Raw genomic sequence first — 56,512 nt, 5'->3', positions numbered from 1 at the left:
TCGGCGGCCCAGGTCAAGCCTTGCGCGACCGTGCTCCAGTAGGCGTAGGCGGAAGGATCGGCGATGCGCACGGGCATGAGCTGGGCCTGTCCGGCCACCGCGGCGACGCCGATCCCGTTGTTCATCGCGGCCGCCGCGGCGCCGGCCACCGCCGTGCCGTGGCCGTGGACATCGCTCGCGTCGGCGTTGCCGTCGTAGAAGTTCCAGCCGGCGACCACGCGACCGGCAAGGTCCGGATGCGCGGCGTCGATGCCGGTGTCCAGGATGGCGATCCGGATGCCGGAGCCCTGCGCGTTGTCCCAGGCCTGCGGCGCGTTGATGCGCGCCAGGTGCCACTCGCTGCCCAGGTAGGGATCGTTGGGCGTCATCGCGGGCGCGATGCGCATGTCGAGTTCGGCCGACTTCAGCTGCGGATGGCGGGCGAGCATCATCGCCACGGCGGTCTCCGACGCGTTGGGCGGCAGGTCGACGACGGCCAGCGACGAACGGCCGATGCGACGCGCCTTGCCGCCGTGCGGCGCGAGGATCCTGTCGAGGTCCTTGTCGGCGAGGCCGGCGCGGGTCTGGATCAGCAGACGCTGCCGAGCCCAGCCGTTCGCGGCGCCCGCGGCGGGCGGCGGCAGTTCGAGCTCGGACTGCGGGCCGCCGGGGCGCACGCGCAGGGCCTGGGCCAGCGCGTCGAAGGCGTCGGGCTTGCGGCGCGTCAGCCGCGCGAGCATGCGGCCGTCGACGGTGAGCGCCACGCACTGTCCGCCGTGGCAGAAGACGAGTGCGCCGGCCTCGTCGGACGCCTTCCAGGCCGACAGGTCCAGCCGGTCGCACAGCTGGCCGCCGATGAGGGCGTGGCGGATCTCGTCGTCATAACGATGCTGGCCGCTGATGCCGCCGCGGCTGAGCATCACCAGATCGTCGACGCGCAGGTCCGCGATGCGGCGGGCGAGCTGCTCGCGCACGTCGGGGCTCAGGTCGGTGTAGCGCGCCAGTCCCGAGGCGACGGACACATCGCCTCGCAACTGGGACGGCCGGGCCGGCGCACAGGGCGGCGGAGATCCCGGCGCGACCGGGGTCGCCGCTGCCGCGGCGAGGAGGACGGAGGCAAGCACAGGCATGGCAATCCCCTCGTTCCCCGGTGGCGCGTCGACCTTGCGGTCGATCGCCACGGGGCTGGTGGTCACCCCCCTGCGTGGCCGACGCGTCTGCGCGCCCGGCAGGCCGCATGCAGCAAGGGCCGGGCCAGGACCGGCAAGTCGCGACGGCGATTGAAGTTTTCCGCGTCCGCACGCGGGACTCGTGCGCGAGTGTCAATTCGGCCGACAGCGGAGCGACGTCCTCAATGCGCCCGTGCCGCCCTCAAGCGCCGATGCACCGCCCTCGCCTGCGGCACCCATCCCAGGCGCGCCCAGCGGCGCCACATCAACAGGCCGCGTATCCATTCATCGGCGGCGTAGGCGATCCACAGGCCGACGAGGCCCAGCCCCAGCACCTCGCCCAGCAGCCAGCTGCCGCCGGCCAGCACCAGGAGCATCGATCCCGCACCGACCATCACCGGGTACTTCGCGTCGCCCGCCGCGCGCAGCGCGTTGATGACGACGAGGTTGAAGGTCCGCCCCGGCTCCAGGATCACCGTGATCCACATCAGCACCACCGCGCTGGCCAGGATCTTCTGGTCGTGGGTGAACATCTGCAGCAGCCACGGCGACGCCGCCGCCGCGCCCGCCGCAACGACGACGCTGATCAGCAGCCCGCGCGCGAGCGCCCGTCGCACCAGCCGGTGCGCCTCGTGCAGCTGCCCCGCGCCGATCAGGTGACCGACGACGATCTCCGCCGCGAAGCCGGTCGCCAGACCGGGCAGCAGCACGAAGTACATCAGCTGCGAGGTGTAGCTGTGCGCCGCCAGCGCCGAGGCGCCCAGATGACCCGCGATGGCCACGCTCACCATGTAGGCGAGCCGGTAGGCGATGTTCTCGGCCGCGCCCGGCAGACCGATGTGCAGCACGCCGGCGAGCTCCGCGCGCTGCAGGCGCCACCAGTCGGACGCCTGGGGGCGAAGGTCCAGCCGCGCGCGCCACAGCCACACGTGCAGGCCCAGGCCGAAGGCACGGCTCACCGCCAGCGCGAGCGCGAAACCCGGCAGTCCGAGCACCGGCATCAGCGTGACCGACAGCAGCAGCTGCGCCACCTGCATCGCCACCAGCACCATCAGCGTGTCGCGGCTGCGCAGGTGCGCGCGCATCACGCTCGCCATCGACGCGTTCCAGGCATCCAGCATCATGGCCGGCGCCAGCGCCATCAGGAAGGGCTGAGACAGCGGCAGCACCTCCGCCGGCGCATTCATCAGGCGCAGCAGCGGGCCGGCGAACAGCAGCGCCATCAGCGCCGTGAAGCCGCCCAGCCAGGTGCTCGCGCCGAGCGCCGCCCGCGCGGTCGCGTCGGCCACCGCGCGCCGGCCGCCGCCCAGCGCCTGCGTGATCACCACGCTGATGCCGGCGCCGATGATGCGGAACAGGATGAAGAGCGTCGCGGCCAGCTGGTTGGCCAGAGCGAACGCGGCGCCGGCGGGATCGGAGATCCGCGCCGCCAGCATGGTCCCGATCACCCCGATGGCGATGCCCAGGCAGAGCTCCAGGAACAGCGGCCAGGCCAGGGCGAACAGGCGAGGCGTCGGGAGGGGGTTCGAGGTGGTGGACATCAGGCGGCGGCAGGCAGGTCTGCGCCGCCGCTGACAGCGGTGGACACGACGCGCGGAATTCTCGCGTGAGGCCTTCGGGCCGGGGGCCGTAACCGCGATGAAACCGACATCAAGCCGTGACGGCGCCGCCAGGACGCCCGGGTCTGTGGTTTCGCCGCCACCGCGGCGGGCGATCAAGGATCGCCGGCGGGAGGCTCAGCGACCGGGCACATCGGCAGGCCGCCGGCCATCAGCGTGGCGCGTTCGGCGTCTTCGGCCTGGCGCAGGGACACCAGCTCCGAACGCGCGCCGTAGAGCTCGTCGAGCTCCTCCAGCAGCAGCGCGCGCACCTGCGCCTCCGTCGTGGGCGGTAGCGCACGGACCCATTGGCGGTCGCGCCCGTCCAGGCGGTAGACCACGACCCAGATCACGCAGGTGTCGATGAATGCGGACATCCGTGCAGCCTAGTCCAGCCGTTGCGGGCTGGCGATGGGGACTGCCCCGACCTTTGCGCCATATTCATCGGATCGCGCCCCCAGGAAGAGGGATCAGCGCCACTCGACGACCGAGACCCCCAGCCCGATCCGGGACTCGCGGAAGTTGTAGTCGATCAGGCTTTCGCCGTAACCGCTGAACAGTTGCAGGTAGCCGTGCAGCCCGCCGCCGATCGGGAAGGCCCATTCCAGCTGCGCCGATCCGCGCGAGCGGTCGCCCCCCTTCAGGCTGTGCCGCGCCGTGAGGGCCAGGACGTGCCGGCCCAGCTTCTGCGTCACGAGCAGCTCGCCCCGGCCGACGTAGTCCTGGATGCCCGGGTTGTCGTCGTTGCCGGTGTTGAGGATGCGCCACCAGGGGCGCAGGCTCACCGTGGTCTCGTCCCGCTCCAGGCTGAGTTCGCCGATCACCCGGTTCCAGCTGCGCGACAGCGGCGCCGCCCGCCCGTTGGACTGGTGGTTGAAGCTCAGCCCGACCATGCTGGCCTTCCAGCCGAACGGCAGCCCGACATCGGTCCCGTGGGTCACGATCAGCTCGGGCTCGTAATTGGTCTCGCGGAAGGGCCTCGACTCGCGCCCGTTGTAGACCTGCCAGCGCGAGTTCTGCGTGTACGCGCCCCACACCGACAGCGTGCCGTGGTCGTCCAGCGCCCAGATCTTGGACTTCAGGCTGATCTGGAACTTGGCCTCGTTCTTGTCCAGGTCCAGCGCCTGGACCACCCCGTTGTCCGGACTCTCCGACGACGCGGGGGACGGCGAGCGGTTGGAGCGCGAGGTCCACGACACCGGCAACAGGTAGACGGGCCGGTGCGGACGCGGCAGGAAGCGCGGCATCTGGTCGCGGCAGGACAGCTCCCAGCGCTCCGACAAGGTCGAGCCCAGATAGTTGCGCGCGCTGCCGGAGGCTTCCGGCAGCCGCGAGCAGGGATCGTCCACGCGCGGCGAGCTCGCCGCGGCAGCCACCGGGAGCGCCGCCGGCACCGGCTGCAGCCGGACCTGGGCGGCCGCCGACGGCGGCGGCGCGTCCGGGGCACGACCGCTCAGGCGGTCGTAGCAGGCCAGGCGCGCATCGTTGTCGCGGATCGCGGCGCAGTCGGCCGGCGTCTTCGCCGACGAGGCCGCCGACATCGCCGGGTTCTCCGCCGGCAGCGCCGCGATCTGCGCGGACGCGTCCTGCGGCATGGCCGCGATGAGCACCGCCAGCACCGCGGCGGCCCCTGTCATCGCCATTGCCAGACGGCGGCGGAACTCCCTGATCGACAGCATCTTCTTCGGCCCTTGTTCAGTCGGAGGCGTCGATTGCAATCAGCGTGCCCGGGTTCGCATGGCAGAACTTGCCGCCCCACAGCCGTCGCAACTTCGCTTTGGGCGCCCGGCGTCGTTGCACATCCTCGCCATAGCGCTGCTATGGCTGCGGTGTGCGCCTAGCCCGGCATCCCAAAGCGAAGCCGCGACGACTGCGGGGCAAGAGCTGGTCGTCCCTAGAATCCGGCGTCATGCAGACTTATCCTGTGGTTGACCACGCCCCCGGCAAGTCCTGGCCCCGTTGGGCCGCGCTAGCGGCGCCGCTGCTCCTGGCGGCCTGTTCCCAACTGCCTCGGACGCCGACGCCCTCCCCCGGGGCCTCGCCCGGCGGTCCCTTCAGCCCGGCAGCCCTGCAGGCGCTGCGACCGGAGCAGTTCCGCTCCACGGTCGGCAGCGCCGCCCAGGCCCAGGATCGGTGGAGCACCGACCGGGCGCGCATCCGGACCGCTTCCGCCCAGGCCTTGGCCGCGCCGCAGGACGGCGCGGCGTTGCGCGAGTTTGCGCAGGCGCTGAAGCTCGTCGCCCATTACCGGACCGAGATCGACACCGCCCGCCCGGCGCTGCTCGCCGCGCTGCCGGCACTCGACGCACAGCCGGCGGACGTCCAGCGACCGCTGCTGACGGCGGCGTACACGCTCTATGCGGTCGACGCGGCGCCGCTGCTCCGCCCGCTGCTGCCGCGGCTGGGCACGCCGCGCGAATTCGCGATCGCCGCCTACGCGCTGATGCAGACGCGTCAGCCGGCGGACCTCGCCTTGATCCAGGCCCAACTCGCGCAGCGCGACCGCGACGAGCCGCGTCTGCAGGCGCTCGCGCTGGCGGTCGCCGCCGCGCAGGGCGTGCCGCAGACGGCGCGGCCGCCGCTGGCCGACCTGCTGGCGATCCGCCCGGGCTATCCGGTCGTGTTCAGCTTCCAGCGTCCGGGTCGCCAGCAGATGGGGCTGGCGCTGGTGCGGCAGGCCGACGGCCGCTTCGTCCGACGTCCCGACGGCGGCCTGTTCAACATCGAACAGCTGGCGCTGTCCAGCAGCGGCCTCCCCGGCACGATCACGCTGGGCAACACGCCGCAAGGGCTCTTCACCATCCAGGGCGCGGGCCGCGCGGCGTCCAACATCTGGATCGGTCCGACGCCCTACCTGCACACGAAGGTGCCTGGCGAGGCCAGCGTGGCCGAGTACGAACAGCGCGCCCCCGGCCCGAACGAGCCGGCATGGACCTTGGACCGCTACCGCTCGCTGCTGCCTGCGTCGTGGCGCGACTACGCGCCGCTGCAGGAGGCGTGGCTGGCGGGTCGAGCCGGGCGTGACGAGATGCTGATGCACGGCAGCACGATCGATCCGCGCTATTACGTCGGCAGCCGCTACTACCCGGGCACGCCGTCGGACGGCTGCCTGGTGGCGATGGAGTACTGGTCCCCGGACGGCGTGATGGCGCACAGCGACCAGATCGCGCTGCTGCAGGCTTTCACCGCGCAGGGTCGCGATCGCGGCTACATGGTGCTGATCGAGCTCGATGCTGCGCCCACGCCTGTGGCGCTCGCCGAGGTGATCCCGTCCGTGCTGGACGCCGAGGCCCGCATGAACGGGCGTCGGTGAGGCGCGAGCAGGGCATGAGGTTCGCGGACGCGAGGCCTCATGCCCGGATCGTGCCTGCGCCCTGAAGGTGGCAGTCCTTGCCAGAGCCCTCGCGATTACCGTGGGTTATGGCGCTCCCGCCGCGTTTCATTGGCAGCGGGGGTGCGCCCCCACTAGAGTAGGCCGCACCTTGCGGGCCTCCCTTTCTGCCCAGGCCGACCCATGTCCACCCCTCTGAACACCGAAACTCCCAGCACGCTCCATCAAGACCTGGATCTGTACGACAGCACCCGGCTGATGGAAGTCTTCATCGACGACCAGCGGGCGGCGGTCGAGGCGGTGCGTGCGGCGGCGCCGGCGCTGGCTGCGGCGGTGGACGCGGCCTTGCCGCGCATCGCGGCGGGCGGTCGGCTGCTGTATGCCGGCGCGGGGACGTCCGGCCGGCTGGGCGTGCTGGACAGCGTCGAGTTGGTCCCCACCTTCTCCTGGCCACGCGAGCGGGCGGTCGCCGTGCTGGCGGGCGGTGAAGGTGCGATGTTCGTCGCCGTGGAAGGCGCGGAGGACGACGAGCCTCAGGGCCGTCGCGACATCGAGGCGCTCGCGCCGACGCCCGACGACGTGGTGATCGGCATTGCCGCCTCGGGTCACACGCCCTATGTGCTGGGCGCGCTGGCCGCCGGACGTGCGGCCGGCAGTCTGACGATCGCCATCGCCAACAATCCGGGCGCCGCCGTGCTGGCCGCCGGCGAATTCCCGATCCTGCTGGACACCGGCGCCGAGGTGATCTCCGGCAGCACGCGCCTGAAGGCCGGCACCGCCCAGAAGATCGCGCTGAACAGTTTCTCCAGTGCGCTGATGGTCAAGCTGCACAAGGTCTACGGCAACCTGATGGTGGACATGAAGGCCACCAACGCGAAGCTGGTCCGGCGCGCCGTCGCGCTGACGATGCGCGCCGCCGACACCGACGAGGCCGACGCGCGTGCCGCGCTCGACCAATGCGGCTTCCACGTGAAGACCGCCACCGTGATGCTGCTGCGCCGGCTCGACGCCACCGGCGCCCAGGCCCTGCTCGCGCGGCACGACGGCGACGTGCGCGCGGCGCTGGCCGAACGCTGAACCCGGTGCGTCGATCGTCGGACGATCCACGGTCGAGCTCCGGTCGTACACGCTCGGTGAACGGTCCCCGCACGCTCCTCTCACGCAAGCGCTGCAATCCCCGATGCGGCCCCCGCCACGTTTGCGCCGACACTGAGCGCCATGCACGCTGAACCCGTTTCCCCGAGCGCCGGCAGCCCTTGGCGCTGGGTGCCCTCGCTGTACTTCGCCCAAGGCATGCCGTATGTGGTCGTGATGACGCTGTCGGTCATCATGTACAAGAACCTGGAGATCTCGAACACCGACATCGCGCTCTACACCAGCTGGCTCTACCTGCCGTGGGTGATCAAGCCGCTGTGGTCGCCGCTGGTCGAGATGCTGGGCACCAAGCGCCTGTGGACCGTGACGATGCAGTTCGCCGTCGGTGCGGCGCTCGCGATGGTGGCGCTGACCTTGCCGATGGAGCGCGCCTTCCAGCTGTCGCTCGCCGTGCTCTGGCTGATGGCCTTCGCCTCGGCCTCGCACGACATCGCCGCCGACGGGTTCTACCTGCTCGCCCTGGAGAAACACCAGCAGGCCGCCTTCGTCGGCGTGCGCTCGACGTTCTATCGCGTCGCCAACATCGGCGGCCAGGGCGGCCTCGTGTGGCTGGCCGGCGAACTGCACGACCGCGGCGACAGCTGGGTGCTCGCCTGGCAAGGGGTGATGGCGGTGCTGGCGGGCGGCTTCCTGATCCTCGCGGCGTATCACCTGTGGCGGCTGCCGCGTCCGTCGGCCGACGTGCCCCTCCCGCGCGCCCAGCGCGAGCCGGGCACCTTCTTCCGGATCTTCGCCGCGTTCTTCCGCAAGCCCGGGCTGGCGGTGACGCTGGGCTTCCTCCTGCTCTACCGCTTCCCCGAGGCGCAGCTGCTGAAGCTCGCCACGCCCTTCCTGCTGGATGCGCTCGACAAGGGCGGCCTCGCGCTGACCAACAAGGAGGTCGGCCTGGCCTACGGCACCGTCGGCCTGATCGCGCTGACGCTGGGTGGGCTGCTCGGCGGGTGGATCATTTCGCGCGTCGGCCTGAAGCGGGCGCTCTGGCCGCTGGTGCTCGCCATGCACGTGCCCAACGTCGTGTTCCTGGCCATGGCCTACGCCCACCCGGGGAGCCTGGCCGTGATCAGCGCGGCGCTGGCGGTCGAGCAGTTCGGCTACGGGCTCGGCTTCACGGCCTACCTGATGTACATGGTCCTGGTCGCCGAGGGGCCGCACAAGACGGCGCACTATGCGATCTGCACCGGCTTCATGGCCCTGGGGATGATGCTGCCGGGCATGTGGAGCGGCTGGCTGCAGGACCACCTCGGCTATCCGCACTTCTTCGCGTGGGTGCTGATCGCGACGATCCCGTCGCTGGTCATGACCGCGCTGATCCGGATCCCCGAGGGCTTCGGCCGCAAGGGGGTTGCACCGTGAACCACGGCGTGAACGGCGACCGCCTGCTGTCGCTCGACGCCTTCCGCGGTTTCGCCATCGCGGCGATGTTGCTGGTCAACAACCCGGGCGACTGGTCGCAGCTCTTCGCGCCGCTCGAACACGCCGAGTGGCACGGCTGGACCTTCACCGACTGGATCTTCCCGTTCTTCGTCTTCATCAGCGGGATCTCGATGAGCTTCAGCCTGGCCCGCCGCGGCCAGGTCGCCGATCGAGCCGCATTGCTTCGCCACATGTGGCGGCGCGGCGCCACGATCATCCTCATCGGGCTGGCGCTCAATCTCTTCCCGTTCTTCCACTTCGAGACGCTGCGCATCCCCGGGGTCCTGCAGCGCCTTGGCCTGATCACGATCCTGGTCGCGCCCATCGCGCTCTGGTGCGGCTGGCGCGCCCAGTTGATCTGGTGTCTGGGTCTGCTGCTCGGCTACGGCCTGGTGCAGACGGTCGTCGCCGTTCCCGACGCAACGGGCGTCTGGCATCGTGGCTCGCTGCAACCCGGCGAGGACGTCGGCGCCTGGCTGGACCGGACGCTGCTCGGCGGCCACCTCTGGGCCAAGAGCAAGACCTGGGACCCGGAAGGCCTGTTGAGCACGCTCCCCGCCGTTGCAAGCCAGATCACCGGCCTGCTCGCCGGCCGCTGGCTGGCGCACCGCGGCCGCGATCCCGGCGAGAAGGCGACCTGGTTCCTGGTGTCAGGCCTTGCCTGCCTCTGGGTCGCGCAGGTCCTCGACGCCTGGACCCTGCCCATCAACAAGAATCTCTGGACCCCCGCCTTCGTTTTCCTCACGACGGGCTGGGGATGCCTGGTGTTCGGCGTGTTCTACTGGCTGCTCGATGCCGCACCGCTGCCGCGGATGCGCGACGCGATGGCCAGACGCTTCCGCCCGCTGGTGGTGTTCGGCATGAACGCGTTGTTCCTGTTCGCGCTGTCGGGCCTGGTGGCCCGGCTCCTCGGACTGATCCACGTCGCCGAGGGCGTCACGCTCAAGGCCTGGTTCTTCGCGCCGCTGCGCGCGCTGCCGGTGGATCCGCGGGTCGCCTCGCTGCTGTTCGCCGCCGGTTTCGTGGCGGTGTTCTACGGCGTCGCGTGGGCGATGTGGCGACGCGGCTGGATCGTGAAAGTGTGAGCGGCCCCTGCGGCGCCGCCCGGTGAGAGCCTTCGATGCGACGACGACAGTGGATGACCGCGGCCCTGGCCGCACCGGTGCTCGGTTCCCTGGGCACGCTTTCGGGTTGCGGCACCGCCCGGCCGCAGCCCCTACCCGCGCTGCCGGGCCCCGCGCCCGACGACGCGCCGCCGCCCGCGCCGCGCGAGTTCCGCGCCGCCTGGGTCGCGACGGTCGCCAACATCGACTGGCCCAGCCGCCGCGGCCTCAGCGACGCCGCGCAGATCGCCGAGATCCACGCCATCCTCGACAGCGCCCGCGCGCTGCGCCTGAACGCCATCGTGCTGCAGGTTCGCACCAGCGCGGACGCGCTGTACCGCTCGACGCTGGAACCGTGGAGCGAGTACCTCTCCGGCGTGCAGGGCCAGGGCCCGGGCTATGACCCCCTCGCGCTGTGGATCGAGCAGGCGCATGCGCGGGGCCTCGAACTGCACGCCTGGCTGAACCCCTACCGCGCGAAGCAGAGCGGCGGAAAGTCAGCCGCCGCCCCCACGCACCTCAGCCGCACCCGGCCGGAGTGGGTGAAGAAGTACGGCGACCAGCTCTGGATCGATCCGGGCGAGCCCGCCGCCGCGGAACACACGCTGGCCGTCTGCCGCGACCTGCTCACCCGCTACGCCGTCGACGGCCTGCACATCGACGACTACTTCTATCCCTACCCCGTCCAGGACGCGGCCAAGCAGGACATCGACTTCCCCGACGAGCCCAGCTGGCAGCGTTACCTGCTCGGCAGCGGCAAACTGCCGCGCGCGGACTGGCGTCGGGACAACGTCGACCAGCTGGTGCGGCGGATGTACGAACTGGTCCGCGCGCTGCGCCCGACCGCGCGCGTCGGCATCAGCCCCTTCGGCCTGCCTCGTCCCGACCTGCGTCCGGCGGGCATCACCGGGTTCTCGCAGTACGACAAGCTCTATGCCAACGTCGAGCACTGGATGGCGATGGGCTGGCTGGACTATGTCGCGCCCCAGCTCTACTGGCCGCGCGCGCAGAAGCCGCAGGCCTTCGAGCCGCTGATGCGCGCCTGGCAGGGCGTCAACCCGCTGGGCCGGCACATGTGGCCGGGCCTGTTCACCAGCCGCGCCGGCAACGAGGCCGAAGGCTGGCCGGTCGACGAGATCCCGGCGCAGGTCGAACTCATGCGCAGCGCGCCGGCCACGGGCGGGCATCTGCACTTCAGCATGGTGGCCTTGCTGAAGAACCGCCGCGGCATCGCCGGCACGCTGCGCGACGGCGCCTATGCGCAGGCGGCGCTGGCGCCGGCGACGCCCTGGCTGTCCGCGCCCGGCTGCGAAGCGCCGGCCTTGTCGCGCGAGTCCGACGGCGGCCTGCGGGCCTCGGTCGCCGGCACACCGGCACGATGCTTCGCGCTGTGGCGCCGCCCGCCGGCCGGCGTCTGGCGTTTCGACGTCCTGCCGCCGGACGAACGCATCGCCCAGCCTGTTCCCGGCGAAGCGCTGGTGCTGTCCGCGATCAACGCGATCGGCGACGAGGGAGCGCGCGCGGCGTTCGTCGCCTGAACCCAGGCGATTTCTGTCGACTCGGCGCAACGACGACCCCGAGTCGCGTGCGGTGGCCGAGCCTAGGGGAAACCCTTGGAAACTGACTCGAAGACGGGACCAGGCGGCGCACCGCCGCGTGTCGCCGCGCCCCGGCCCGGGGCTGTGTTTCCGCCACGTGTTGCGCGGGTGCACCAACCGCAAACGCCAGTGAACACTTGTCACAGCTCCTCAACAATCGCTGTCCAGACTGCGCCGCTGACGCGTTGGCAAGGTGCCTGGAACCGCCCTTCAAAAGGGCTCGAAAGGCGCATTGACAGCGCGACGTGAAGGGGAGCTCTCCCGATATTGCCGCATTGATGCGGCAGGTTTCGGCTGGTAGGCTTTTTGCTTCATAAGCGAAGAAGGCCGCTGCATAAGCCGGCCTCGCGCAATAACAAATCGAGGGTGGGTCAAGACGGGACGCGGGGTACATCGCGTTGAAGTCGGCCAAGGAAAACGTTTGCGGAACGTTTGGCGGCCTCCTCGGAACGGGTTTTCGGTCTGACGTCGCACAGGAGCACAGGAAATGAGTCAAAGAGATTGGTCGGGTTTTTCGCGGACGGCGCTATCCGTCGCAGTCGCCATCGTGGCGGCCGCGCCGGTGATGGCCCAGAACACCACCTCCGCCATCGGCGGCCGCGTGGTCGGCGCTGACGGCAAGCCCGTCTCGGGCGCCACGGTGGTGATCCTGCACAAGGAGTCCGGCTCCACGAACACGCAGACCACCGACGCCGACGGCCGCTACAGCGCACGCGGCCTGCGCGTGGGCGGCCCCTACACCATCACGGTGACCAAGGGCGGCGACCGCGAAGTCTCCGAGAACGTCTACCTGGCCCTGGCCGAGACGCTGGGCCTGGACGTGCAGCTGGGCAAGGCGCAGACGCAGCTGGAGACCGTGGTCACCACCGGCACCTCGTCCGCCGCGAAGTTCAACAACTCGACGATGGGTTCCGGCACGCAGATCAGCCGCGCCGAACTGGACTCGTACGCGTCGATCGCGCGCAACCTGCAGGACTACGCCCGCAACGATCCGCGCCTGGCGCAGACCGACAAGGAGCGCGGCGAAATCTCGGCCATGGGCCAGAACTCGCGCTACAACTCGATCACGATCGACGGCGTCGCCATCAACGACAGCTTCGGCCTGGAAGCCAACAACCTGCCGACCGCCAAGCAGCCGATCTCGATCGACGCGATCCAGTCGGTGCAGGTCAACCTGTCCAACTACGACGTGACCCAGAAGGGTTACACCGGCGCCAACATCAACGCCGTCACCAAGTCGGGCACCAACGAGTACAAGGGCAGCGTCTACTACGTCTATCGCAACGATGACATGGTGGGCGACCGCTTCGACCGCGGCAACCAGCGCTACACCCAGTTCCTGCCCTTCAAGGAAGACACCAAGGGCTTCACCCTGGGCGGCCCGATCCTGAAGGACAAGCTGTTCTTCTTCGTCAACTACGAAGAACTCAAGAGCAACCGCGCGCAGCCGGAATTCGGCCCGATCGGCAGCTCGCTGACGAACAACGCGATCTCGCAGGCGCAGCTCGACGCGATCACCAAGACCGCCAAGGACGCCTACGGCATCGACACCGGCTCCGTGATGGGCACCTCGCGCCTGTCGGTGAAGGACTACCTGGCCAAGGTCGACTGGAACATCAACGACCAGCACCGCGCCAGCATCCGCCTGGCCCGCACCGAGCAGTCGGACACCAACAACGGCTCCTTCGGCGGCTACAGCGCGACCGGTCTGCAGATGACCTCGCAGTGGTGGCAGCAGAAGAAGAAGATCGACACCGTCGTCGGCCAGTGGTTCGCCGACTGGACGCCGGACTTCTCGACCGAGCTGAAGATCTCCAACCGCGACTACAACAGCGTCCCGCAGAACAACAGCGACCTGCCCGCGATCGGCATCCGCTTCAACGGCGCGCTGCCTGACGGCGCGCCGGCGGGCGCCAGCACGGGCAACCGCTTCGTCAACTTCGGCACCGAGCAGAGCCGCCAGTTCAACGTCCTCGACACCAAGACCGTCGACGGCTACCTGGGCGCGACCTGGGTGAAGGGCGACCACGAGATCAAGTTCGGCGGCGACATCCAGCGCAACAAGATCTACAACGCGTTCTTCCAGAACGTGAACGGCAACTACACCTTCGGTTGCGAGAACACCAACGGCGCCAACTGGACCTACAGCTTCGGCAGCATCAACTGCAGCACCGCCACGGCGGCGCAGGTGCAGGCGGCCGTGCTGGAGAACTTCACCCGCGGCCGTCCGTCGTCGTACCAGGTGCAGGTGCCGGTCGCCGGCGGCACGCTGGACAACGGCATCGCGCAGTGGACGCTGCAGCAGGCCGGCCTGTTCGTGCAGGACACCTGGAACATCTCCAAGGACCTGAACATCACGGCCGGCTTCCGCGTCGACCAGCTGAGCACGGACGACAAGCCGACGTTCAACGCCGCCGCGGCCGTCGCCCCGGTGGCGGGCCGCGTGACCGGCGCCAACACGGTGGCCCGCGCCACCGGCGGCTTCGGCTACGACAACTCGCAGACCGTCGACGGCGAGAACCTGTTCCAGCCGCGCTTCGGCTTCAACTACGCGCTGGACAACCGCGCCACCCACAAGAAGCAGATCCGCGGCGGCTTCGGCCTGTTCCAGGGTGCCGCGGCCTCCGTGTGGCTGACCAACCCGTACTCCAACACCGGGATGGCCACGCGCATCATCGGTTGCGGCGCCGCGGGTCTGAGCGCCTGCTCGGGCACCGCGTCGGGCGTGTTCAACGCGAATCCGGACAATCAGCCGATCCTGTCCGGCACCACGCCGGCGGCCAACGTCGACTTCGTGCAGAAGGGCCTGGGCCAGCCTTCCGTCTGGAAGATGAACCTGGCCTATGACGCCGAGCTGCCGTTCTTCGGCATGAACTTCGGCGTGGAATGGGTCTACACCAAGGTCCAGACCGGCATCTACTACCAGCATCTGAACCTGGGCGATCCGACCGCCACCGGTCCGGACGGCCGCTCGCTGTACTACACGCCGCAGAGCTACGCCACGGGTTGCTGGACCGCCACGAACGGCAGCCTGAGCACCGCGGGCGCCTGCGCCGGCGGCCGCTCGCGCGCGCTGTCGAACGAGGCCTACAACAACGTGACGATGGCGACGAAGACGAAGAAGGGCGACGGCAATGCCATCACCCTGTCGTTCCAGCGCCCGGCGCGTGACGGCTTCGGCTTCGGCGTCGCCTACACGTACACGGAAGCGTCGGAAGTCAGCCCGCTGACCTCGTCGGTGGCGAACTCCAACTTCAACTCGCGCGCCATCTTCAACCCGAACGAGAACGTGGCCGCCAACTCGGCGTACATGATCCGCGACCGGTTCACGGCCAACGTGACGTGGCAGAAGGCCTTCATCAGCAACCTGAAGACCAACGTCGGCCTGTTCTGGGAAGGCCGCAAGGGCAAGCCCTACAGCTGGACCTTCCTGAACGACATGAACGGCGACGGCGTGGCCGGCAACGACCTGCTGTACATCCCGGCCTCGCGCGGCGCCCCCGGCGTCAAGTTCGCCACCCCGGCGGACGAGGCGGCGTTCTGGAACATCGTCGACAACAACCCGGACCTGGCGAAGTACAAGGGCGCCGTGGTGCCGCGCAACAGCTCGTTCTCGCAGTTCGTGAACAGCTTCGACCTGCGCCTGAGCCAGGAAGTGCCCGGCTTCTTCCCGCAGCACAAGGGCAAGGTCACGTTCGACATCCTGAACATCGGCAACCTGCTCAACAAGAAGTGGGGCCGCATCGACGAAGTCACCTTCCAGTCGGCCGGCGGCAACCGTCGCAGCTTCGTGAACTTCGCCGGTATCGATGCCCAGGGCAACTACGTGTACCGCACCAACGCCAACGCGATCAACGACAACCTGGCCATCCGCCAGGTCAAGGGCGAATCGCAATGGGCCGTCCAGATCACGGCTGCCTACGAGTTCTGATCCACGACTCGATCGGCAACACGATCCGCGCGATCGACCGGCCCTCGCGGCCGGTCCTTCACGGCAACGCAACGGGCTCCTTCGGGAGCCCGTTTTTCATGGCGCGTCGCCCACCTGATCCTGGGCCTCCGTTCCCCCATCGAGCCATGAGCCCAACTCATACCTGTCACGTGCATTGACAATGGCGAACGCACGGCGCCCCTCGTAAGCTCCGCGCGCCGACGCCGCCATGAGTTCCACGCCTTCCGCCATCGCCGATTCCCTCGCCCCTGACCGGCCTGCGCCCGTCCGTGCGGGCACGGCATCCGGTCCGCTGGGCCTGGGCCTGGATGCCGGCGGCACGCAGACGCGCTGGGCGCTGGCCCGGCCCGACGGCACGCTGGTGGCGCGCGGCGAGGTCGGCGGCTTCAGCGCGCTGCTGCTGGACACCAGCGCCGGACGCGTCGTGCTGGCGCAGACGCTGCAATCGCTGGCCGCCGCGGTCCTGTCGCAGGCAGCGCCGGGCGCGCTGCGCGGGCTGCAGGCCGGCATCACCGGGCTCGGCGAGCCCGACGGCCCCGCCGGCCGGCAACTCCGTGCCCTGCTCGCCCAGCAACTGGGCCTGGCACCGACGCAGATCCAGTGCGACAGCGACATCGCGCAAGCCTGGCACGCCCTCTTCCGGCCCGGCGAGGGCTATCTGGTCTACGCCGGCACCGGCGCCATCGCGGCCTTCATCGACGAGGCCGGCACGCTGCACCGCGCCGGCGGCCGCGGTCCGCTGCTGGGCGACGAAGGCAGCGGCCAGTGGATCGCGCGCGAGGCGCTCGCGCTGGTCTGGCGGCGCGAGGACGACTCGCCCGGCGCCTGGACCGATTCCCCGCTCGCGCGGCATCTGTTCGACGAGCTCGGCGGCGCCGACTGGCCGACGACGCGCGCCTTCATGTACGGCGGCGACAGCGCCGCGCGACGCGGCTCGATCGGCCGGCTGGCGCTGGCCGTCGCGCGCGCCGCCGCGGACGACGACACCGACGCGCTCGCCCTGCTGCACCGCGCGGGCCGCGAGCTCGCCCGGCTGCCGCTGGCGCTGGTGCGCCGGCTGGGCCCGCGCCCGGTCAGCGCCGCCGGACGCGTCCTGGACCTGCATCCCGCGATCGAAGCCGGCCTGCGCGACGCGCTGCCGCAAGACCTGCCCCTCACCGTCCATCAACCCGACACCGCCCTGGCCGCCGCGAGGCGGGCCGCCCTCGCGTCATGAAAAGCGCCATGAACAGCGCCGCAAAAGCCTCATGAAAACCAAGCTCCTGACCCTCGCCGCCGCCGCCCTGCTGGCGGCCTGCGCCACGCCGACGGCACTGCAGATCGACCGCACCCATGTGTCGGAGAACCAGGACAGCCGCGCGCAGTTCCTGATCATTCACTACACCGTGATCGACTTCGAGAAGTCGATGAAGGTGCTGACGACCGGCGGCAAGGTCTCGGCCCACTACCTGGTGCAGGAGACCCCCTCCAAGGTCTACCAGCTGGTGGACGAGAACCGCCGCGCCTGGCACGGCGGCGTCAGCTACTGGGGCGGCGCGACCAACCTGAACTCGGCCTCGATCGGCATCGAGATCGTGAACCCCGGCTTCACCGAGACGCCGATGGGCCGCGTCTACGCGCCCTATCCGCAGGCGCAGATCGACGACGTGATCAAGCTGGTCAAGGAGATCGTCGCGCGTCACGGCATCCGCTCGGACCGCATCCTCGGCCACAACGACATCGCACCGGGCCGCAAGCAGGACCCGGGTCCGGAATTCCCCTGGAAGCAGCTGGCCGACGCCGGCCTGATCGCCTGGCCCGATCCCGCGCAGGTCCAGATCAAGCAGGCGATCTACCAGGTCGCGCCGGTGCCGGACGCCGTCTGGTTCCAGAAGCGGCTGGCGCAGATCGGCTACCAGACGCCGCAGACCGGCCTGCTGGACACCGCCACGCGCGAGGTGATCAGCACCTTCCAGATGAAGTACCGCCCGACCAACTTCACCGGCGACATGGACGCCGAGACCGCCGCGCTGCTGGAGGTCGTCACGACGCCCGGCGGGATGCTGATGAAGAAGCCGCTGCCGGCGGACAACCAGCCGCGCTCGGCGTACTGATCGGACGCGATCGATCCCGACTGAGCCCGACTGACCCGCCACGCACGCCCGCCGCCGCCCGCCTTGCTGAACTTCCTGCTCCGCCGCCTGGCCACGTTGCTGCCGACCTTGATCGGCGTGACGCTGGTCGCCTTCGGCCTGATCCGGCAGGTGCCGGGCGATCCGATCGCGATCATGATGGGCGAGCGCGCGCTCGACGACGCCACGCACGCGCGGCTGATGCACGAGCTCGGCCTGGACCAGCCGCTGTGGCGCCAGTACGCGGACTACGTCGGCGGCCTGCTGCACGGCGATCTGGGGCGCTCGCTGGTGTCGCACGAGCCGGTGTCGCACGAGTTCCTCGCGCTGTTCCCGGCGACGGCGGAGCTGGCGCTCTTCGCGCTGCTGCTGGCGATCGTGCTCGGCATGGCGTTGGGCACGGGCGCGGCGCTGCGGCGCGGCTCGTTGCTGGACCAGGGCGTGATGGGCGTGGCGACGGTGGGCTACTCGATGCCGGTGTTCTGGTGGGGGCTGATCCTCATCATGTTCTTCTCGGTGGGCCTGGGCTGGACGCCGGTGTCGGGCCGCATCGCGGTCGAGTACGACGTCCAGCGCGTCACCGGCTTCATGCTGATCGACGCGGCGCTGCACGACGAGGCCGGCGCGTGGCGCTCGGCGCTGCGGCACCTGCTGCTGCCGGCGCTGGTGCTGGGCACCAGCACGACGGCGGTGATCGCGCGCATGACGCGCTCCAGCCTGCTGGAGGTGCTGCGCGAGGACTACATGCGCAGCGCCCGCGCGCGCGGCCTGTCGCCGGCGCGGGTGGTGCTGGTGCACGGCCTGCGCAACGCGCTGATCCCGGTGATCACGGTCATCGGACTGAAGGTCGGCAGCCTGCTGGCCGGCGCGGTGCTGACCGAGACCATCTTCAGCTGGCCCGGCATCGGCAAGTGGCTGATCGACGCGATCGCGCGGCGCGACTATCCGGTGGTCCAGGCGGGGATCCTGATCTCGGCCTGCACCTTCATCGCGGTCAACCTGCTGGTGGACCTGCTGTACGGCGTGGTGAACCCGCGCATTCGCAAGCAGGGATGAGACGTCCATGAGCGCCCTCCCCTCCACACCTTCGACCACGCCGACGATCGCGCCACCTGGCCCGCTCGCCGAGTTCTGGCGCGGCTTCTCCGCCAACCGCGGCGCGCTGGTCGCGCTGATCGTCTTCACGCTGCTGGCGCTGGCCGCGCTGCTGGCGCCCTGGATATCGCCGCACGATCCGGTGCGGCAGTACCGCGAGCACATGCTGACGCCGCCGATCTGGATGGACGGCGGACAGACCCGATTCCTGCTCGGCACCGACGAGCTCGGCCGCGACCTGCTGTCGCGCCTGCTGCACGGCGCGCGGGTGTCGCTGGGCATCGGCCTGGCGTCGGTGGTGCTGTCGCTGATCCCCGGCGTGTTGCTGGGCCTGCTGGCGGCCTTCCATCAACGGCTGCTCGCACCCGTCGTCATGCGCGTGATGGACGTGATGCTGGCGCTGCCCGGCCTGCTGCTGGCGATCTGCGTGATCACGGTCCTCGGCCCGGGCCTGACGAACACGGTGATCGCGATCGCCGTCGGCAGCCTGCCGGAGTACGTCCGGCTCACGCGCGCCGCGGCGATGGCCGAACTCTGCAAGGACTACGTCACCGCCAGCCGCGTGGCCGGCGCGTCGACCTGGCGGCTGATGTTCTCGGCGGTGCTGCCGAACTGCCTGGCGCCGCTGATCGTCAACGCGTCGCTGAGCTTCTCGGCGGCGATCCTCGAGGCGGCCGGCCTCGGTTTCCTCGGACTGGGCGTGCAGGCGCCGACGGCGGAGTGGGGGACGATGCTCTCGTCGGCCCGGGACTACATCGTCCGCGCGCCGTGGGTGGTGACGCTGCCGGGCCTGGCGATCCTGCTGTCGGTCTTGAGCGTCAACCTGATGGGCGACGGGCTGCGCGACGCGCTCGATCCGCGCCTGAAGAGGGTCTCGTGATGCTGGAGATCCGCGACCTGCGCGTGCGCTTCGGCGCGTTCCCGGCGGTGGACGGCGTCGATCTCGACGTCGCGCCGGGCGAGGTGCTGGGCATCGTCGGCGAGTCCGGCTCCGGCAAGTCCGTGAGCATGATGGCGCTGATGGGCCTGATCGATCCGCCCGGACAGGTGAGCGCGACGGCGCTGCGCTTCCAGGGTCGGGACTTGCTGGGCATGAGCGCCTCGCAGCGGCGCCGGCTGATCGGCAAGGACATCGCGATGGTGTTCCAGGATGCGCTGGCCAGCCTCAACCCGAGCTACACCGTCGGCCACCAGCTGGAGGAAGTGCTGCGCGCCCACCTCGGCCTGCGCGGCGCCGCGGCGCGCCAGCGCGCGACGGAACTGCTGGAGCAGGTCGAGATCCCCGACGCCGCCAGCCGGCTGAAGGCCTATCCGCACGAGCTGTCCGGCGGCATGAACCAGCGCGTGATGATCGCGCTGGCGATCGCGTGTTCCCCGAAGCTGCTGATCGCCGACGAGCCGACGACGGCGCTCGACGTGACGATCCAGGCGCAGATCATGGACCTGCTGCTGCGCCTGCAGCGCGAGCAGGGCATGGCGCTGGTGATGATCACGCACGACCTGGCCGTGGTGGCGGAGATGGCGCAGCGCGTCGCCGTCATGTACGCGGGCCAGATAGTGGAGACGGGCCCCTTGCCCGAGGTCTTCGAGGCGCCGAAGCATCCGTACACGGCCGCGCTGATGGAGGCGATCCCGGAGCACAACCGCGGCGCACGGCGGCTTCAGGCGCTGCCGGGCATCGTGCCGGGCGCGCTGGACCGGCCGACGGGGTGCCTGTTCTCGCCGCGCTGCGCGCGCGTGCAGCCGCACTGCCGCGAAGCGCGTCCGGACGTCGTCGAAGGCGTGCGCTGCTTCTATCCGTTGATCGAGGAGTCCGTCGCATGACCGCCGTGCCAGACAAGTCTGTCGCCGCGGGCGCAAGCGCCAGCGCGGCGCCGCTCCTGGTGGCGCGCGACCTCGCCCGGCACTACCGCGTGAGCCGCGGCTGGTTCGCACCGAAGGCGACGGTGCGGGCGCTGGACGGCGTCAGCTTCTCGCTCGCTCCCGGCAAGACGCTGGCGGTCGTCGGCGAATCGGGCTGCGGCAAGTCCACGCTGGCGCGGGCGCTGACGCTGATCGAGACGCCGACCTCCGGCGATCTGCGCATCCACGGCCGAGACGCCGCGGACGCCTCAGCGCGCAAGGCCTTGCGACGCGACGTGCAGATGGTGTTCCAGAACCCGTATGCGGCGTTGAATCCGCGCAAGACGATCGCGTCGACGCTGGCGGAGCCGCTGGTCATCAACACGCCGCTGAGCCACGCCGAGCGGAGGGAGCGCATCGAGGCGCTGGCCGCGAAGGTGGGCCTGCGCCAGGAGCACCTGCAGCGTTACCCGCACATGTTCTCGGGCGGTCAACGCCAGCGCATCGCGATCGCGCGGGCGATGGTGATGCAGCCGGGCATCGTCGTCGCGGACGAGCCGACGTCGGCGTTGGACCTCTCGATCCAGGCGCAGATCCTGAATCTCTTCATGGACCTGCAGGAGGAGTTCGGGACCGGCTACGTGTTCATCTCGCACAACCTCGCGGTGGTGGAGCATGTGGCCGACGAGGTGATGGTGATGTACCTGGGCCGCGTGGTGGAGCACGGCGACAAGCGCCGCCTCTTCGCCAAGCCGCTGCATCCGTACACGCAGGCGCTGATCAGCGCCACGCCGGCGCTGCGCCCGGCCGACCGCCGCCAGCGCATCCGCATCCACGGCGAGCTGCCCAGCCCGCTGAAGCCGCCGACGGGATGCGCGTTCCATCAACGCTGCCCGATGGCCGTCGCGCGCTGCGCGGAGGTGCGGCCGGAGTTGCGTGACATTGATGGGCGGCTAGTGGCTTGTGATGTGATCTGACGCTCAACGCAGCCTCAGCAACCGAAAAGTTCCGCGTGCGTGCCTGCTCGGACAAAGACGATCTCATTGCCTCGCACGTGATAGATCAGCAGAAAGTCTCCGCCGATATGGCACTCCCGGTGATCCCGCATCTGCCCTGACAGGGCGTGATCCTTGTACTCGGGCGGCAATGGCCCCTCGTTGGCAACCAGCAAAAGCATGGTTTCCTTCAAGCGTCGCATGTCATAGCGGCCCGAATGCGACAGCCGCTCCCAGTCCCGCAGGAACTTGGCGGCGTAGTCCGTGATGAAGGGCGGCTCAGCGCGCTTTTCGCGGGCGGACCTTTTTTTCAAGATCATCGATCAGTTCCTTCCCGGAACCGAATCGGGCGCGCGTGATCGCACGGGCTTCCTCCATTGCCGCGCGGGTTTCCGCATTCGGCACCTTCACCTCGAACGGAAGTCCGTTGTGCAGCACGACCTGCGTCAGAAAGAGACGGATGGCATCGCTGAGAGTCAGGCCGCATTGAGCCAGAACCTCCGCAGCGGAGTCCTTGAGCTCAGGTTCGACGCGGGATCGCAATTCGGTAGATTTGATGGCTAGGTTCATAAGGTTCCCCTGCGCAAACGTAGCTACATTGTCGCTACAAGTGTGGAATATACGACTCTTGGTTCCGGAGGACCAGGGGAAGCTGCGGATGATGATGTGCGCAGCCATTGAATCGCGCTTCTAGCCGTCATCCATGAATTGATGCTTTCGTAGTTTTGAGTGATGAAGTGGGAACTTGGCGACACCGCAATCGCCTGCATAACCCAGTGTTATGGTCCAACCCGCCCATTTCAGTTGTGACCTGGGAAGCGGCGTTTCGACAATGCGCGGCTTGCCCTCCTCCCGATGCGCTCAGTCCTTCCCCTCTCGCTGGCTCTGCTCCTGTCCGCCGTGCTTCCCGTCGCTCATGCGGCCGGCGCCGCTGCGGTCAAGCCGCTCGTGTACTGCACCGACGCCAGCCCCGAGGGCTTCGACCCGGGGTTATGGGATTCGGCCAGCACGAACAACGTCAACAACCAGATGTTCCAGGGCCTGGTGCGCTTCGAGCGCGGCGGGACCGCGCTGCAGCCGGCCCTCGCGACGAGCTGGACCATCAGCCCCGACGCCCGCGAGTTCACCTTCACGCTGCGCGAGAACGTCCGCTTCCACACCCGCCCCTGGTTCACGCCGACCCGCACGCTCAACGCCGATGACGTGCTCTTCACCTTCGGCCGCTTCCTCGACCGCGAGCACCCGTTCAACAAGGCCTTCCCCGCCAACTTCATCTATCCGCAGAACCTCGGCCTGGCCAAGGCGATCGCCAAGATGGAGAAGCTCGACGACCGCACCGTCCGCTTCACGCTGACCCAGCCCAACGTCACCTTCGTCACCTGGTTCGCGATGGCCTTCGCCGGCATCCAGTCGGCGGAGTACGGCCAGCAGCTGCTGCGCGAGGGCAGGGCCCCGCAGATCAACCGCCTGCCCATCGGCACCGGCCCGTACCGCTTCCGCAGCTATGCCAAGGACGACGTCGTCCGCATGGAAAGCAACCCCGACTACTGGGGCGAGCCGCAGAAGACGCAGAAGCTGATCTTCACCATCAGCCGCGAGGCGCCGGTGCGCGTGCAGAAGCTGCTCGCCGGCGAGTGCCAGATCACCTCGCCGCTGCGCGACATCGACGTCGCCGCGATCGACCGCCATCCCGAGCGCATCAAGCTGGAGAAGATCCAGGCGCTCAACATCTCCTACCTGTCCTTCAACCTGCGCAAGCCGCCGACCGACAACCGCCTCGTGCGCGAGGCGCTGGACATCTCGGTCGACCGCGATGCGATCTTCCGCGCGCTGTTCCCGCGCGGCGACGCGATGCAGGCGGTGAATCCCTTCCCGCCCGCGATCCCCGGCTACAACAGGGCGATCAAGAACGAATACAACCCCGAGCGCGCCAAGGCGCTGCTCAAGCAGGCGGGCTTCCCGAACGGACTGGATCTGGACCTGTGGGCGCTGCCGGTCACCCGCCCGACGAACCCGAACGGCCAGCTGATGGCGCAGCTCATCCAGCAGGACTGGGCCCGCATCGGCGTGCGTGCGCAGATCCGCACCTACGAGTGGGGCGAGTACCTCAAGCGCGCCAACGCCGGCGAGCACACGGTCTACATGAGCGGCTGGTCCGGCGAAAGCGGCGACGCCGACGACTTCCTGACGCCCAACCTCAGCTGCGCGACCAACAAGTCGGGCGTGAAGTTCTGCAACCAGGAGTTCGAGCGCCTCATCGAGGCGGCACGCGCCACCGCCGATCAGGGCAAGCGCATCACCCTCTACGAGAAGGCCCAGGAGATCTTCAAGCGGGAACGCCCGTGGATCACGATGGCACACTCGACGGTGTACATCCCCACCAGCAAGGATTTGCGCGGCTTCAAGATGCAGCCGAACGGGGGTGTCATGTTCGAGAACGTCTACCGCGAGTGACCATGCGTCTTCGTCACATTGAAGTCTTCCACGCGATCATGCAGGCCGGCACGATCAGCGGCGCGGCGCAGCTGCTCCACATCTCCCAGCCCGCCGTGACCAAGGTGCTGCAGCACTGCGAACTGCAGCTCGGCATGCCGCTGTTCGACCGCGTGCGCGGCAAGCTCTATCCGACGCCGGAAGCGCAGCGCCTGTTCGTCGAGATCGACAAGCTCAACCGCGACCTGGTCGCGATCCGGCGCCTGGCCGCCAACCTGCGCAGCGGCGAGTCCGAATCCCTGCGCCTGATGGCGACGCCGACGCTGGGCGCGTCGGTGATCCCCGCGGCGATGACGCACTGGGCGCAGGCCTTCCCGCGCAGCCGCTGCCAGCTCAGCACCAACCACACGCGCGAGATCGTCTCCGCGCTGCTGCTCGGCGAGGCCGACCTCGCCCTCAGCCTGCAGGACCCGCGCCACCCCGGCATCAAGGCCGAGGTGCTGGCCAGCGGCACCATGATGGCGCTGTGCCCGATGCACAGCCCCGAGGCGCAAGGCACCGGTCCGTTGCCGCTGGAGGAGATCCAGTCCGAGCTGATCGCGATGGCCGAGGACGATCCGCTCGGCCACATGCTGCACAACGCCAGCGAGGCCGAAGGCCGCCACCTGGACAGCCGCATCACCGTCCAGACCTACCAGCTCGCCCGTGCGCTGGTGGAGGCCGGTGTCGGCATGACCGCGGTCGACCCCTTCACCGCCGCCTCGGCCGACCGCACCCGCGTGAAGGTCCGGCCGCTGGCGCCCGCCATGAGCATCCAGCTGTACCTGCTGACCTCCGCCAGCGCGCCGCTGGCACAGGCGGCGCGCCGGCTGGTCACCTACCTGCGCGACGCCGCCCGCGCCAACCTCGAGAGCCTGGAGTGACGCGCTCCGGCGTCTGATCATCCGGCTCCCTTCGGCTTCACCTTGCCTCGCCATGACTCCGGACGCCTCCGTCGCCAACGCCCCGCCCCCGCCCATCCCCTGCGAGGAGATCGCCTCGCACGCGGAGTTCCGCTCGCTGCTGACGATCCCCGGCATCGCGGTGGACCTGCGCTACGCGACGCCCGACAACTTCGTCGGCCGTGCCGTCTACGGCGGATTGGACTGCGCCTACCTGCGCCGCGAATCGGCGGACGCCGTCGCGGAGGCCGCGGCCTACCTGGGCCGCCACTGCCCCGGGGTGACGCTGGTGGTGCTGGACGCCCTGCGCCCGCAACGCGTGCAGGAAGCACTCTGGGCGGAACTCGAAGGCACGCCGCTGACCAAGTACCTGGCGCATCCGGCGCGGCGCTCCATCCATTCGTTCGGGATGGCGGTCGATGTCACGCTGCTGGACGCCGACGGCCGCGAGCTCGACATGGGCACCGGCTTCGACGAGATGACGCCGGCCTCGCACCCCGAGTTCGAAGCCGAACAGCTGGCCGCCGGCGGCCTGACCGCCGATCAGCTCCGCCACCGCGGCTGGCTGCGCGCGGCGATGCGCCATGCCGGCTTCCAGACCATCAGCACCGAGTGGTGGCACTTCGACTTCGGCGACCGCGAGCGCGTCCGCCGCGAGCTGCCGCTGGTGATCTGACGATCACCCGCCGTCGCCTCGCCGCCCGATCCGTCCAGCCGCCCGGCCGCTCCCACGCGCCTGCCCTCCGGAGATCCCATGACCGCTTCCCGTCGCCAGATCCTCACCGGTGCCGCCACCGCCGCCGTCACCGCGCTAGGCGCATTGCCTGCGGCGCAGGCCGCCGCGCCCGCCCGCGATGCCCGCGCGGGGACACCCCCTGACCCGCTGCGCGCGCGCCGGCTGAAGGCCGGCGACACGATCGGCCTCGTCAGCCCGGCCAACGCCACCTACGAGCGCGAGCCGCTCGAGATCGCCGTCGAAACGCTGGAGGCGCTCGGCTTCAAGGTCAAGCTCGGCGCCAACGTACGCGGACGCTACGGCCAGTTCGGCGGCACCGACGTCCAGCGCGCGGCGGACATCAACGACTTCTTCGCCGACGACGAGGTCGCGGGGATCCTCGCGCTGACCGGCGGCTCGGGCTGCAACCGCATCGTCGACAAGCTGAACTACGCGCTGATCCGCCGCAAGCCGAAGTTCTTCGGCGGCTTCTCGGACCTGACCAGCCTGGTCAATGCGATCCACCGGCAGACGGGACTGATCACCTTCCACTGCCCGGTCGCCGGCTCGGAGTGGAACGAGTTCTCGCTCCAGCATTTCCGCGCCGTCGCGATGGACGCGCAGGCCGACCTGCTGCAGAACCCGCAGGGCGAGCGCGGCGCCCACCTCGTCCAGCGCGAAGACCGCATCAGCACGCTGCGCCCGGGCGTCGCGCGCGGGCCGCTGGTCGGCGGCAACCTGGCGGTGCTGAGCTCGCTGGCGGGCTCGCCGTTCTTCCCGGACACGCGCGGCGCGATCCTGTTCCTGGAGGAGATCAACGAATACATCTATCGCGTCGACCGCATGCTGTCGACGCTGCGCCTGTGCGGCGCGCTCGACCAGCTGGCCGGCGTCGTGCTGGGCAAGTTCACGCAGTGCGGACCGGGCGACGGCAACTTCGGTACGCTCACGCTGGACGAGGTCTTCGACGACTACTTCCTGCCGCTGAACGTGCCCGTCTACCGCGGCGCCATGATCGGCCACATCAAGCGCAAGTTCACCGTGCCGGTGGGCCAGCCCGCCGAGATGGACGCGCGCGCCGGCACGCTGCGGCTGTTGTCGCCAGCGGTGCTCTGAGGATCGCCGCGACGACCGGGGAGGTCGTCGCCATCTCTGGCGCCCCCGGGGAACCGCCCGGCCCCTCCGACAGCCGCAGCGGCTAGCATCGCGCGCTGAGGGAGTTCCGAACAATGATCATCGATCGAGACCCGCGCACGACGCGGGCAGGCGGCCGCATGGCCGCAGTCGCCCTGGCGGCGACCATGGCCGTGGCCGTCGCCGCCCCCTTGGCGCTGCTGCCCGCCGACATTTCCGCCGCGCCGCTGCCGGCGCTGGCCGACACGCCGGCCTGGGTGAGCCCCGTCGCGCCGGACCCGACACGGACGGTCAAGAACGCCGTCCAGGGCATGGACTACCTGCTGGCGGATTCGCAGACCCGCGTCGCGCCGGATGGCACGCGACAGAACTTCCGCCACTTCGCGATGCGGGTGCGCACGACCAAGGGGCTGGACCACGCAGGTCAGGTGGACATCGAATGGGATCCGACCTACCAGCGCCTGCAGCTGCATCAGATCCGCGTGCTGCGCGACGGCCGCTGGTTGCCGTGGCGCGATCGCGTGTCCGCCCGCACGCTGGACCGGGAGCCCGAGGCGGAGCAGCGCATCTACGACGGCCGCAAGACCCTGCTGCTGCAGCTCGACGACATCCGTGTGGGCGACGTGCTTGAGTACGCCTACACCGTCAACGGCTGGAACCCGGTCTACGCAGGCAAGCAGTTCGGCGGCTTCTCGCTGGACTACGGCAGTCCTGTCGCCCGCATCCACAACCGGCTGGTGTGGCCGACCGGACGTGACGTCGTGGTTCGTGCCTCGCCGGGCACACCCGAGCCGCGTCGCAGCGTCGGCGGCGGTCAGCAGGAACTGGTCTGGGACGCCACCGACGTGCCCGCCGTGCAACGCGAGGACCACACGCCGTCCTGGTTCGACCCGTGGAGCGAGGTGCGCTGGACCGAATTCCGGGACTGGGGCGATGTGGCCCGATGGGGCGCGCCGCTGTACCAGCCGCCGGCCAAGCTGTCACCGGCGCTGCGGGCGGAGGTCGATCGCATCGCCGGCGCGTATGCCGCGCCGGCCGAGCGCGCCGCGGCCGCGTTGCGCCTGGCGCAGGAGCAGGTGCGCTACCTGTCCATCTCGATGGGCACGGGCTCGCACGCACCGCGCGCACCGGACCGCGTCTTCGCGCAACGCTTCGGCGACTGCAAGGACAAGTCGCTGCTGACCGTCTCCCTGATGCGCGCCCTCGGCCTGCAGGCCAACGTCGCCCTCGTCCACACCGAGATGCGCGAGAAGCTGGCCGACGCGCTGCCTTCCGCCGGCGTCTTCGACCACGCGATCGTGCAGGCGGTGGTCGACGGCAAGACCTATTGGCTGGACCCGACGCAGCCGCCGCAGCGCGCGCCGCTGGATCGGATCGCTCCGGCCGACTTCGGCCAGGCGCTGGTGCTGTCGCCGCAGACGACCGGCCTGACCCGGATGGAGACCGGCGACGCGGCGATCTTCCGGCGCCGGATCGCGGTGGTCTTCGACCTCGCCAAAGGCCCTGGCCATCGCGCCGGTTTCGAGGTCACGACCCGCTACGAGGGTCTGGCCGCGGAGCGCATGCGAAACGGCAGCTTCTCGGAGAACCTGCCGGAGTACGCCTCCAAGGCGTTGAAGTACTACGCCAACTACACGCGCCTGGCAGGCATCAAGCCCCTCGCGCCGCTGGCATGGCAGGACGACGAACAGGCCAACGTCGTGACCACCCACGAGCGCTACGACATCGACGATCCCTGGGAGCGCGACAAGCACGGCGCGCCGTCCAAGGCCGGGCTGCCGTCGCCGGAGATGGTGGACCTGCTGCGCAAGCCGGAGATCGCGCTGCGCAAGCAGCCGCTGAGCTTCGGCCGGGGCGAGGAACTGATCATGCGGGTCGAAGAACGCGTGCCCGCTTCCTGGACGCCGATGGAGAAGGACAGCGACGTCCGGACCTTCCAGGCGCAGGCGTTCTCCTATCTGCGCGAGTTCAGGATGGAAGGCCACAGCGTCCACCTGACGCAGACCTTCCGCAGCAAGTCCGACCATGTGCCGGTCGACCAGCTGGCGGCCCACGCCAAGACCCTGGACCAGGCCGCCGACTGGATCGGCCATGACCTCTCGTGGGACCTGCAGGATCGCTCGCGGTCCGGCGGGTCAGGCAGCCTGGGCAAGGGCATCCTCGCCCTGGTCGGCATGCTGGCGTTGTGGATCGGTGCTTACCACGGCTCGAACTGGCTGAGCCGCCGGCGGCTGGACGCGTCGCTGGCGCGGAACGCGGCGGCGAACAGCGCTTCGCCCCATGCGCCGGCGCACCGATCGCCGGAGACGCCATCGACCTGAAGGGTGTCGGATGCCCAGCCCGCGGGTTCGACTCAATGCGTCCTTCCGCTGCGACCAGTTCCTCCCATGCTTCCCATCCCCCACTCCCCCGCGTCCCACTCCTGGCTGGGCGATGCCTGGAGTCCCGGCGCCGCCGGCGGGGCTGCCTGCGTGATCACGCCCGAGATGGCGGTGCGCGAGGCCGCCTACTGGTCAGGCTGCTGGGATGCGCTCCACTGGGCATCGACGACGCTTCATCCTCTTTACGGCGGGCCGTTCCGGGCGGGACTTGGCGGCTGGGGGGACAGGCTCCACATCCAGGCCGCGCAGCTGGGCGAACGCGCTCAGCGAGGCGACCTCACCGCCTTCCAGCAACAGATCGAACAGTTCAAGCGTATCCAGTCCGCCAATTCGGAATGGCTGTCGAACTCGACCTCGAACGCTCCCCTCGAGGTGCAGAACGCCAGCGCCGAGTTCCTGCTCAATCGGAATCAGTTCTTCAAGCGCTACGACGCAGGCGCGTTCGATCATCTGGCGCAGGCGCCACAAGCGGATCGGGATCGTTTCAACAACCTCATCGACGCGTTGGAGACCTGCACCCACCCCAAGGCCGGCGTTCAATACCTGAGTCAGTTGGAGACCTTCGCCCGGAAGATCTCCCCGACACCGTCGCGACGCTTCTAGCCGGGCGCGCGAGTCGCCCGGCGTTGACGCCCCCTCAGTGCCGCGCCACCCAGTCCACCAGCGCGTCGATCGCGGGACGCGCCTTCGAGGCCTGATCGTCATTGACGATCGCCACGACGATCCAGGTCTTGCCGGTGGAGTCCGGCACGAAACCGGCCAGCGCCACGACGTCGCGCAGCGTGCCGGTCTTCATCCGCGCGCGGCCTTCGGCGGCCGTGCCCTTGAAGCGTCGGGACAGGGTGCCGTCGACGCCGGCCACCGGCAGCGTGGCCAGCAGCTCCGGGCCGTGCGCGCCGCGCGCCGAGGCCTGCAGCATCGCCGCCATCTGCGCGGCCGAGGCGCGCTCGCTGCGCGACAGGCCGGAACCGTTCTCCAGCGCCAGACCGGCCGTGGCGATCTTTTGCGCGGCGAACCACTCGCGCACCACGCGCGCGGCGGCCTCGCGGGTGTCCTCGCCCGGCTGGGCCGCCGACGCACCGAGCCGCAGGAACAGCATCCGCGCCAGCGCGTTGTCGGAGGCCTTCATGATCGGACGGAGCAGCTCGGCCAGCGGGCGGTCGCGGTGCTGGGCCAGCAAGCGGGCGCCTTCGGGCGTCGTGCCCTCGCGGATGTCGCCGGACAGCGTGCCGCCCAGCGAGCCCCACAACTGCCGCAGCGCCTGGGCCGTTTCCCATTGGCGGTCCAGCACGTTCAGCGACTGCAAGACCTGGCACCCGCGCGGGAACTCGCCCGCCAGCACCAGCCGGCCGCCGCCTTCGGGCAAGGCCTCGAAGCGGGACGGCTTCCAGTCGTCGTCCCAGTCCTTGCAGGGCTTGTCGTTCAGCCGGACCGCGCTCGTGTCGATCGCCAGGCCGCCGAACTGCGGGAACGGCCGCACCGTCAGGCTGCGGTCGTCGGACCAGAAGTCGTACTGCAACAGGCTGCCGTTGAGGTGCAGCGCGTCCGGGATCACGTTGTAGGGGAACTCGGCCTGCTCGTCGAAACGCGGCGCGCCGACGTCCGGTCGCGCCGGGTTGAACAGGCCGCGGTCGACGACGATGCCGCCCGCCAGTTCGCGCACACCGTGGCGCTCGCGCACTTCGCGCAGCATCGCCCACAGCGCGGGCCAGTCGAGGTCCGCATCGCCGCCGCCCTTGAGCACGAGCGGTCCTTCAAGGCGGCCGTCGCGGACCTCGCCCGCGGCCAGCAGCTGGGTCTGTCCCCGACTGTTGGGACCGAGCCGGTCCAGCGCCACGACCGCGGTGATCGTCTTCATCGTCGAGGCCGGCGCCATCGGCCGGTCCGCGTTCAGCCGCAGCCCGGTACCGGGCGCGTCCAGCGGATAGGCCACCACCGCCAGCGACGAGGCCGGCACGCCGGCCTGCCGCAGCGCGGTCTCGACCGGTGCCGGCGCGGTATCGACGAGGGTGGCGCAGCCGCTCGTGGCCAGCGCGGCGACCAGAACCAGAACGGTGGGCAGGAGGGCGGGGAAGGCTCGCATGAGCAGCGACTGTATATTCCCGGCCCCGCTGCATTCCCGCAGGTTATACGCGCGAGACAAGCATTCATCGGGACGGAAACAACAAATGGGTGACGTTCCTATGACGGTGAAAACCGCTCGTGCTTGAAGATCGTTCACAGCTCGCAACACAGCAACACCCCAGGGTCGCCCTCGCATCGGACGCCCCGTCGTTGGAGGCGTTCCCAGGACGCCGGACCGGTTAACAAGGAGAAGGTCGTGAAACTGAATCAACTCGCCCGCTGCCTCGTCGTGGTGGGACTGGGCGCCCACGCGGCGGCCTGGTCGCAGGAAGTCCAGAAGATCGAGCGGGTGGAGATCACCGGCTCGAGCATCAAGCGCATCCAGGACGAGGGCGCGCTGCCCGTGCAGACCATCTCGCGCCGCGACCTGGACCGCCAGGGCATCGTGTCGGCCGAGCAGCTGATCGCCACCCTCTCCTCCAACGGCAACGGCCTGGACAACCTGGCCTCCAACGCGGACGTGGTCTCGGGCCAGTCCCGGGGCAACAACGGTGCGACCTCCGCCAACCTGCGCCTGCAGGGCGCCAACGCGACGCTGATCCTGCTGAACGGCCGCCGCATCGCGGCGCACGGCCTGAACGGCGGCGTCGTCGACCTGAACCAGATCCCGATGGCCGCGATCGAGCGCGTCGAGGTGCTGAAGGACGGCGCCTCGTCGACCTACGGCACCGACGCCGTCGGCGGCGTCATCAACTTCATCCTGCGCAAGGACTACACCGGCCTGACCGTCAGCGGCTTCACCGACGTGACGCAGCACGGCGGCGGCAACATCTACCGCGGCTCGGTGACCGGCGGCGTCGGCAACCTGGACAAGGACGGCTTCAACGTCATGGCCGTGCTGTCCATGACGGACAACAAGCGCCTGGACGGCTCGCAGCGCGACTTCGTCAACAGCTTCCAGCCGGAACGCGGCCTGTCCCCGGACACGCGCGGCACGCCGTTCGCGACGGTCTTCTTCTCGCCCACGATCACGCCGCCGGTCTACAACGGCGCGACGCTGACCAGCGCCAACATCCTGGACCTGCCGGGCGGCGCGGGCTGCGCCTCGCAGCCGGGCATGGCGCCTTACGCCGAGAAGCTGTGGAACTCCGCCGCCGCGTCGCCGGCCAACCAGTTCGGTTGCGCCTGGGACTCGGGCAAGGCCGCGGTGATCCAGCAGCCGGTGAAGAACACCAACCTGGTGACGCGCGGCATGCTCAAGCTGGGCGAGCACACGCTGACCGGCGAAGTGCTGCTGGGCAAGTCGGAGTCGCAGAAGATCTTCTCGGCCAACCAGATCAGCAGCGGCAGCGCCACGGCGACCATCACCCTGCCCAACGGCACCGCGGTGCCCAGCCCGTTCCGCAGCCTGGCCTATCCCTCCAGCGGCGCCAGCTACCAGACCGTGTGGAACGCGCTGGTCGGCGCCTTCCCGTCGCTGGCCTCGCAGGCCGGCAAGCCGCTGGCCTTCCGCTGGCGCTGCATGGAATGCGGCTCGCGTGAGTTCGAGACCACCACCGACACCGGCCGCTACCTGCTGAGCATGGACGGCCCGCTGCCCTTCCTCAAGGACTGGGACTACAAGGTCGGCGCGTCGCAGGCCTTCAGCAAGAGCAACTCGGTCCTGGGCTCCGGCTACCAGAACTGGGTCGGCCTGGCCAACCTGATCAACACGGGCGTGCTCAATCCCTTCCTGCTGGCCGGCCAGTCGCAGACACCGGCCGCGCTGGCGGCGCTGGACGCGATCTCGGCCGAAGGCACCAAGCTCTACGGCGGCAAGTACACGACCGACGAGTACGACGCGACCGCGTCCGGCCCGCTGTTCAAGCTGCCGGCCGGCGACGTGATGGGCGCGGTGGGCGTGGACTACCGGATCGAGAAGTACCGCTTCGACGGCAACCAGACGGTCAACACCAACGACATCAACACCTGGATCTTCAACGCGCCGTTCGACAACGTGAACGCGCTGAGCGGCGTGAAGCGCAAGGTGGGCGCGATCTTCGGCGAGACCATCATCCCGATCGTCAAGAACCTGGACCTGAACCTCTCGGTGCGCTACGACAAGTACACCGGCTTCGGCAGCACGACCAACCCCAAGGCCTCGATCCGCTACGCGCCTATCGACAGCCTGGTGTTCCGCGCCTCGTACAGCACCGGCTTCCGCGTGCCGACCTTCAACCAGCTGTTCAACGGTGTGACCGAATCGCCGTACACCGGCGCCGGCGTGCCGGATCCGGCGACCTGCCCGACCAACGTGGTCAGCAATGCGCCGGGCTGCCAGGCGGTCACCTTCAGCACCCTCTTCGGCGGTCGTCCCGACCTGAAGCCGGAAGAGTCGAAGATGTCCAACATCGGCTTCGTGTGGCAGCCGGTGAAGGACTTCAGCGCCTCGGTCGACCTGTGGGACATCCGTCGTGACGGCCAGATCCAGAGCCTGACGCTGACGCAGATCCTGAACAACTACCAGCTGTTCCCGCAGGCCTTCTTCCGCGACGCCAACGGCGTGCTGCAGACGGTGGACACCCGTTGGGTGAACACCGGCGAGACGCAGACGCGCGGGCTGGAGCTGTCGATGCGCGGCAGCACGCCGATGAACGGCGGCCGCCTGAGCGCGGGCCTGGACGGCACCTACCTGCTGAAGAAGCGGTCCAAGCTGCTGGACAACGTGGCCTTCGGCCCGAGCGAGATCGGCCAGTTCACGCGGTCGAGCGAGCTGGGCATCCGCTGGAAGCACAGCGCCTACATCACCTACACGTATGGCGATTGGGCCTGGTCGCTGCGCCAGCAGTACAGCACGGGCTACTACGGCTATGTCCCGCCGGGCGTGGCCAACGGCAACGCGTCGGCACCTGCCTTCGATCCGTGGGTCAAGCCGTACTACCTGCACCACGCCAGCGTGGCCTACAGCGGCATCAAGAACCTGACGGTCACCGTGGGTGTGAAGAACATCTTCGACCAGGACCCGCCGTTCGCGAACAGCTACGACACGAACACCGGGTCGGGCAGCTCGTGGGAGCCGCGTGTGGCCGACCCGCGCGGACGCTCGTTCACGCTGGGTCTGGACTACAAGTTCTTCTGACCAGGCACCGCCTGCCGCTTCGCGCGGCGGGCCCGCAGACACCAAGCCCGCCGGGAGACCGGCGGGTTTTTTTACGCCTTGTCGCCCAGAACGTGCGGAGTCAGTGGGAACACTCGCCCCATGCCCTGTTCCCGTATCGCGTGCAACAGGCGCAGGACGGGCCCGGTGGGGCGAGTGATTCCCTGCTCATACCGTCGCAGCAGGCGTGCCGTTGTGTTGAGCATGTTGGCGAAGGTGTAGATGCTCAGATCCTCCGCCTCCCGGATGGCTCGGACTTCCTCCGGCGTCAGCGGCGCAGGGGGCGGCATGCCGCACCATGCCAGACGTGTCATTCGTTCGTCGCTCACCCACCCGCGAGCGTGCATGGCTCGTCCAGTTTTCACCATTCGGTCAATCGATTCGCACTTGCGCTTGCGCATCACAGATCACCTCCTTCAAGAATCCTGATTCGACGGCATTCGCCAATTGATCGGCGCCCATCTCCTTCAGGAGAGCGTTCGTTTGCTTGCAGCTGTCGAGCCTCCAAGCTTCGATGTTGGCGAGAACGTTCTTCGCGTAACCCTCGATGAAGAACCACGGAGCGTCTTGTCGATGGGCCACGATCACGCGATACCCATCGCGTTTTCCGGCCCCGGATCGTGCGATCCGTTTCTTGATGAGTCCACTACCGAGATTTGCATCGATCAGCCCGCGTTCCATTTCCGCCACGGCGCGACACAGGTCCGCGTCTGCGCAGGTCCTGTTTGCGCATCCACCGTTGAAAGCCTTCGACCAGATAGACGACATTCGCCACATCGACCTCTTCGCACTGTTGCGAGAGGGCTGAGTGACAGGTCATGCCCAGGACTGATTCGTCCTGAAGGCGGCCCCCCGTTGGGGGAGGCGCAGCGCTCAGGCCCTGAGCGTTCTCTCGCCCGGATCCAAGGTTACCGCGACGCCGATCGGCAGCGGGACGTTGGGCGTCGTGTGGCCGCTCGGCCAGCCGGCGAGGACGGGGATGCCGAGATCGCCGAAGTAGTCGGCGAGCACCTCGTAGGGCGAGTCGGCGTCGGTGAAACTGCCGAGCAGCACGCCGGCGATGTCGTCGAGCGCGCCGCCCAGGCGCAGCTGGCACAGCAGGCGATCGATCTTGTAGGGGTCCTCGCCGATGTCCTCGAGGAAGAGGACCGCGCCGCGCAGGTCCGGCATGAACGGTGTGCCCATCAGCGCGACGAGCACCGCCAGGTTGCCGCCGCTCAGCACGCCGCGCACCGGTGTCGAGCCGCGATTCAGCGGATGCGGCGCGAGCGCCGCTCCGAGTGAGTCACCCATGCGCAAGCCGCGACGCAGTCGCTCGGCCAGCGCGACGGCATCGGCCCAGCCGGCATCGCTCTTGTGCCAGTCCGAAGCCGGCATCGGTGCATGCCACCCCGCCATGCCGAGCTGTTGGCGCAGCGCATGCAGCGCCGTCAGGTCGCTGTAGCCGATCAGCGGCTTGCTCGATCGGCGCAGCAGCGCGCGGTCGATGCGGTCGAGCAGACGCAGGCAGCCGTAGCCGCCGCGCAGGCCGATCACCGCATCGACTTGAGGATCCTCCAGCGCCTCGTGCAGATCGGCGAGGCGACGGCCATCGTCCGCCGCGAGGTGACCGAGGAACGCCGGTCCGTGGCAGCCCGGGAACAGCTTCGCGCGAAAGCCCAGCCGCTCGATCAGCGGCACCACGAGCTCGAGCGTGCCGTCCCTCGGCGGGCCGGCGGGCGCGATCACGCCGAGGCAGGCGCGCTCGGGCAGCGGAGGCAGCAGGAAGGTGTCGTCAGCCATGGATCAGGACTCCAGCCACGCTGCCATCCGCGCGTCGATTGCGGCGCCGAGTGCCGGGATGCGCCAGGTCGTGGAACAGTCGGGGTGCGGCGCATAGCGCGAGCCGAGGTTGCTCAGCAGCGCGATGAGGTAATGCCGGCGTCGGGGCAGGATGCCGCGCACGATGCCCGCATCGGACGTGTAGTTCTCCGTGTTGCCGGTCTTGTGCGCGAACCAGACTTCGCCGCCGGTCGCGAAACGGCGCAGGTCGCCGGGCAGGGACACCTCGCCCGCATGCAGCCCGCCGTCCGGCATGAGCCAGCGCCCCGGCAGGCGCGCCGGCAACCCCGGCACCCAGCCGGGCACGCCGCCGAGCGCGCCGCTCGACAGCACCTGATGCAGCGCCTGATCCTGCAAGGCATGCATCGCCTGGTTGCGGCTCTCGGGCGACAGCCGCGGCGCATCGTCGCGCAGCCACGGCGCACGCGGGGCCACCGGGTCCAGCCACCACAGCAGCCGCACCGTGTCCCACGCGGTCATCTGGATCTGGCCGACGCCCGATCCCGATCCGTTGCCCCAGCCGCCCTCCGCCGTCGTGTTGGCGAAGCGCAGCGTCGTCAGCCCGAGCGAGGCGAACAGCGTGTGCAGCTCGTTGCGCACTTCGCGCCCACCGTCGCGACGGATCGCACCGGCGGCATGCATCAGCGTCACCAGCGCCGAGGTCGCCTCGTTGCTGCTCCACGTGACCATGTCGTAGGCCCAGTCGGACACCGCGCGTTCACGTCCGGCGTAAGTCAGCGGCTGCCACCAGCCGGCCCGTCCTTGATCGACCAGCCGACCCACGCCCGCCAGCAGCATCAGCTTCAGCAGCGACGCCGGGTACGGCGCCACCACGCGGCCACCGCCTTTGCCCGCCTCGTCCGCCTTGCTCGCCTCGCCGGCCAGCGGCGTCCAGTCCATCGCGGACCAGTCCGACGTCGGCCGCCACGCGATCGAGTTGCCCTCGGCATCGCGTTGATCGGCCAGGTAGCGGATGTTGCGCACAGGGCCTGCATCCGCCGCGATGTCGGCGACGAGACCCTCGGGATGCTCACGCGAGAACAGCACGTTGGCCGCGACCGGCGCACCCTTCTCCGGGAACGCGACGACGGCGAGATCGATGCTCGGGAAATGCCGGATCGGCCGGCCCTCGTCCTGCGGATCGCGGGTGGCGCCGAAGTCCTGCGCGAGCACCGCGGTCCGCAGCGCCTCGGCGAGCGAGGCCGCTTCCAGCGCGACGGGCTTGGCGGCCGCCGTCATCGCTGGGCCTCAGGCGGCGCGGAGTTGCAGCCCGTCCAGCGCGATCGGGCTGGGCTTGCCGGAGACGAGGTCGGCCACGATGCGGGCCGAGCCGAACGAGAAGGTGAATCCAAGGGCGCCATGGCCGACATTCAGCCACAGTCCGCGCAGCGGCGTCTCGCCGAGCATGGGCGCGCCGCTGGGCGTCGCCGGACGCAGGCCGGCCCAGGGCACGGCGCGGTCGTAGTCGGCCGCCTTCGGGAAAGTCTCGCGCACGTTGCGCTGCAGCGCGGCCAGACGCTTCGGATCGATGCTCGTGTCGTCGCCGACCAGGTCCACCATCGCCGCGACACGGAGCTGGTCGCCGATGCGGGCGTAGAGGGTCTTGCGCTCGAAGTCCGTCACGCTGACCGTCGGCGGGCGGTGCACGCCGTTGATCGGCGCGGACAGGCTGTAGCCCTTCAACGGGTACAGCGGCAGGCGCAGGTCGACGAGTTCGGCCAACGCCGCGCTCTGCAGGCCGGCGGCCAGCACGATGCCGTCCGCGACCAGATCGCCCTGGTCGGTCCTCAGCGCGACGACGCGGTCGCCTTCGACGACGAAGCCGGTGGCGTTGGCCTTCACCCGGCCTCGGAAATTGGGATGGCGCGCGAGCCGCTCGCCCAGTTGAACGCTGAGCGCGTGGCAGTCGGCCACCGCCTCGCCGGACGTGAAGATGCCGCCCGCCAGCCACTGCGCGCCGCCGTCGCCCAGCGACGGTTCGATCGCGAGGCACTCGTCGCGCGTCAGCGCCCGTTCCGGCCCGCCCGCAGCCGTGCGCGCGGCGACGCGGGCGAATTCCTCCGCCTTGCGATACACAACCAGCTTGCCCGGCGTGCGCAACGCGATGGCGTCCAGCGCGGCATGCCGCTGCAGTGCTCCGAAACACTGCTGGCTGAACGCGCCCAGCTCAAGCAGACGCTCGGTCGTGCGCTGGTTCACCGGCCCGCGGCAATGCGCCAGGAACGACGCCAGCCAGCGCCACTGCGCCGTCGTGCCATCCGGCTTGAAACGCAAGGGCCCATCCGGATCGAGCAGCCAACGCAGCGCCTTCAACGGCACGCCCGCATCCGCCAGCGGCGACACATAGCGGTAGCTGAGCTGCCCACCGTTCGCACGGCTGGCACCACTGGCAAGCGCGGCCTCACGCTCCACGAGCGTCACCCGATGCCCCGCCTCCGCCAGGGCCCAGGCGGTGGTGACGCCAACAACGCCCCCACCGATCACGACTAGCTGCTTCATCCCGGACGAATTCATTCTTGAATGGTCCGGGAGGTTACGGATTCGCGACACCCTCAGCCAATGAAAGCGGTGCCGCTACCCATAACCTTGTTGAATGCGCGCAAGGGGAGTGCCCGCCACCTTCTTGCTCCCTCTCCCGCTTGCGGGAGAGGGCAGGGGTGAGGGCCAGCGGAGGAGGCAGTCAACGAAATCCCCGCGCAGGCGAGGCGTTCGGCGCTCATCCGGCACCGCCGGTCAGTTCATGCGGGAGGCTGCTGGCCCTCACCCCTGCCCTCTCCCGCAAGCGGGAGAGGGAGTCCGTGTGAGCGGGGCTGCCGCCGGTGCTTCAGGCCAAGACCGCCGCCATGGCGTTCGCCGTGGCTTCGACGTTGCGCGTGTTCAGGCCCGCGATGCACATGCGGCCGGAACGCAGGATGTAGACCCCGAACTCCTCGCGCAGGCGATCCACCTGCTCCGGCGTCAGGCCGGTGTAGCTGAACATGCCGCGCTGCTTCAGGAAGTAGTCGAAGTTGCGACCCGGCACCTTGGCCGACACCACCTCGAACAACGCGTTGCGCATCGCCAGGATGCGCTCGCGCATTTCCTCGACCTCGCCTTCCCACAGCGCGCGCAGCGCCGGGTCGCCCAGGACCTTGGCCACGACCTGGCCGCCGTGCATCGGCGGGTTCGAGTAGTTGCGACGGATCGTGAACTTCAGCTGCCCCAGCACGTTGGCCGCCTGCGCCGCATCCGGGCACACGACCGACAGCGCGCCGCAACGCTCGCCGTACAGGCTCATGTTCTTGGAGAAGCTGTTGGCGACGAAGAAGCTGAGTCTCGCCGCGGCCAGCGCACGGATCGCGAAGGTGTCCTGCTCCAGCCCGTCGCCGTAGCCCTGGTAGGCCAGGTCCAGGAAGGCGATCAGCTCGCGCTCCTTCAGCACCGGGATCAGCGCGTCCCACTGCGACTGCGACAGGTCCACGCCGGTCGGGTTGTGGCAGCACGCGTGCAGCAGCACGACGCTGCGCGCCGGCGCTTCGGACAGCGCCTGCAGCATGGCGTCGAAACGCAGGCCGCCGGTCTGGGCGTCGTAGTACGGGTAGCTGCGGCACTCGATGTACGAGCCCTCGAAGACCGCGCGGTGGTTGTCCCAGGTCGGGTCGCTCAGGTAGATCGCGCTGTCGGGGAAGTAGCGCTTGATGAAGTCCGCGCCGACCTTCAGCCCGCCGGACGAGCCCACCCCCTGGATCGTCGCGACGCGCTTGCTCTGCAGCGCCTCGCTGTCCGCGCCGAAGAGCAGCTTCTGCACCTCGGTGCGGAAGTTGGCCGCGCCCTCCATCGGCAGGTAGGGCCGCGCGCCGGCCTGTTCCACCACGGCCAGCTCGGCCCGGCGCACGGAGTCCAGCATCGGGATGCGACCGTCGTCATCGAAATAGATGCCGATGGACAGGTTGATCTTCTGCGTGCGCGGATCCTTCTGGAAGGCCTCGTTCAGGCTGAGGATGGGATCGCCCGCATAGGCGTCGACGTGCTGGAACATGCTGGGAACTCCACGTTGGACAAACGGCTCGCGCCATTATCCCCAGCCGCGCCCGCCCGCACCGGAACAGCCCCGGCGAACAGGCACCGGTACAGGCCCGATGACGATGCGGGATCCGCATCACCTGCTCGACAGGATCACATGATCAGAGCGCCTTGCCGCTGCCGATGGCCATCACCACGCGCGTGACGAGCACCAGCTTGGGCGCGATCGCGTCGACGACGACGTATTCGCTGTCGCTGCTGTGCGCGCCGAAGCCGCGCACGCCCAGACCCTCGATCACCGGCGCCTTGGTCGCGAGCGACGCATAGGCGGCGTCGGTGCCGCCGCCGGTCGGGCGGTCGCGCACGACCAGTTCCAGCTTCTGCTCGTCGGCCAGGGCCTTGACCTTCGCGGCCAGCGCGCGCGACGCGTCGGTCGCCGCCAGCGGCGGGCGGCCGCGGTTGAAGCTCAGGGTCACCTCCGCGTCCGGGACCAGCTTGTTCTGGATGCGCTTGCGCAGCTCGGTCTCCAGGGCGTCGAAGTCGGAGAAGCGGTCCGCGCGCGCATCCCCCTGGGCCTCGGCGCGCTCGGGGATGGCGTTGCGGACCGAGCCCGCCTTGGACATCGTCCAGTTCAGGTGCAGGCCGCGCTTCGGATCCGACAGGTCCCGCGTCTGCAGGATCTGGTGCGACAGCTCGGTCAGTGCATTGATGCCCTTCTCCGGCGCCGCGCCCGCATGGGACGAACGTCCCTTGACCTTGAGGTCGACGGAGGCGATGCCGCTGGTGGCCAGGCGGATGGTGTCCGGCGAGGTCGGTCCGCCGCCGCCTTCGAAGGACAGCACGGCGTCGTGCTCGCCGCCGAGCTTGGTGATCAGCGGGTTCGAGCCTGGGGAGCCGATCTCCTCGTCCCCGTTGATGAGCACGGTGATCTCGGCGTAGTCCTTGAAGCCGACCGACTTCAGCATGGCCAGCGCATGCAGGATGGTGGCGACGCCCTGCTTGTCGTCGGCGATGCCCAGGCCGTAGGCGTGATTGCCGTCGATGCGGAAGGGCTGCTGCTTCAGGCCGCCGCGCTGGTAGACGGTGTCCATGTGGGCGATCAGCATCAGGCGCTTGCCGTTGGCGTTGCCGCCCTTGAACGAGGCCTGCACGATCTGGCCGACCTTGGCCGGGCCGTCGCCCGCGTCCGAGGTCGGCGAGGCGATGGTCTTGTCCGGATCGATCAGCTGGACCTGGCCGCCGAGCTCGCGCAGCCGCTGCGCGATGACGCCGGCGATGCGGTCCAGGCCCTGTCGGTCGGAGCTGCCGGACTCGATCTCGACCAGCTGCTGCAGTGTCTTCATCAGCGCGGGCTGCTCCTTGGCGGCGAGCGCGTGGAGCTCGGGCACCGTCTGCGCCTGCGCGCCGAGGGCGGTCATCGCGGCCAGGGCCAGCGCCGCGCGGCGCAGTCGGGAGAAGGAGGAGGAGGCAGACATCGGGGCGGTCATCTTCGGAGTCTCCAGGCGTTCTTGTGGGGGGCGACGGGCCATCCTAGCCATCAAGGCGGCCCGCTTGAAGGCTCGAAAGCGATGGGGCAAGCTCCCGGCCATGCGACGACCGCCGCCAATCGCCCATCGTCTGTGCGTCTGCGCACGGATCGCGCTGATCCTGCACGCGGTGGTGCCCGCAGTGTTGCCCGCGGCTGCCGTCGCCGAGGAAGCGCGCCGCAACGTCTTCGATGATCCCTTCGTGCAGCTGAGCTCGGCGATCCCGCCGTCCGAGTGTCCGGCCCCGTCTGGACCGCTGATGAGCGAGGCCGAAGCCAGGGCACAGGCGCATGGCCGCATCGAGCGCGGCACCAGCTGCTTCCAGAGCGGCCGCTGCCGGCTGCCCAACGCCTATCTCTACGACAAGGAGATCATGCCGCGCGTGCAGAAAGCCGTCGCCGCCGACGGCCGGTTCGATGCGACGACCAGCGTCTGGGCGCTCGGCCAGCGGCGCTGGATCTGGCTGCAAGGCTGCGTGCGCAGCGCCGAGGAGGCGTCGGCACTCGAGGCGTTGGTGAAGCAGATCGACGACGTGGAGTCTGTCGTCAACGAGTTGAAGCTCGTCCCCGGCACGTCGGCAAGTCCGGCGTCGGCGGCCTCACGCTGAGCGGGCACGGCCGGCGTCCAGCCACTCGATCCACCGTCCGTGCGGATGCGACCAGGCCAGCGGGTCGGTGCGGACCTTGCCACCATCGCGCCATTGCAAGGTCCACAGCGTGCCGCTGCCGGGCGATTCGCCAACCGGGCAGCCCGGCGGCGAGGCCATCGGCGCCAGCTTGCCGACCTCGCCGCTGATCCAGGCGAGCCCGCGCTCGCGCACCATCCGGCCGATGCGCTCGACATGCGTCTTGAACGACGCGGCGTCGAAGTAGGCCAGCACCCAGACGTTGAAGATCACGGGCGTGACGCCGGCGGGCAGTTCGTCCATCCAGCGCTCAAGCGCCGCCAGGCCGTCCTCGGTGCGCAGCAGCGGCACCGGGTGTCGACGGGCGTCGGCCAACGCCCGGTCCAGGCGCTCCCGCCGCGCGGCGTCTCCGGGCCAGAGGCAGGCGCGCAGCCAGCGGGCGGCGGCCTCGTCGGCCGGATCGATCGGTTGCAGGTCGACGCCCATGCGCCGGCTCGCCCGCCAGCGCGGCGCACCGAGCAGCGCGGCGGGGCGCTCGCCGCGCCAGGTGGTGGCGATCAACGGCGCGTCGGGACGCTCACCGGGCGTCGTCTCGACCCCGTCGTCGTAGGCATGGCGATCGACACCCAGAAGCAGGCCGGCGCTGCAGCCGAACTCGAACAGGGCCAGCTCGACCGGTTGGTCCTCGGTGCCTCCGAGTCGCGTGGCGAGCGCCTGCAGGACGGGTCGGAGCACGGCGCAGCGCCCTGTCTCGTTGGTCTGCGTGGTGCGCGTGCGGATCAGCGCGCGCAGTGCGGCGTCCTCGCGGCGGATGAAGTCCCTCAGCAGCGCCGCCAGGTCGCCGTCCGGCGCTCGCGTGCCGCCGACGCTGGCGTAGTACGCGGCGAGCGGATGCGGCTCGCCGGCCAGGATCCGATCGTGCAGCGCGGCCAGCAGCAGCACCGGCTTGCGTTGCGTTGCCGGAGCGTCGAGCAGCAGCGCCATGAGCGCCGGATCGGCGCCGATGATCGTCGCGAACGCCGCATACAGCGGATCGTCGCGGCCGTCGGTCTCGGCGAACCGGGCGAAGTGGTGGGCGAGTCGCCCCAATGCGTCTTCCATGACCGTCGACTCTAGGACCGCCGGTGCCGCCAGAATGTCGGGTATCCGACAAATTCCCGACGCCCATCGTGCCGCTCGCACCGCGACCGCCCTCGCCCACCCCCTCTGTCGTCCAGGCCCTTTGCGCCAACTTCCCCGACCTTGCGCCGCCGGCCGCGCCAGGACTGCGACTGGAGGCCCTGATGCCGGCGCGCCGGCTCCCGGCGGGCCGGGTGCTGTTCGCCCAAGGTCAGACGCCGACCGCGTTCTACATGGTGGAGGACGGCGAGATCGAAGCCCGCTTCGCTGCGCTCGACGGCCGGATGTCGGTGCTGGAGCACGTGCGCGCGCCGCGGCTGTTCGGGCTGGCGGCGTTCATCAGCGGCAAGCCCTCGCGCTACGAGGCGGCGGCCGTGTCGGACAGCCGCGTGCGGGTCATCGGCGAGCCCGCCTACCGCGTGCTGATGGACGACTGGCCGGGCTTCGCGCGGGCCTTGATGCGGGAGTTCGCGCAACGCTTCGAGGGCAACCTGAAGCTGCTGGAAGCGGCGCGGCACCTGAGCGCGTCGGAGCGCCTCACGGTCGCGCTGCGCCAGTTGGTCAACGAGCGCGCCGGACCGCCGGATGCCGACGGCTGGCGGGAACTGCAGGCGACACAGGCGGAGCTGGCGCAGCTCGCGCACCTGTCGCGTCAGACGATCAACCAGCTGCTGCGTGCCGGGCAGGACGAAGGCCGTCTGCGGCTGCGCTACGGCCGGATCGCGCTCCGGCCATGACGTTCATGACGACCATGGCCGCGTCGGCGGCCATGGCGGCGGGCGTCACTCGGCCAGCGCCGCCTCGATCTCGCCGCGGATGGCGGCGGGGGCATCGTTCGGCGCGAAGCGCTTCAGCACCTGTCCGTCGCGGCCGACCAGGAACTTGGTGAAGTTCCACTTGATCGCCTGCGTGCCCAGGATGCCGGGCTTCTCGCCCTTGAGCCATTGCCACAGCGGGTGCGCTTCCCCGCCGTTGACCTTGACCTTGGCCATCATCGGGAAGCTCACGCCGTAGTTCAGCTGGCAGAACGACGAGATCTCCTCGTTGCTGCCAGGGTCCTGGCCGCCGAATTCGTTGCTCGGGAAACCGACGACCACCAGCCCGCGGGCCTGGAAGTCGCGCCACAGGTCCTCGAGACCCTTGAATTGCGGCGTGAAGCCGCACTCGCTGGCGGTGTTGACGACCAGCAGCACGCGGCCGCGGTATTGGGACAGCTCGACCGGCTCACCGGCGATGCTGACGGCGTCGAAGTCGAAGGCAGTCTTGCCGTTGTCGCTCATGGGGGGACCTCCTCGTGATCCTGGTGACGGCCCGGAGCCCGTCGCGGTCCAGGTGGACCAGCGTGCATCCTAGCGCGGCGCCAGGGTTCAGGCGCGACGCCGCTCCAGCGCCGCCAGCATCGCCGCAGCCAGGATGGCCGCGCCGCCGACGGCCGTCTTGCCGTCCAGGGAGCCGCCGCCCAGCAGCAGCGCCGAGATCGCGGCGACCGGCACCTCCGTGAGCATGACCACCGCCGTGACGTTGGCCGGCAGGCGCGCCGCCCCGTATTGCAGCGACAGGTTGGAGATGAAGAACAGCAGCGCCATCCCCGCCAGCGGCAGCAGCCAGGCCGCGCCGGGCAGCGACGGCCACGGCGCGAGGCCCTGGCCGGCCATGGCCGAGGCGGACAGGCCCGCCACCAGCACGCCGCCGGCGAACATGGCCAGCGCCCGGGCGCCGGGGCTGCGGGCGGCCTCGCGGCGCAGCATCACGTTGTTGAACGCGAAGGTCATGCCGCCGACCAGCCCCAGCACGTCCGCCAGGCTGGACGGCAGCGGCCAGCCGCCGTCCGCCGGCGCCAGCACCGCCAGCGCGCCGCCCAGCGCCAGGGCGATGCGCAGACCGGCCGACACGGTGAGCGGCTCGCCCAGGACCAGCCGCGCCAGCAGCACGGCCCACAGCGGCATGAGATAGAACAGGAGCACGACCCGCACCACGTCGCCGGTGGAGACGCCCCAGTTGAACGCGGTGTTGGTCATCCCGGCGGCCAGCGTGACCACCCACAGGCCGGGGGATCGCAACCATTCCGCCATGGCGCCGCGCTGGCTGGCCAGCACGACGACCAGGGACAGGACGTACAGGATCACGGTGGTCCACAGGGGGTGCATGCCGGCCCCCTCGAACTGCCGGAACGGCCACCAGGAAAGCCCCCAGATGGTGGCGTTGAGCATCAGGGCGAGGATCGGCATTCGGGAACCGGCGACGGAAGGCGACAGAGGGAGGGACAGAGGAAGGGACAGGGCGCACGGGAGATGCGCACAAGGGGTGGGGCTTGTGCAACAGTCCCCCCCGACAGGGCTTGGAACCGGCCTGCGGACCGGCCAACAATGCCCAGGGTTTGTAGCATGGCGCAAGGACTGACCCTGACCTCCAATCGGGGCGCCGTGCGCCTGTCATGCACGCGGCCTACCCTGTCGCGTGTGACCCGTCCACCAAAGTAGGGAGAGCTTCTTGGATCACCTGGCCTGTTTTGCCCCCGAGGATTTGCAGTCCAAGCCCGGGCCCGACCTGCAGAGCTATCACTGGCGCCTGCTGGCTCAAGGGGACTCCTGGTTTTCGACCGCCCAGGCCAAGCTCAGTGCGCATGCGAACCTGCTCCAGGAACTGGTGCTGACCAAGGCCGCCGTCGCGATCAACTGCGCCGGACAGCGCGAGAGCCTGTCCAAGGTCGTCGAACTGGCGTCTTCACCCGACTTCGTCCGCCTGCTCACCGCGCCGGACGCGCCGGTCTGGGACGGCATCCTGATGTCCGTCGGCGGGAACGACCTGATCAAGGCGGCACAGACGCCGACGCAGATCGACGGCGTCGAGGTGCCGCTGCACCTGCGCCTGCTGCGCAACCAGACCGAATGGGGCCCGCCGTCCGCGGGCGTCGGCCGCTATTTCTCGGAACCGGGTTGGGCCACGTACGCCGAGTACCTGAAGGCCAACCTGCGCCACCTGCTGACGCTGCGCGACCAGGGGCCGTCGGCGGGCAAGCCGGTGTTCATGCACTGCTATGCCGTGCCGATGCCGCGCCCGGCCGGCGCGGAGGATGCCGGACACGGTCCGTGGCTGTATCCGGCGCTGAAGGCCTATGCGATCCCGGCGGCCGACTGGGCCGCCGTCAGCCGGTTGATGGTGATGCACCTGTCGCTGCTGCTGAAGACGCTGATGGCGGACAAGGAGCAGTTCCCCGGGCTGTTCGTGTTCGACTCGACCGCCGTGCCGCTGGCCGCGGCGACGCCGGGTGCCAGCGGCATCAGCGGCGACTGGCACAACGAGATCCACCTCAACCACAGCGGCTGCCTGAAGATAGGGCGGGCCTGGTCGGAGCACATCGACCAGGTGCTGACCACCGGCGGCATCATCGTCGCGGCACCGCCGACGGGACGGGGACGCGCGCGGCGCTGAAGGCTTCCGCACTGCCACCGCCGCTGGCCCTCACCCCTGCCCTCTCCCGCAAGCGGGAGAGGGAGTAAGAAGTGAGCCTCGCGCCAGCGGAAGCAGCGTGCGAAGGGCGCCGGTCGGACTCCCTCTCCCGCTTGCGGGAGAGGGTGGGGGTGAGGGCCAGCGGCCTCGGCAGTCAGAAAGAGCAGCCCAAAAGAAAACGGCCCCGCGCGGGGCCGTCGTCGTTTCTGCGGAAGGTCCGCTCAGTGCTTGTCGCTGCGTGCGATCGCGAGCAGCCGTTCCAGCTCTTCCGGATGCTGGCGCTTGTTGTGCTCGTGCCAGCGGCCGACCACCCACATCGTGCCGGCGACCAGCAGGCCGAGGATGGTGATCGAGCCGAAGGCCGAGGTGCCGAAGCGGGTCAGCATCGTGTACAGCGCGCCCAGGCCCAGGATGCACGCCTGCTCGTTGAAGTTCTGCACGGCGATGGAACGGCCCGCGCCCATCAGGTTGTGGCCGCGATGCTGCAGCAGCGCGTTCATCGGCACGACCAGGTAGCCGCCGATGCCGCCCAGCAGGATCAGGAACGGGATCGCCACCCACAGGTTGTTGATGAAGTTCAGCACCAGCATCAGCAGGCCCAGGCCGATGCCCAGCGGGATGACGCTGGTGGCCTTGTCCAGCCGCACGACCGCGGAGGCCACGATCGCGCCGACGGCGGTCCCGATCGCCACCACGCCCGCCAGCGCGGACGCCTGCGTCGTGCCGTAGCTCAGCGCCGCCGCCGCCCAGGCGAAGACGATGTAGCGCATGTTGCCGGACACGCCCCAGAACAGCGTGGTCATGCCCAGCGAGATCTGGCCCAGCTTGTCCTGCCACAGCCGCGAGTTGCAGGCGGCGAACTCGCGCACCAGGTCGGTCGCGTTGTGCGAGATCGGCTGCAGCGGCGAATCCGTGCGCGGGATGCGCAGGTTGAAGAGCGCCGCGATGAAGTACAGCACCACCATGAAGGCGATGGCGGCCTCGGGCGCGGTGTCGATGCCGGTGTCGATGTAGGGGATGTCGATGGCCAGCAGCCAGGCCGAGGCCTTGTCGCCGATCAGCTGTCCGCCGAACACGGCGCCCAGGATGATGGAGGCGATGGTCAGCCCCTCGATCCAGCCGTTGGCCTTGACCAGCTGCGACGGCGGGAGGAGCTCGGTCAGGATGCCGTACTTGGCCGGCGAGTAGGCGGCGGCGCCCAGGCCGACGATCGCGTAGGCGATCAGCGGGTGCACCCCCACCAGCATGCTCAGGCATCCCAATACCTTGATGGTGTTGGAGATGAACATGACCTTGCCTTTGGGCACCGCGTCCGCGAAGGCTCCGACGAAGGGCGCGAGCACGACATAGAACAGCGCGAACATCGGCACCAGCGCGGCGCGCTGCCACTCGGCGGCACCGCTGGTGCGGAGCAGTTCAACGGCGGCCACGAACAGCGCGTTATCAGCCAGCGAGCTGAAGAACTGCGCTGACATGATGGTGTAGAAGCCTTTTTTCATCGACCCGGCATACCTGGAACTGCGGTGATCACGCTGGGTCCACGGGGTGGGGAAAGGGCAGCGCTGCGGCGGGTTTATAGCACGCGCTCGTTTTCGTAACAGCGCTTCACGGGACAGTGTCTCTGTGCTATCCGACACCGCTTTTCCGTGATCCCCCCGCGATCGGGCGGGGTCCCCCGACGCGCCGGTCGAGGGCGTGAAGCCGTTCATGGCGCGGCACAATGGCGACCCATGCCGCGTCCGATCGAAGCCCTCGTCCACCAGCCCGCGCTGGCTCACAACATCGCCCGGGCCCGCGCCTGCGCGCCCGACGCGCAGGTGTTCGCGGTCGTGAAGGCCAACGCCTACGGCCACGGCATCGAGCGCGCGTTCGACGCGCTGCGCAGCGCCGACGGCTTCGCCCTGCTGGACCTGGACGAAGCCCAGCGCGTGCGCGACCTGGGCTGGCGCGGCCCGATCCTGCTGCTGGAAGGCTGCTTCGAAGCGCGCGACCTGGAACTGTGCTCGCGGCTGAAGCTCTGGCACGCGGTGCATCACGAGCAGCAGGTCGACTGGCTGGCGATGCACAAGACGCACGAGCCGCACCGGGTGTTCCTGAAGCTCAACAGCGGCATGAACCGGCTGGGTTTCACGCCGAGCGCGTTCCGCGGCGCCTGGACGCGGCTGAACGCGCTGCCGCAGGTGGACGAGATCTCGCTGATGACGCATTTCTCGGACGCCGACGGCCCGCGCGGCATCGCGCACCAGACCGCCGTCTTCAAGGAGGCGACGGCCGACCTGCCGGGCGCGCGCACGCTGAGCAACAGCGCGGCGATCCTGCGCCACAGCCAGGACACGGAAGTGCGGGCCGACTGGGTGCGCTCGGGGATCATGACCTACGGCAGCGCGCCGGACTTCCCGGAACACGACATCACCCACTGGGACCTGAAGCCGACGATGACCTTGCGCGCCAAGGTGCTGGCGGTGCAGCAGCTCAAGGAAGGCGACAGCGTCGGGTACGGCAGCAGCTTCGTCGCCCAGCGCGAGATGCGCATCGGCACGGTGGCCTGCGGCTACGCGGACGGCTACCCGCGCCACGCCGCGCACGGCACGCCGGTGCTGGTCGGCGGCCGGCGCAGCGCGACCATCGGACGTGTCTCGATGGACATGCTGGCGGTGGACCTGAGCGATCTGCCGAACGAGGGCATCGGCAGCGAGGTCACGCTCTGGGGCCAGGGCCCGCACGGCTCGGTGCTGCCGATCGACGAGGTGGCGCGCTCGGCCGGCACGATCGGCTACGAGCTGATGTGCGCGGTGACCAAGCGCGTGCCGGTGCACGTCGAGACGCTGGGCTGAGGCCCGGCGCGTCGGCTTACGCCTCGGACTGCCTGCGTCGGCGTCATGCATCTGGACTGGACGCCGGCCGACTGGGAGCTGGAGATCTCCGCGATCCGGGCCAGCGGTCCGGGCGGCCAGAACGTCAACAAGGTCAGCAGCGCGGTGCACCTGCGTTTCGACATCCGGCGCTCGACGCTGCCGGCGCTGATCAAGGAACGCCTGCTGGCGCTCAGCGACCAGCGCATCACGGCCGAAGGCGTCGTGGTGATCAAGGCGCAGGAGTCGCGCAGCCAGGAGCAGAACCGTGCCGACGCCGTCGCCCGGCTGATCGCCCTGGCGCAGAGCGTGGCGCACACGCCCAAGGCGCGCCGGGCGACCAAGCCGACCTACGGATCGCAGAAACGCCGCCTGGAGGCCAAGAGCCAGCGCGGCGACATCAAGGCCGGGCGCGGCAAGGTCCGCGGCGACTGACCGCCCGGACACGACGACTTTCGAGGGAGACCCCATGTTCAAGGCATTCCGCATCCTGATCCTGCTCGGGATCCTGGTGACGGTGGCGGGCACGACGCTGATCGGCCGCTGGCAGGCGCAATCCTGGAAGCGGCCGCAGGTCGTGACGCTCTATCCGATCAACGCGTCGGGCGACGCAGTGACCGATCTCTATCTGGAGCGGCTGGACGCCGCCGCCTTCGCGGGGCTGGCGCCCTACTTCCAGCAGGAGGCGGCGCGCTACGGCGTGAGCCTGTCGGAGCCGATGCGCATCGTGCTCGGCGGCCGGGTCCGCGTCGTGCCGCCGGCGCCGCCGCGCGACGCGGGGCCGCTGTCGGCGATCTCCTGGAGCCTGCGCATGCGCTGGTGGGCGTGGCGCTCGACGCCGCCGAGCTCGCCGGTGCCGGACGTGAAGCTCTTCCTGATGTACCACCCGCCGGACTTCGCCGGCGCGCTGCCGCACTCCATCGGGCTGGAGAAGGGCCGGCTCGGCCTGGTGCACCTGTTCGCGATGAAGTCGCAGCAGGCGCAGAACGAGGTGGTCATCGCGCACGAGGCGCTGCACACCTTCGGCGCGAGCGACAAGTACGACCGGGCGACGCTGGCGCCGGTCTTCCCGGAAGGTTATGCGGCGCCGCGGCAGGAACCGCGCTACCCGCAGACGGCGGCTGAGCTGATGGCCGGCCGCGTCCCGGTCCGGGAGGGGGAACTGCGGGTCCCCGCGGGTCTCAGCGAGACGCTCGTCGGTCCGCAGACCGCTGCGGAAATCGGTTGGGTGAAGTGACGCGCTGAAGAGGTAAGGGATCGTTGCGACCCCCTCCATTCGAGGGGGCTGCGCGGCGCTTTGCAAAGCTGACATGGAGAGAATTCCGCCCGCAGGGAGAAGGATTTCCATGAACAAGAAGATGGTCGGGCTGACGCTCGCCCTGGCGACCATCGCCGGTGTGGGCGCGACCTCGGCGAGGGCCGAGCGCATCGAGGTCACGTTCAGCGGCACGCTGAACCTTTCCTATGAAAACTGCACCGCGGGATGCGCCCATCCGGGCCAGTACACCGAGACAGCGATCGCGCCGCTGAGCTTCACCCGCACGATGGTGTTCGAGATCGGCAAGGACGCCGGCATGAACAACGCATCGGTGATCGGCTTTGACTCCACAGACGTCGGCGGGCGCCCGATCTGGACGGACATGGCTTCGCAGACCATGGGGTTCACGTATCGGCAGACTGCGCCCGCTGCAGCCCTGGCGCCGGAAGAACTGTATGAATGGGCGCGTTTTGACAGGCCTGCGGGCAGCGTCACGCTCGTTCAGGAGGCCACGCGACAACGGAGGATCGATAGCTATCCGGGAGAGACCGGCACTGAACGGCGCCAGGAATCCTGGGGCCTGAATCAGTTCCAGACCTGGGCGGACGCGACCGGTGCAGAGTTCTCCGAGCAACTGGGGTTCTTCGGCTGGCAGCCGTTCAACGTGACGCCGGACAACATCGGCGAGAGCTTCACGACCGGCCAGTACATGGACCTGCTGCGCCGGAGCCTCGGATGCGTCGGCTGCGAGAACGCGGTCTACATGGGTCTGGGCAGCAACACCCAGGGCGGCCGGAGCGTCGAGTACTGGGGCACGGTCACCGCGATGAGCGTGCGTGACCTGAGCGCGGCCGTGGTGCCGGAGCCGTCGACCTATGCGCTGATGCTGGCCGGCGTGGCAGTGCTCGGCTTTGCTGCGCGCCGTCGCAAGTCGGCCTGACGAACGTCGTCGCAGCGCGACCCGCGCATTGATCACAACGAGAGGGAGAACACCATGAAGAAGCAGTGGATCGCCGTCGCGCTGAGCGCAGGTCTCAGCCAGATGGCGATGGCGACGACCTACAAGGTCGACTTCGAGGGCAGCCTGATCATCGGCAGCAAGACCGTCGACTGCCCGCAGGAATCGTCCGACTGCGACGGTTTCGTGCAGGACTTGAACGTCCAGCGCCAACCCTTCTCGATGAGTTTCACCTTCGAGATCGGGGCGTCTCCGGGGCGGTCCAACCTGTTCACCTCGCACGTCGCTTCGACCGATCCGATCTCGGGCCGCGGCGTCGACTCGTGGTCGGCCACCCAGCGGTATGCCAATTGGGCGACGGGCGACGCCAAGGCGTCCCAGGTCCCCGCCCTGCCCTCCGCCTCGCCGAACCCCTTCGACGGCGCCGCAGGCGTGACTCATCAGGTCTTCACCTCGGCGACCCGGAGTCGTAACGTCCGCGTCTGGAGCGACACCCAGCAGGTGATCCGATCCTCCGAGGGCTGGGGCCTGTCCAGTTCCGAGCTCTGGCTCGATGCGTCCGGCGCCGGCTACCAGACCTACGTCACACTCAGCGGAAGCACACCCTTCAGCGGCGGTACGGTCGACAACCATGACGACCTCGAACCGCTTTCCTACTACCTGGACATGTTGAAGCAGGGCACGACCTGCCTGACCTGCGTCCAGCTGCAATGGTTCGACACGTTGTACTCGACCGATGGCCTGTACAGCGGCGTTCGCATCGACGGCAGCGGCCGCCTCGTGTCGATCACCGAGATCACCGCGGCGGTCCCTGAGCCGTCGACCTACGCGCTGATGCTGGCCGGCGTGGCAGCGGTCGGATTCGCGGCTCGGCGTCGCCGCGCGGCAGGAGCGATCAAGTCCTGATCTCTTCCAGCAGATCCGGGTGGCGGTCGAGCAGCCGCAGCAGCTTGATCAACGCGAGCGGCGGCTGCGTCTTGCCGGTCTCGTAGCGGGAGAAGGCGTTCACGCCACCGCCGAAGATTTCTCCGGCTTCGCGTTGATCCAGCGCAAGCCTCTTGCGGACCTCCGCGATGAACGACGGATCGACCTGCGTGGCGTTCACCTGCTTGGAGAACGCCCGCACAGCGCGCATGACGCGACCTGATTCGTCCATGCTCATCGTCACCTCATCGCAGACTGGGCAGAAGTCTCCGGTCACTGCGGGGATGGTCGTGGACATGCCTTTGTAGACATGTTCGATATCACGGGTGTCGTGCACCGTCTTCGCGAATCCGCAAGCCGGACATTTCATCTCACAGCTCCTTGAACGAAACAAGCACAACCTCCTCCACCACGGTGAGTTTGAGATAGAGCCGACCTCGTGATGTCGTGGGCCGATAGACGTCTTGCCACTCTCGATGGTCGTGATACGTGGTCATGCTCTTGTAGAAGTCTCCCTGGCTCAACGCCAGGACCACCCCGACCCTTGCCTCTTCGTCGAAGCCCAACGCTTCCGCTCCCAGGGACGCCGAGAGCGTCGCTCGAATACGGCCTTGGGAGACCAACTGCTTGACCGTGCTGAGTGGGTAATGTGCCTTGTGCTTTTCCATCGAATATTAACCTAGTTGGTTAACGACGGAATTGCTCAAGTGGCGCTCCGTCATCGAGGACGAAGCGTCTGATCGAATGAAGCGGGCGACCTTGCTATTACGCAAGACTCGACCCCGGTTCCCGCCTCAGTGGGAGCCCATCAGCAAGAGCTCAGGGAGAGAGTGCGAACCGGAAACGACGTGCCGCTCACCGCTGCGGCCGTGTCGCCACATAGATGCTGCCCAGGCACAGCACCATGCCGGCGAGCGCCAGCAGCGTGGGTCGCCAGCCTTCGAAGATCGCCGAGATCCCCAGCGCGATGACCGGGATCACCACGCCGGTCAGCGCCGCGCGTGCCGTTCCTTGACGCTGCGCCAGCTTGAAGTACAGGACGAAGGCGAACACCGAGCCGAACACCGCCAGGTACAGCAGGCTGAACACATAGGCCGGCGTCCACGCGAAGTTCAGGCCCTGCCCCGACACCACCGACGTCGCCAGCAGGAACACCGCGCCGTAGCCCATGCTCCAGGCCAGCACCGGCACCAGCGCGAGGCCGCGGCGGGTCAGGGTCAGCGTCAGCACGTTGCCGATGCAGGCGGCCAGCACCGCCGCGAGGCCGATCGCCAGGCCGTAGGCCGCCGTCGGGCGGGCGCCCGTCGAGGCGATCTCCGGCCAGAAGATCAGCACCACGCCCGCCACCGCGCCCGCCGACGCCGCCAGGAAACGCCCCGTCACCCGCTGGGCGAAGAAGATCCGCCCCGACAGCGCGTTGCCGAACACCATCAGGCAGAACAGCACCGCGACCAGTCCGCTGGGGATGTGACGCTCCGCCTCGTAGACGGAGAAGTAGTTGCCGCTGTACTGCACGATCCCCGTCGCCAGCATCAGCCCGTGCGCCGACCAGGGCAGCTTCAGCGACAGCTTCTGCCAGCGCGCGAAACCAGCCAGCATCAGCGCCGCCAGGCCGAAGCGCCAGCCGACGGAATTGAGCACCGGCACGCCAGAGGCGAGCTGGTAGAGGATCACGTGCCACGTGCTGGCCCAGATCAGCGTCGGGCCCCAGAACAACCAGCGGTCGGAAACGGTGGACATGATGTGCGGCGGCGATCTGTACCGGCCGCCCGTGCGCAGAGGCATTCAGCGGTCCGGTGGAAACGACGAGGCCGCCCTGTGGGGGCGGCCTTCCGTGGGTGGCGACGCCCTGGCGGGTGTCACCGGGATGAACTGGCCGTCGACCTCAGTCGGCGGCCTTCTTGAAGGTCGCCAGCAAGGCGCCGGCGCCGACGAACAGCGATCCGAAGATCCGGTTCATCGCCTTCAGGTGCGATTCCGACTTCAGCGCCCGCAGCACACGGGCGGCCAGCAGCGTGTAGCCGGCCATCACGACGGCGTCGGTGAAGGCCAGCGTCGCGCCGATCACCGCGTACTGCTGGGTCAGGCTGTGGTGCAGGTTCAGGAACTGCGGCACCACCGCCAGCAGGAAGACCGTGCCCTTGGGGTTCACCGCGTTGATGCCCCAGCCGCGCAGCACCAGGTCGCGACGCGAGACCTGCTTGCTTTCCGCCTGTTCAGCCACCAGCGGCTTGGCCGGCGAGCGCCACTGCTGGATGCCCAGGTACACCAGGTAGGCCACGCCGGCCCACTTGACCACCGCGAAGGCCTGTTCGGACGCCGCGATCAGCGCGCCCAGCCCGGCGCCGACCACCACGATCTGCGTCAGGATGCCGAGGATCAGGCCCATCGTCATGAAGTAGCCGCGCTGGAAGCCGTGATTCAGTCCCGCGCTCATCGCCGCGATGGCGCCCGCGCCCGGGGACAGGCTGATGGCCCAGGAGGCCGCGAAAAACCCCAGCCAGACTGACAACTCCATGATCGACTCCTTCAACGGAGCCGAGGTTGTAGCACGCCGCCTTCCGACCGACGAAGGTCAGGGAATAGCCGGAGTTATGCCTGCTGCCACATTCGGAATGCCGCCGCCGCCGCGGCGCTCCAATAATCCCGCGCCATGTCCGCCTCCGTCCTGCTTGCCGTCGTCGTCGCCTACTTCTCGCTGCTGCTGGCGGTGGCGTGGTGGACCTCGCGCCGCGCCGACAACGACAGCTTCTTCATCGGCAACCGCAACAGCCACTGGGGCCTGGTCGCCTTCGGGATGATAGGCACCTCGCTCTCCGGGGTGACCTTCATCAGCGTGCCGGGCTCGGTCGGCGCCGGCGCGTTCAGCTACTTCCAGATCATGATCGGCCAGTTCGCCGGCTACGCCGTCGTGGCCTTCGTGCTGCTGCCGCTCTACTACCGGCTCAACCTGAGCTCCATCTACCGTTACCTCGGCACCCGCCTGGGCGTCGCCGCCCACCGCACCGGCGCCGGCTTCTTCATCCTGTCCCGCACCCTGGGCGCGACCGCCCGCCTCTACCTCGTCGTGCGCATCCTGCAGGACCTGGTGCTGGCCCAGTTCGGCATGCCGTTCTGGCTCAGCGCGCTGCTGGTGCTCGTGATGATCCTGCTCTACACGCTGGAGGGCGGCGTCAAGACCATCGTCTGGACCGACACCCTCCAGACCACCGGCATGCTGGGCGGCCTGGTGATCTGCGTGGTGTTCCTGCTCCACGCGCTGGGCCTGGACCTGGCCTCCGGCTGGTCGACGATGCGCGCGGCCGGCCTCGCCGACGTCTTCGTCACCGATCCGATGAGCGCCTCGCACTGGGCCAAGCAACTGCTCGCCGGCGCGGCCATCGCCGTCACGATGACGGGCCTGGACCAGGAGATGATGCAGAAGAACATCTCGGTCAAGCGCCTGGCCGACGCGCAGAAGAACATGATGGTGATGGCGGCCATCATGACCGTCGTCGTGCTGCTGTTCCTGTTCCTCGGCGGCCTGCTGACGATGTACGCGCAGCAGCAGGACATCAGCGCCCACGGCGACCGGCTCTTCCCCGCCGTGGTGATGGGCCACCTGCCGGCCTGGGTGCAGCTGATCTTCGTGGTCGCGCTGATCTCGGCGCTGTTCCCGAGCGCCGACGGCGCCATCACCGCGCTGACGTCCAGCACCTGCATCGACCTGATCGGCCTGCAGGAACGCCGCGACTGGGACGAGGCCCGCAAGCGTCGCGTCCGCAAGGCGGTGCACCTCGGCTACGCGCTGGTGTTCCTGCTGCTGACGCTGGGATTCCGCTGGCTGGACGAT

Annotated in this window: 50 protein-coding genes (2 of these 50 running past the window's edge); 28 read left to right on the top strand and 22 right to left on the bottom strand. The window is 69.3% G+C overall.

What is annotated here, in order from left to right:
- From ACQZ13_RS01810 to ACQZ13_RS01795, 4 genes are all read right to left on the bottom strand, one after another.
- Positions 1-1,109: the 5' portion of a S8 family serine peptidase gene (locus ACQZ13_RS01810; RefSeq protein WP_431049590.1), read on the bottom strand. It extends 1,066 nt beyond the left edge of the window; only the first 1,109 of its 2,175 coding nucleotides appear in the window; the start codon lies at positions 1,107-1,109; the stop codon falls past the left edge of the window.
- Between the two features lie 221 nt (positions 1,110-1,330).
- Entirely contained in the window at positions 1,331-2,689 is a 1,359-nt protein-coding gene (locus ACQZ13_RS01805) for an MATE family efflux transporter (protein WP_431049589.1), read from the bottom strand.
- A 173-nt stretch (positions 2,690-2,862) separates the two neighbouring features.
- The gene (locus tag ACQZ13_RS01800) at positions 2,863-3,123 is read right to left on the bottom strand and encodes a hypothetical protein (RefSeq protein ID WP_431049588.1); all 261 of its coding nucleotides are present in this window, start codon (positions 3,121-3,123) and stop codon (positions 2,863-2,865) included.
- A 93-nt stretch (positions 3,124-3,216) separates the two neighbouring features.
- The gene (locus ACQZ13_RS01795) at positions 3,217-4,425 is read right to left on the bottom strand and encodes a phospholipase A (protein ID WP_431049587.1); all 1,209 of its coding nucleotides are present in this window, start codon (positions 4,423-4,425) and stop codon (positions 3,217-3,219) included.
- Positions 4,426-4,655: 230 nt separating this feature from the next.
- Between ACQZ13_RS01795 and ACQZ13_RS01790 the strand changes: the two genes are divergently transcribed.
- The 12 genes from ACQZ13_RS01790 (at position 4,656) to ACQZ13_RS01735 (ending at position 21,323) form a co-directional block, all read left to right on the top strand.
- Positions 4,656-6,059 (top strand): hypothetical protein, encoded by a 1,404-nt coding sequence (locus ACQZ13_RS01790; RefSeq protein WP_431049586.1) that lies wholly within the window; start codon positions 4,656-4,658, stop codon positions 6,057-6,059.
- A gap of 201 nt (positions 6,060-6,260) precedes the next feature.
- Positions 6,261-7,154, top strand: coding sequence for an N-acetylmuramic acid 6-phosphate etherase (locus tag ACQZ13_RS01785; RefSeq protein ID WP_431049585.1), 894 nt, complete (start codon positions 6,261-6,263; stop codon positions 7,152-7,154).
- 141 nt (positions 7,155-7,295) lie between these two features.
- The gene (locus tag ACQZ13_RS01780) at positions 7,296-8,585 is read left to right on the top strand and encodes an MFS transporter (protein ID WP_431049584.1); all 1,290 of its coding nucleotides are present in this window, start codon (positions 7,296-7,298) and stop codon (positions 8,583-8,585) included.
- Positions 8,582-9,730, top strand: coding sequence for an acyltransferase family protein (locus ACQZ13_RS01775; RefSeq protein WP_431049583.1), 1,149 nt, complete (start codon positions 8,582-8,584; stop codon positions 9,728-9,730). The genes ACQZ13_RS01780 and ACQZ13_RS01775 overlap by 4 nt, the downstream gene beginning before the upstream one ends.
- A gap of 35 nt (positions 9,731-9,765) precedes the next feature.
- On the top strand, positions 9,766-11,286 hold the full coding sequence (locus ACQZ13_RS01770) for a glycoside hydrolase family 10 protein (protein ID WP_431049582.1): 1,521 nt from the start codon (positions 9,766-9,768) through the stop codon (positions 11,284-11,286).
- 547 nt (positions 11,287-11,833) lie between these two features.
- Complete coding sequence (locus ACQZ13_RS01765) at positions 11,834-15,277, top strand: TonB-dependent receptor (protein ID WP_431049581.1); 3,444 nt, start codon at positions 11,834-11,836, stop codon at positions 15,275-15,277.
- A gap of 229 nt (positions 15,278-15,506) precedes the next feature.
- Positions 15,507-16,514 carry an N-acetylglucosamine kinase gene (locus ACQZ13_RS01760; RefSeq protein WP_431049580.1) on the top strand — a complete coding sequence of 336 codons (1,008 nt, stop codon included), beginning with the start codon at positions 15,507-15,509 and terminating at the stop codon, positions 16,512-16,514.
- A gap of 31 nt (positions 16,515-16,545) precedes the next feature.
- Positions 16,546-17,391, top strand: a complete 846-nt coding sequence (locus ACQZ13_RS01755; RefSeq protein ID WP_431049579.1) for an N-acetylmuramoyl-L-alanine amidase — start codon at positions 16,546-16,548, stop codon at positions 17,389-17,391.
- A 63-nt stretch (positions 17,392-17,454) separates the two neighbouring features.
- The gene (locus ACQZ13_RS01750) at positions 17,455-18,465 is read left to right on the top strand and encodes an ABC transporter permease subunit (RefSeq protein ID WP_431049578.1); all 1,011 of its coding nucleotides are present in this window, start codon (positions 17,455-17,457) and stop codon (positions 18,463-18,465) included.
- Positions 18,466-18,472: 7 nt separating this feature from the next.
- Positions 18,473-19,384, top strand: a complete 912-nt coding sequence (locus tag ACQZ13_RS01745) for an ABC transporter permease subunit (protein WP_431049577.1) — start codon at positions 18,473-18,475, stop codon at positions 19,382-19,384.
- Positions 19,384-20,328 carry an ABC transporter ATP-binding protein gene (locus ACQZ13_RS01740; protein ID WP_431049576.1) on the top strand — a complete coding sequence of 315 codons (945 nt, stop codon included), beginning with the start codon at positions 19,384-19,386 and terminating at the stop codon, positions 20,326-20,328. Before ACQZ13_RS01745 ends, ACQZ13_RS01740 begins: the two co-directional genes overlap by 1 nt.
- On the top strand, positions 20,325-21,323 hold the full coding sequence (locus ACQZ13_RS01735) for a peptide ABC transporter ATP-binding protein (RefSeq protein WP_431049574.1): 999 nt from the start codon (positions 20,325-20,327) through the stop codon (positions 21,321-21,323). The genes ACQZ13_RS01740 and ACQZ13_RS01735 overlap by 4 nt, the downstream gene beginning before the upstream one ends.
- A gap of 14 nt (positions 21,324-21,337) precedes the next feature.
- Here ACQZ13_RS01735 and ACQZ13_RS01730 read toward each other — a convergent pair whose 3' ends face one another.
- The gene (locus ACQZ13_RS01730) at positions 21,338-21,661 is read right to left on the bottom strand and encodes a type II toxin-antitoxin system YafQ family toxin (protein ID WP_431049573.1); all 324 of its coding nucleotides are present in this window, start codon (positions 21,659-21,661) and stop codon (positions 21,338-21,340) included.
- Positions 21,621-21,911, bottom strand: coding sequence for a type II toxin-antitoxin system RelB/DinJ family antitoxin (locus ACQZ13_RS01725; protein WP_431049572.1), 291 nt, complete (start codon positions 21,909-21,911; stop codon positions 21,621-21,623). Before ACQZ13_RS01725 ends, ACQZ13_RS01730 begins: the two co-directional genes overlap by 41 nt.
- A gap of 330 nt (positions 21,912-22,241) precedes the next feature.
- On the opposite strand from ACQZ13_RS01725, the gene ACQZ13_RS01720 reads away from it, so the two are divergent.
- The 6 genes from ACQZ13_RS01720 to ACQZ13_RS01695 all read left to right on the top strand — a co-directional run bounded on the left by ACQZ13_RS01720 (position 22,242) and on the right by ACQZ13_RS01695 (position 29,548).
- Positions 22,242-23,795, top strand: a complete 1,554-nt coding sequence (locus ACQZ13_RS01720) for an ABC transporter substrate-binding protein (protein WP_431049571.1) — start codon at positions 22,242-22,244, stop codon at positions 23,793-23,795.
- 2 nt (positions 23,796-23,797) lie between these two features.
- Positions 23,798-24,697: a LysR family transcriptional regulator gene (locus ACQZ13_RS01715; protein WP_067279572.1), complete on the top strand. Its 900-nt coding sequence runs from the start codon at positions 23,798-23,800 to the stop codon at positions 24,695-24,697.
- 52 nt (positions 24,698-24,749) lie between these two features.
- Complete coding sequence (locus tag ACQZ13_RS01710) at positions 24,750-25,391, top strand: M15 family metallopeptidase (protein ID WP_431049570.1); 642 nt, start codon at positions 24,750-24,752, stop codon at positions 25,389-25,391.
- Positions 25,392-25,469: 78 nt separating this feature from the next.
- Complete coding sequence (locus ACQZ13_RS01705; RefSeq protein ID WP_431049569.1) at positions 25,470-26,546, top strand: S66 peptidase family protein; 1,077 nt, start codon at positions 25,470-25,472, stop codon at positions 26,544-26,546.
- A 158-nt stretch (positions 26,547-26,704) separates the two neighbouring features.
- Positions 26,705-28,885, top strand: a complete 2,181-nt coding sequence (locus ACQZ13_RS01700; RefSeq protein ID WP_431049568.1) for a DUF3857 domain-containing transglutaminase family protein — start codon at positions 26,705-26,707, stop codon at positions 28,883-28,885.
- A 150-nt stretch (positions 28,886-29,035) separates the two neighbouring features.
- Positions 29,036-29,548 (top strand): hypothetical protein, encoded by a 513-nt coding sequence (locus ACQZ13_RS01695; protein ID WP_431049567.1) that lies wholly within the window; start codon positions 29,036-29,038, stop codon positions 29,546-29,548.
- A gap of 34 nt (positions 29,549-29,582) precedes the next feature.
- Here the strand turns inward: ACQZ13_RS01695 and dacB are convergent, their stop codons facing one another.
- Positions 29,583-31,028, bottom strand: coding sequence for a D-alanyl-D-alanine carboxypeptidase/D-alanyl-D-alanine endopeptidase (dacB, locus tag ACQZ13_RS01690; RefSeq protein WP_431049566.1), 1,446 nt, complete (start codon positions 31,026-31,028; stop codon positions 29,583-29,585).
- 237 nt (positions 31,029-31,265) lie between these two features.
- Here dacB and ACQZ13_RS01685 point away from each other — a divergent pair, with 237 nt between their 5' ends.
- On the top strand, positions 31,266-34,127 hold the full coding sequence (locus ACQZ13_RS01685) for a TonB-dependent receptor domain-containing protein (protein WP_431049565.1): 2,862 nt from the start codon (positions 31,266-31,268) through the stop codon (positions 34,125-34,127).
- A gap of 71 nt (positions 34,128-34,198) precedes the next feature.
- Here the strand turns inward: ACQZ13_RS01685 and ACQZ13_RS01680 are convergent, their stop codons facing one another.
- From ACQZ13_RS01680 to ACQZ13_RS01650, 7 genes are all read right to left on the bottom strand, one after another.
- A complete protein-coding gene (locus ACQZ13_RS01680) occupies positions 34,199-34,546 on the bottom strand; it encodes a helix-turn-helix domain-containing protein (protein ID WP_431049564.1) in 348 nt (115 codons plus the stop codon).
- Positions 34,518-34,922 (bottom strand): type II toxin-antitoxin system RelE/ParE family toxin, encoded by a 405-nt coding sequence (locus ACQZ13_RS01675; RefSeq protein ID WP_431049563.1) that lies wholly within the window; start codon positions 34,920-34,922, stop codon positions 34,518-34,520. Before ACQZ13_RS01675 ends, ACQZ13_RS01680 begins: the two co-directional genes overlap by 29 nt.
- Before the next feature lie 96 nt (positions 34,923-35,018).
- Positions 35,019-35,927, bottom strand: a complete 909-nt coding sequence (locus tag ACQZ13_RS01670) for a S66 peptidase family protein (RefSeq protein WP_431049562.1) — start codon at positions 35,925-35,927, stop codon at positions 35,019-35,021.
- Between the two features lie 3 nt (positions 35,928-35,930).
- Positions 35,931-37,205 carry a serine hydrolase gene (locus tag ACQZ13_RS01665; RefSeq protein WP_431049561.1) on the bottom strand — a complete coding sequence of 425 codons (1,275 nt, stop codon included), beginning with the start codon at positions 37,203-37,205 and terminating at the stop codon, positions 35,931-35,933.
- A gap of 9 nt (positions 37,206-37,214) precedes the next feature.
- On the bottom strand, positions 37,215-38,516 hold the full coding sequence (locus ACQZ13_RS01660; protein ID WP_431049560.1) for a D-amino acid dehydrogenase: 1,302 nt from the start codon (positions 38,514-38,516) through the stop codon (positions 37,215-37,217).
- Positions 38,517-38,790: 274 nt separating this feature from the next.
- The gene (locus tag ACQZ13_RS01655; RefSeq protein ID WP_431049558.1) at positions 38,791-39,984 is read right to left on the bottom strand and encodes an aromatic amino acid transaminase; all 1,194 of its coding nucleotides are present in this window, start codon (positions 39,982-39,984) and stop codon (positions 38,791-38,793) included.
- A 145-nt stretch (positions 39,985-40,129) separates the two neighbouring features.
- On the bottom strand, positions 40,130-41,443 hold the full coding sequence (locus ACQZ13_RS01650; RefSeq protein ID WP_431049557.1) for a glutamate carboxypeptidase: 1,314 nt from the start codon (positions 41,441-41,443) through the stop codon (positions 40,130-40,132).
- A gap of 112 nt (positions 41,444-41,555) precedes the next feature.
- Between ACQZ13_RS01650 and ACQZ13_RS01645 the strand changes: the two genes are divergently transcribed.
- Positions 41,556-42,101, top strand: coding sequence for a BON domain-containing protein (locus ACQZ13_RS01645; RefSeq protein WP_431049556.1), 546 nt, complete (start codon positions 41,556-41,558; stop codon positions 42,099-42,101).
- Here the strand turns inward: ACQZ13_RS01645 and ACQZ13_RS01640 are convergent.
- Entirely contained in the window at positions 42,093-43,220 is a 1,128-nt protein-coding gene (locus tag ACQZ13_RS01640; protein ID WP_431049554.1) for a DUF2332 domain-containing protein, read from the bottom strand. The two genes, ACQZ13_RS01645 and ACQZ13_RS01640, sit on opposite strands and share 9 nt — an antisense overlap.
- A 182-nt stretch (positions 43,221-43,402) precedes the next feature.
- Here ACQZ13_RS01640 and ACQZ13_RS01635 point away from each other — a divergent pair, with 182 nt between their 5' ends.
- Entirely contained in the window at positions 43,403-43,975 is a 573-nt protein-coding gene (locus tag ACQZ13_RS01635; RefSeq protein ID WP_431049553.1) for a Crp/Fnr family transcriptional regulator, read from the top strand.
- Positions 43,976-44,020: 45 nt separating this feature from the next.
- Here ACQZ13_RS01635 and ACQZ13_RS01630 read toward each other — a convergent pair whose 3' ends face one another.
- Together ACQZ13_RS01630 and ACQZ13_RS01625 are read right to left on the bottom strand one after the other, a co-directional pair.
- Positions 44,021-44,518: a glutathione peroxidase gene (locus ACQZ13_RS01630; RefSeq protein ID WP_431049552.1), complete on the bottom strand. Its 498-nt coding sequence runs from the start codon at positions 44,516-44,518 to the stop codon at positions 44,021-44,023.
- An 87-nt stretch (positions 44,519-44,605) separates the two neighbouring features.
- On the bottom strand, positions 44,606-45,466 hold the full coding sequence (locus tag ACQZ13_RS01625) for an EamA family transporter (RefSeq protein ID WP_431049551.1): 861 nt from the start codon (positions 45,464-45,466) through the stop codon (positions 44,606-44,608).
- A 262-nt stretch (positions 45,467-45,728) separates the two neighbouring features.
- Between ACQZ13_RS01625 and ACQZ13_RS01620 the strand changes: the two genes are divergently transcribed.
- The gene (locus ACQZ13_RS01620; protein ID WP_431049550.1) at positions 45,729-46,670 is read left to right on the top strand and encodes a hypothetical protein; all 942 of its coding nucleotides are present in this window, start codon (positions 45,729-45,731) and stop codon (positions 46,668-46,670) included.
- A 239-nt stretch (positions 46,671-46,909) separates the two neighbouring features.
- On the opposite strand, the gene lplT is transcribed toward ACQZ13_RS01620, so the two are convergent.
- A complete protein-coding gene (gene lplT / locus ACQZ13_RS01615) occupies positions 46,910-48,187 on the bottom strand; it encodes a lysophospholipid transporter LplT (RefSeq protein WP_088405701.1) in 1,278 nt (425 codons plus the stop codon).
- Positions 48,188-48,418: 231 nt separating this feature from the next.
- Here lplT and alr point away from each other — a divergent pair, with 231 nt between their 5' ends.
- The 5 genes from alr (at position 48,419) to ACQZ13_RS01590 (ending at position 52,662) form a co-directional block, all read left to right on the top strand.
- A complete protein-coding gene (alr, locus tag ACQZ13_RS01610) occupies positions 48,419-49,522 on the top strand; it encodes an alanine racemase (RefSeq protein ID WP_431049549.1) in 1,104 nt (367 codons plus the stop codon).
- 45 nt (positions 49,523-49,567) lie between these two features.
- On the top strand, positions 49,568-49,975 hold the full coding sequence (gene arfB / locus ACQZ13_RS01605; RefSeq protein ID WP_088405699.1) for an alternative ribosome rescue aminoacyl-tRNA hydrolase ArfB: 408 nt from the start codon (positions 49,568-49,570) through the stop codon (positions 49,973-49,975).
- A 34-nt stretch (positions 49,976-50,009) separates the two neighbouring features.
- Positions 50,010-50,777, top strand: coding sequence for a hypothetical protein (locus ACQZ13_RS01600; RefSeq protein WP_431049548.1), 768 nt, complete (start codon positions 50,010-50,012; stop codon positions 50,775-50,777).
- Positions 50,778-50,886: 109 nt separating this feature from the next.
- Positions 50,887-51,738: a PEP-CTERM sorting domain-containing protein gene (locus ACQZ13_RS01595; RefSeq protein ID WP_431049547.1), complete on the top strand. Its 852-nt coding sequence runs from the start codon at positions 50,887-50,889 to the stop codon at positions 51,736-51,738.
- Positions 51,739-51,792: 54 nt separating this feature from the next.
- Positions 51,793-52,662: a PEP-CTERM sorting domain-containing protein gene (locus ACQZ13_RS01590; protein ID WP_431049546.1), complete on the top strand. Its 870-nt coding sequence runs from the start codon at positions 51,793-51,795 to the stop codon at positions 52,660-52,662.
- Here the strand turns inward: ACQZ13_RS01590 and ACQZ13_RS01585 are convergent.
- The 4 genes from ACQZ13_RS01585 to ACQZ13_RS01570 form a co-directional block, all read right to left on the bottom strand.
- On the bottom strand, positions 52,652-53,050 hold the full coding sequence (locus tag ACQZ13_RS01585; RefSeq protein ID WP_421035536.1) for a type II TA system antitoxin MqsA family protein: 399 nt from the start codon (positions 53,048-53,050) through the stop codon (positions 52,652-52,654). The genes ACQZ13_RS01590 and ACQZ13_RS01585 overlap by 11 nt on opposite strands.
- A gap of 1 nt (position 53,051) precedes the next feature.
- On the bottom strand, positions 53,052-53,348 hold the full coding sequence (locus ACQZ13_RS01580) for a type II toxin-antitoxin system MqsR family toxin (RefSeq protein ID WP_431049545.1): 297 nt from the start codon (positions 53,346-53,348) through the stop codon (positions 53,052-53,054).
- A 187-nt stretch (positions 53,349-53,535) separates the two neighbouring features.
- Positions 53,536-54,420, bottom strand: a complete 885-nt coding sequence (locus ACQZ13_RS01575; protein WP_431049544.1) for a DMT family transporter — start codon at positions 54,418-54,420, stop codon at positions 53,536-53,538.
- A gap of 145 nt (positions 54,421-54,565) precedes the next feature.
- Positions 54,566-55,198, bottom strand: a complete 633-nt coding sequence (locus tag ACQZ13_RS01570) for a LysE family transporter (RefSeq protein ID WP_431049543.1) — start codon at positions 55,196-55,198, stop codon at positions 54,566-54,568.
- 135 nt (positions 55,199-55,333) lie between these two features.
- On the opposite strand from ACQZ13_RS01570, the gene ACQZ13_RS01565 reads away from it, so the two are divergent.
- A protein-coding gene (locus ACQZ13_RS01565) for a sodium:solute symporter (protein ID WP_431049542.1) crosses the window boundary here: on the top strand, positions 55,334-56,512 show its 5' portion. It continues 291 nt past the right edge of the window; only the first 1,179 of its 1,470 coding nucleotides appear in the window; it begins with the start codon at positions 55,334-55,336; its stop codon lies beyond the right edge, outside the window.

Origin of the sequence: Roseateles sp. L2-2, assembly GCF_050613215.1 — a bacterium.
In the GTDB taxonomy this organism is placed as follows: domain Bacteria; phylum Pseudomonadota; class Gammaproteobacteria; order Burkholderiales; family Burkholderiaceae_C; genus Roseateles; species Roseateles noduli.
The sequence above is the reverse complement of the archived record's forward strand: the minus strand, read 5'-3'. Positions and strand labels throughout refer to the sequence as shown.

Excerpts from the sequence above, each read along its gene's own strand:
- ACQZ13_RS01585 (WP_421035536.1), bottom strand. The coding sequence starts at position 53,050 with ATGAAATGTCCGGCTTGCGGATTCGCGAAGACGGTGCACGACACCCGT.
- ACQZ13_RS01680 (WP_431049564.1), bottom strand. The coding sequence starts at position 34,546 with ATGCGCAAGCGCAAGTGCGAATCGATTGACCGAATGGTGAAAACTGGA.
- ACQZ13_RS01590 (WP_431049546.1), top strand. The coding sequence starts at position 51,793 with ATGAAGAAGCAGTGGATCGCCGTCGCGCTGAGCGCAGGTCTCAGCCAG.
- ACQZ13_RS01630 (WP_431049552.1), bottom strand. The coding sequence starts at position 44,518 with ATGAGCGACAACGGCAAGACTGCCTTCGACTTCGACGCCGTCAGCATC.
- ACQZ13_RS01795 (WP_431049587.1), bottom strand. The coding sequence starts at position 4,425 with ATGCTGTCGATCAGGGAGTTCCGCCGCCGTCTGGCAATGGCGATGACA.
- ACQZ13_RS01595 (WP_431049547.1), top strand. The coding sequence starts at position 50,887 with ATGAACAAGAAGATGGTCGGGCTGACGCTCGCCCTGGCGACCATCGCC.
- ACQZ13_RS01640 (WP_431049554.1), bottom strand. The coding sequence starts at position 43,220 with ATGGAAGACGCATTGGGGCGACTCGCCCACCACTTCGCCCGGTTCGCC.
- ACQZ13_RS01715 (WP_067279572.1), top strand. The coding sequence starts at position 23,798 with ATGCGTCTTCGTCACATTGAAGTCTTCCACGCGATCATGCAGGCCGGC.
- ACQZ13_RS01655 (WP_431049558.1), bottom strand. The coding sequence starts at position 39,984 with ATGTTCCAGCACGTCGACGCCTATGCGGGCGATCCCATCCTCAGCCTG.
- ACQZ13_RS01570 (WP_431049543.1), bottom strand. The coding sequence starts at position 55,198 with ATGGAGTTGTCAGTCTGGCTGGGGTTTTTCGCGGCCTCCTGGGCCATC.
- ACQZ13_RS01800 (WP_431049588.1), bottom strand. The coding sequence starts at position 3,123 with ATGTCCGCATTCATCGACACCTGCGTGATCTGGGTCGTGGTCTACCGC.
- ACQZ13_RS01645 (WP_431049556.1), top strand. The coding sequence starts at position 41,556 with ATGCGACGACCGCCGCCAATCGCCCATCGTCTGTGCGTCTGCGCACGG.
- ACQZ13_RS01785 (WP_431049585.1), top strand. The coding sequence starts at position 6,261 with ATGTCCACCCCTCTGAACACCGAAACTCCCAGCACGCTCCATCAAGAC.
- ACQZ13_RS01700 (WP_431049568.1), top strand. The coding sequence starts at position 26,705 with ATGGCCGCAGTCGCCCTGGCGGCGACCATGGCCGTGGCCGTCGCCGCC.
- ACQZ13_RS01670 (WP_431049562.1), bottom strand. The coding sequence starts at position 35,927 with ATGGCTGACGACACCTTCCTGCTGCCTCCGCTGCCCGAGCGCGCCTGC.
- alr (WP_431049549.1), top strand. The coding sequence starts at position 48,419 with ATGCCGCGTCCGATCGAAGCCCTCGTCCACCAGCCCGCGCTGGCTCAC.
- ACQZ13_RS01730 (WP_431049573.1), bottom strand. The coding sequence starts at position 21,661 with ATGATCTTGAAAAAAAGGTCCGCCCGCGAAAAGCGCGCTGAGCCGCCC.
- ACQZ13_RS01675 (WP_431049563.1), bottom strand. The coding sequence starts at position 34,922 with ATGTGGCGAATGTCGTCTATCTGGTCGAAGGCTTTCAACGGTGGATGC.
- ACQZ13_RS01735 (WP_431049574.1), top strand. The coding sequence starts at position 20,325 with ATGACCGCCGTGCCAGACAAGTCTGTCGCCGCGGGCGCAAGCGCCAGC.
- ACQZ13_RS01790 (WP_431049586.1), top strand. The coding sequence starts at position 4,656 with ATGCAGACTTATCCTGTGGTTGACCACGCCCCCGGCAAGTCCTGGCCC.
- lplT (WP_088405701.1), bottom strand. The coding sequence starts at position 48,187 with ATGAAAAAAGGCTTCTACACCATCATGTCAGCGCAGTTCTTCAGCTCG.
- ACQZ13_RS01575 (WP_431049544.1), bottom strand. The coding sequence starts at position 54,420 with ATGTCCACCGTTTCCGACCGCTGGTTGTTCTGGGGCCCGACGCTGATC.
- dacB (WP_431049566.1), bottom strand. The coding sequence starts at position 31,028 with ATGCGAGCCTTCCCCGCCCTCCTGCCCACCGTTCTGGTTCTGGTCGCC.
- ACQZ13_RS01625 (WP_431049551.1), bottom strand. The coding sequence starts at position 45,466 with ATGCCGATCCTCGCCCTGATGCTCAACGCCACCATCTGGGGGCTTTCC.
- ACQZ13_RS01635 (WP_431049553.1), top strand. The coding sequence starts at position 43,403 with ATGCCGGCGCGCCGGCTCCCGGCGGGCCGGGTGCTGTTCGCCCAAGGT.
- ACQZ13_RS01770 (WP_431049582.1), top strand. The coding sequence starts at position 9,766 with ATGCGACGACGACAGTGGATGACCGCGGCCCTGGCCGCACCGGTGCTC.
- arfB (WP_088405699.1), top strand. The coding sequence starts at position 49,568 with ATGCATCTGGACTGGACGCCGGCCGACTGGGAGCTGGAGATCTCCGCG.
- ACQZ13_RS01725 (WP_431049572.1), bottom strand. The coding sequence starts at position 21,911 with ATGAACCTAGCCATCAAATCTACCGAATTGCGATCCCGCGTCGAACCT.
- ACQZ13_RS01740 (WP_431049576.1), top strand. The coding sequence starts at position 19,384 with ATGCTGGAGATCCGCGACCTGCGCGTGCGCTTCGGCGCGTTCCCGGCG.
- ACQZ13_RS01650 (WP_431049557.1), bottom strand. The coding sequence starts at position 41,443 with ATGTCTGCCTCCTCCTCCTTCTCCCGACTGCGCCGCGCGGCGCTGGCC.
- ACQZ13_RS01755 (WP_431049579.1), top strand. The coding sequence starts at position 16,546 with ATGAAAACCAAGCTCCTGACCCTCGCCGCCGCCGCCCTGCTGGCGGCC.
- ACQZ13_RS01760 (WP_431049580.1), top strand. The coding sequence starts at position 15,507 with ATGAGTTCCACGCCTTCCGCCATCGCCGATTCCCTCGCCCCTGACCGG.
- ACQZ13_RS01705 (WP_431049569.1), top strand. The coding sequence starts at position 25,470 with ATGACCGCTTCCCGTCGCCAGATCCTCACCGGTGCCGCCACCGCCGCC.
- ACQZ13_RS01780 (WP_431049584.1), top strand. The coding sequence starts at position 7,296 with ATGCACGCTGAACCCGTTTCCCCGAGCGCCGGCAGCCCTTGGCGCTGG.
- ACQZ13_RS01765 (WP_431049581.1), top strand. The coding sequence starts at position 11,834 with ATGAGTCAAAGAGATTGGTCGGGTTTTTCGCGGACGGCGCTATCCGTC.
- ACQZ13_RS01805 (WP_431049589.1), bottom strand. The coding sequence starts at position 2,689 with ATGTCCACCACCTCGAACCCCCTCCCGACGCCTCGCCTGTTCGCCCTG.
- ACQZ13_RS01745 (WP_431049577.1), top strand. The coding sequence starts at position 18,473 with ATGAGCGCCCTCCCCTCCACACCTTCGACCACGCCGACGATCGCGCCA.
- ACQZ13_RS01710 (WP_431049570.1), top strand. The coding sequence starts at position 24,750 with ATGACTCCGGACGCCTCCGTCGCCAACGCCCCGCCCCCGCCCATCCCC.
- ACQZ13_RS01580 (WP_431049545.1), bottom strand. The coding sequence starts at position 53,348 with ATGGAAAAGCACAAGGCACATTACCCACTCAGCACGGTCAAGCAGTTG.
- ACQZ13_RS01600 (WP_431049548.1), top strand. The coding sequence starts at position 50,010 with ATGTTCAAGGCATTCCGCATCCTGATCCTGCTCGGGATCCTGGTGACG.
- ACQZ13_RS01665 (WP_431049561.1), bottom strand. The coding sequence starts at position 37,205 with ATGACGGCGGCCGCCAAGCCCGTCGCGCTGGAAGCGGCCTCGCTCGCC.